51 protein-coding genes, 2 tRNA genes, 1 rRNA gene and 4 pseudogenes (1 of these 58 running past the window's edge) are annotated in these 57,671 nt (G+C 36.7%); 44 read left to right on the forward strand and 14 right to left on the reverse strand.

Going from position 1 to position 57,671, the window contains the following annotated elements:
- Positions 1 to 19: 19 nt before the first annotated feature.
- The 7 genes from rrf to tsaD all read left to right on the forward strand — a co-directional run bounded on the left by rrf (position 20) and on the right by tsaD (position 3,741).
- Positions 20 to 136 (forward strand): 5S ribosomal RNA (gene rrf, locus KHA94_RS24430).
- A gap of 154 nt (positions 137 to 290) precedes the next feature.
- Positions 291 to 364: transfer RNA gene (locus tag KHA94_RS24435), tRNA-Met, on the forward strand.
- Positions 365 to 367: 3 nt separating this feature from the next.
- Positions 368 to 444 (forward strand) — tRNA-Asp (locus tag KHA94_RS24440).
- A 650-nt stretch (positions 445 to 1,094) separates the two neighbouring features.
- A complete protein-coding gene (gene tsaE / locus KHA94_RS24445) occupies positions 1,095 to 1,550 on the forward strand; it encodes a tRNA (adenosine(37)-N6)-threonylcarbamoyltransferase complex ATPase subunit type 1 TsaE (RefSeq protein WP_213104680.1) in 456 nt (151 codons plus the stop codon).
- Positions 1,547 to 2,251 (forward strand): tRNA (adenosine(37)-N6)-threonylcarbamoyltransferase complex dimerization subunit type 1 TsaB, encoded by a 705-nt coding sequence (gene tsaB / locus KHA94_RS24450; RefSeq protein WP_213104681.1) that lies wholly within the window; start codon positions 1,547 to 1,549, stop codon positions 2,249 to 2,251. Before tsaE ends, tsaB begins: the two co-directional genes overlap by 4 nt.
- Positions 2,252 to 2,269: 18 nt before the next feature.
- Positions 2,270 to 2,719, forward strand: a complete 450-nt coding sequence (gene rimI / locus KHA94_RS24455) for a ribosomal protein S18-alanine N-acetyltransferase (protein ID WP_213104682.1) — start codon at positions 2,270 to 2,272, stop codon at positions 2,717 to 2,719.
- The gene (gene tsaD, locus KHA94_RS24460; protein WP_213104683.1) at positions 2,719 to 3,741 is read left to right on the forward strand and encodes a tRNA (adenosine(37)-N6)-threonylcarbamoyltransferase complex transferase subunit TsaD; all 1,023 of its coding nucleotides are present in this window, start codon (positions 2,719 to 2,721) and stop codon (positions 3,739 to 3,741) included. The genes rimI and tsaD overlap by 1 nt, the downstream gene beginning before the upstream one ends.
- Before the next feature lie 520 nt (positions 3,742 to 4,261).
- On the opposite strand, the gene KHA94_RS24465 is transcribed toward tsaD, so the two are convergent.
- Positions 4,262 to 6,184, reverse strand: coding sequence for an ABC-F family ATP-binding cassette domain-containing protein (locus tag KHA94_RS24465; protein ID WP_213104684.1), 1,923 nt, complete (start codon positions 6,182 to 6,184; stop codon positions 4,262 to 4,264).
- Between the two features lie 245 nt (positions 6,185 to 6,429).
- On the opposite strand from KHA94_RS24465, the gene moaC reads away from it, so the two are divergent.
- Positions 6,430 to 6,918: a cyclic pyranopterin monophosphate synthase MoaC gene (gene moaC / locus KHA94_RS24470; protein ID WP_213104685.1), complete on the forward strand. Its 489-nt coding sequence runs from the start codon at positions 6,430 to 6,432 to the stop codon at positions 6,916 to 6,918.
- A 26-nt stretch (positions 6,919 to 6,944) separates the two neighbouring features.
- Complete coding sequence (locus tag KHA94_RS24475) at positions 6,945 to 7,592, forward strand: redox-sensing transcriptional repressor Rex (protein ID WP_213104686.1); 648 nt, start codon at positions 6,945 to 6,947, stop codon at positions 7,590 to 7,592.
- A 56-nt stretch (positions 7,593 to 7,648) separates the two neighbouring features.
- On the opposite strand, the gene KHA94_RS24480 is transcribed toward KHA94_RS24475, so the two are convergent.
- Together KHA94_RS24480 and KHA94_RS24485 are read right to left on the reverse strand one after the other, a co-directional pair.
- Positions 7,649 to 7,855 (reverse strand): YdiK family protein, encoded by a 207-nt coding sequence (locus KHA94_RS24480; protein WP_213104687.1) that lies wholly within the window; start codon positions 7,853 to 7,855, stop codon positions 7,649 to 7,651.
- Positions 7,852 to 8,583, reverse strand: a complete 732-nt coding sequence (locus tag KHA94_RS24485) for a CPBP family intramembrane glutamic endopeptidase (protein WP_213104688.1) — start codon at positions 8,581 to 8,583, stop codon at positions 7,852 to 7,854. The genes KHA94_RS24480 and KHA94_RS24485 overlap by 4 nt, the downstream gene beginning before the upstream one ends.
- Positions 8,584 to 8,832: 249 nt before the next feature.
- Here KHA94_RS24485 and groES point away from each other — a divergent pair, with 249 nt between their 5' ends.
- Both groES and groL read left to right on the forward strand, forming a co-directional pair.
- Positions 8,833 to 9,117 (forward strand): co-chaperone GroES, encoded by a 285-nt coding sequence (gene groES / locus KHA94_RS24490; protein WP_213104689.1) that lies wholly within the window; start codon positions 8,833 to 8,835, stop codon positions 9,115 to 9,117.
- Between the two features lie 63 nt (positions 9,118 to 9,180).
- On the forward strand, positions 9,181 to 10,809 hold the full coding sequence (gene groL / locus KHA94_RS24495) for a chaperonin GroEL (RefSeq protein WP_213104690.1): 1,629 nt from the start codon (positions 9,181 to 9,183) through the stop codon (positions 10,807 to 10,809).
- 81 nt (positions 10,810 to 10,890) lie between these two features.
- On the opposite strand, the pseudogene KHA94_RS26810 reads toward groL, so the two are convergent.
- Positions 10,891 to 11,048: pseudogene (locus tag KHA94_RS26810) on the reverse strand (site-specific integrase); the annotation flags it as partial.
- 385 nt (positions 11,049 to 11,433) lie between these two features.
- Between KHA94_RS26810 and KHA94_RS24500 the strand changes: the two are divergent.
- Positions 11,434 to 12,618: a DUF3880 domain-containing protein gene (locus KHA94_RS24500; RefSeq protein WP_213104691.1), complete on the forward strand. Its 1,185-nt coding sequence runs from the start codon at positions 11,434 to 11,436 to the stop codon at positions 12,616 to 12,618.
- Positions 12,619 to 13,079: 461 nt separating this feature from the next.
- On the opposite strand, the pseudogene KHA94_RS24505 reads toward KHA94_RS24500, so the two are convergent.
- Positions 13,080 to 13,292, reverse strand: a pseudogene (locus tag KHA94_RS24505) (tyrosine-type recombinase/integrase); the annotation flags it as partial.
- Between the two features lie 166 nt (positions 13,293 to 13,458).
- Positions 13,459 to 14,077 (reverse strand): annotated as a pseudogene (locus KHA94_RS24510) (NAD(P)-dependent oxidoreductase).
- A 393-nt stretch (positions 14,078 to 14,470) separates the two neighbouring features.
- Here KHA94_RS24510 and KHA94_RS24515 point away from each other — a divergent pair.
- From KHA94_RS24515 to KHA94_RS24550, 8 genes are all read left to right on the forward strand, one after another.
- Positions 14,471 to 15,058 carry a 50S ribosomal protein L25 gene (locus KHA94_RS24515; protein ID WP_213104692.1) on the forward strand — a complete coding sequence of 196 codons (588 nt, stop codon included), beginning with the start codon at positions 14,471 to 14,473 and terminating at the stop codon, positions 15,056 to 15,058.
- Between the two features lie 1,002 nt (positions 15,059 to 16,060).
- Positions 16,061 to 16,768 (forward strand): SH3 domain-containing protein, encoded by a 708-nt coding sequence (locus tag KHA94_RS24520; protein ID WP_213104693.1) that lies wholly within the window; start codon positions 16,061 to 16,063, stop codon positions 16,766 to 16,768.
- Positions 16,769 to 18,358: 1,590 nt separating this feature from the next.
- Positions 18,359 to 18,526, forward strand: coding sequence for a hypothetical protein (locus KHA94_RS24525; protein WP_213104694.1), 168 nt, complete (start codon positions 18,359 to 18,361; stop codon positions 18,524 to 18,526).
- A 784-nt stretch (positions 18,527 to 19,310) separates the two neighbouring features.
- The gene (locus tag KHA94_RS24530) at positions 19,311 to 20,114 is read left to right on the forward strand and encodes an alpha/beta fold hydrolase (RefSeq protein ID WP_213104695.1); all 804 of its coding nucleotides are present in this window, start codon (positions 19,311 to 19,313) and stop codon (positions 20,112 to 20,114) included.
- A 715-nt stretch (positions 20,115 to 20,829) separates the two neighbouring features.
- Positions 20,830 to 21,861, forward strand: coding sequence for an ABC transporter substrate-binding protein (locus KHA94_RS24535; protein WP_213104696.1), 1,032 nt, complete (start codon positions 20,830 to 20,832; stop codon positions 21,859 to 21,861).
- A 23-nt stretch (positions 21,862 to 21,884) separates the two neighbouring features.
- A complete protein-coding gene (locus tag KHA94_RS24540) occupies positions 21,885 to 23,021 on the forward strand; it encodes an ABC transporter ATP-binding protein (protein ID WP_213104697.1) in 1,137 nt (378 codons plus the stop codon).
- The gene (locus tag KHA94_RS24545) at positions 23,018 to 24,712 is read left to right on the forward strand and encodes an ABC transporter permease (protein ID WP_213104698.1); all 1,695 of its coding nucleotides are present in this window, start codon (positions 23,018 to 23,020) and stop codon (positions 24,710 to 24,712) included. The genes KHA94_RS24540 and KHA94_RS24545 overlap by 4 nt, the downstream gene beginning before the upstream one ends.
- A 21-nt stretch (positions 24,713 to 24,733) precedes the next feature.
- Positions 24,734 to 25,507 (forward strand): HAD-IIA family hydrolase, encoded by a 774-nt coding sequence (locus KHA94_RS24550; protein ID WP_213104699.1) that lies wholly within the window; start codon positions 24,734 to 24,736, stop codon positions 25,505 to 25,507.
- Here KHA94_RS24550 and KHA94_RS24555 read toward each other — a convergent pair.
- Entirely contained in the window at positions 25,502 to 26,065 is a 564-nt protein-coding gene (locus tag KHA94_RS24555; protein ID WP_213104700.1) for a glycerol-3-phosphate responsive antiterminator, read from the reverse strand. The genes KHA94_RS24550 and KHA94_RS24555 overlap by 6 nt on opposite strands.
- Positions 26,066 to 26,290: 225 nt before the next feature.
- Here KHA94_RS24555 and KHA94_RS26780 point away from each other — a divergent pair.
- The 4 genes and pseudogenes from KHA94_RS26780 to KHA94_RS24575 form a co-directional block, all read left to right on the forward strand.
- Positions 26,291 to 26,404, forward strand: a pseudogene (locus tag KHA94_RS26780) (FAD-dependent oxidoreductase); the annotation flags it as partial.
- Between the two features lie 38 nt (positions 26,405 to 26,442).
- Complete coding sequence (locus tag KHA94_RS26785) at positions 26,443 to 26,697, forward strand: glycerol-3-phosphate dehydrogenase C-terminal domain-containing protein (RefSeq protein ID WP_420828195.1); 255 nt, start codon at positions 26,443 to 26,445, stop codon at positions 26,695 to 26,697.
- Positions 26,698 to 27,213: 516 nt separating this feature from the next.
- Positions 27,214 to 27,921 (forward strand): SH3 domain-containing protein, encoded by a 708-nt coding sequence (locus KHA94_RS24570; RefSeq protein ID WP_213104703.1) that lies wholly within the window; start codon positions 27,214 to 27,216, stop codon positions 27,919 to 27,921.
- Between the two features lie 927 nt (positions 27,922 to 28,848).
- Entirely contained in the window at positions 28,849 to 29,301 is a 453-nt protein-coding gene (locus KHA94_RS24575) for a hypothetical protein (RefSeq protein WP_213104704.1), read from the forward strand.
- 254 nt (positions 29,302 to 29,555) lie between these two features.
- On the opposite strand, the gene KHA94_RS24580 is transcribed toward KHA94_RS24575, so the two are convergent.
- Positions 29,556 to 31,328: a PhoX family protein gene (locus tag KHA94_RS24580; RefSeq protein ID WP_213104705.1), complete on the reverse strand. Its 1,773-nt coding sequence runs from the start codon at positions 31,326 to 31,328 to the stop codon at positions 29,556 to 29,558.
- A gap of 539 nt (positions 31,329 to 31,867) precedes the next feature.
- On the opposite strand from KHA94_RS24580, the gene KHA94_RS24585 reads away from it, so the two are divergent.
- A complete protein-coding gene (locus KHA94_RS24585) occupies positions 31,868 to 32,029 on the forward strand; it encodes a DUF3934 domain-containing protein (protein ID WP_213104706.1) in 162 nt (53 codons plus the stop codon).
- A gap of 175 nt (positions 32,030 to 32,204) precedes the next feature.
- On the opposite strand, the gene KHA94_RS24590 is transcribed toward KHA94_RS24585, so the two are convergent.
- Both KHA94_RS24590 and KHA94_RS24595 read right to left on the reverse strand, forming a co-directional pair.
- Entirely contained in the window at positions 32,205 to 32,645 is a 441-nt protein-coding gene (locus tag KHA94_RS24590; RefSeq protein ID WP_213104707.1) for a YaiI/YqxD family protein, read from the reverse strand.
- Between the two features lie 201 nt (positions 32,646 to 32,846).
- The gene (locus KHA94_RS24595; protein WP_213104754.1) at positions 32,847 to 33,242 is read right to left on the reverse strand and encodes an SET domain-containing protein; all 396 of its coding nucleotides are present in this window, start codon (positions 33,240 to 33,242) and stop codon (positions 32,847 to 32,849) included.
- A 396-nt stretch (positions 33,243 to 33,638) separates the two neighbouring features.
- Between KHA94_RS24595 and KHA94_RS24600 the strand changes: the two genes are divergently transcribed.
- The 4 genes from KHA94_RS24600 (at position 33,639) to KHA94_RS24615 (ending at position 38,458) form a co-directional block, all read left to right on the forward strand.
- The gene (locus tag KHA94_RS24600) at positions 33,639 to 33,839 is read left to right on the forward strand and encodes a cold-shock protein (protein ID WP_057775982.1); all 201 of its coding nucleotides are present in this window, start codon (positions 33,639 to 33,641) and stop codon (positions 33,837 to 33,839) included.
- 698 nt (positions 33,840 to 34,537) lie between these two features.
- Positions 34,538 to 36,001, forward strand: coding sequence for a transposase (locus KHA94_RS24605; RefSeq protein WP_213101964.1), 1,464 nt, complete (start codon positions 34,538 to 34,540; stop codon positions 35,999 to 36,001).
- A gap of 680 nt (positions 36,002 to 36,681) precedes the next feature.
- Positions 36,682 to 37,581: an endonuclease I family protein gene (locus KHA94_RS24610; RefSeq protein WP_249365740.1), complete on the forward strand. Its 900-nt coding sequence runs from the start codon at positions 36,682 to 36,684 to the stop codon at positions 37,579 to 37,581.
- Positions 37,582 to 37,813: 232 nt separating this feature from the next.
- Entirely contained in the window at positions 37,814 to 38,458 is a 645-nt protein-coding gene (locus KHA94_RS24615) for a superoxide dismutase family protein (protein WP_213104709.1), read from the forward strand.
- Between the two features lie 156 nt (positions 38,459 to 38,614).
- Here KHA94_RS24615 and bioB read toward each other — a convergent pair whose 3' ends face one another.
- From bioB to bioD, 3 genes are all read right to left on the reverse strand, one after another.
- Positions 38,615 to 39,634: a biotin synthase BioB gene (gene bioB, locus KHA94_RS24620; RefSeq protein WP_213104710.1), complete on the reverse strand. Its 1,020-nt coding sequence runs from the start codon at positions 39,632 to 39,634 to the stop codon at positions 38,615 to 38,617.
- A 114-nt stretch (positions 39,635 to 39,748) separates the two neighbouring features.
- On the reverse strand, positions 39,749 to 41,137 hold the full coding sequence (bioA, locus tag KHA94_RS24625) for an adenosylmethionine--8-amino-7-oxononanoate transaminase (RefSeq protein WP_213104711.1): 1,389 nt from the start codon (positions 41,135 to 41,137) through the stop codon (positions 39,749 to 39,751).
- A complete protein-coding gene (gene bioD, locus KHA94_RS24630; RefSeq protein ID WP_213104712.1) occupies positions 41,134 to 41,826 on the reverse strand; it encodes a dethiobiotin synthase in 693 nt (230 codons plus the stop codon). The genes bioA and bioD overlap by 4 nt, the downstream gene beginning before the upstream one ends.
- Before the next feature lie 445 nt (positions 41,827 to 42,271).
- Here bioD and KHA94_RS24635 point away from each other — a divergent pair, with 445 nt between their 5' ends.
- From KHA94_RS24635 to KHA94_RS24660, 6 genes are all read left to right on the forward strand, one after another.
- Complete coding sequence (locus KHA94_RS24635; protein WP_213104713.1) at positions 42,272 to 42,772, forward strand: hypothetical protein; 501 nt, start codon at positions 42,272 to 42,274, stop codon at positions 42,770 to 42,772.
- Positions 42,753 to 43,484, forward strand: a complete 732-nt coding sequence (gene bioW, locus KHA94_RS24640; RefSeq protein WP_213104714.1) for a 6-carboxyhexanoate--CoA ligase — start codon at positions 42,753 to 42,755, stop codon at positions 43,482 to 43,484. The genes KHA94_RS24635 and bioW overlap by 20 nt, the downstream gene beginning before the upstream one ends.
- Before the next feature lie 3 nt (positions 43,485 to 43,487).
- Complete coding sequence (bioF, locus tag KHA94_RS24645; RefSeq protein WP_213104715.1) at positions 43,488 to 44,651, forward strand: 8-amino-7-oxononanoate synthase; 1,164 nt, start codon at positions 43,488 to 43,490, stop codon at positions 44,649 to 44,651.
- 493 nt (positions 44,652 to 45,144) lie between these two features.
- The gene (locus KHA94_RS24650) at positions 45,145 to 45,717 is read left to right on the forward strand and encodes a hypothetical protein (RefSeq protein ID WP_213104716.1); all 573 of its coding nucleotides are present in this window, start codon (positions 45,145 to 45,147) and stop codon (positions 45,715 to 45,717) included.
- A gap of 440 nt (positions 45,718 to 46,157) precedes the next feature.
- Positions 46,158 to 47,000: a pirin family protein gene (locus KHA94_RS24655; RefSeq protein ID WP_213104717.1), complete on the forward strand. Its 843-nt coding sequence runs from the start codon at positions 46,158 to 46,160 to the stop codon at positions 46,998 to 47,000.
- 128 nt (positions 47,001 to 47,128) lie between these two features.
- Positions 47,129 to 47,773 carry an FMN-dependent NADH-azoreductase gene (locus KHA94_RS24660; protein ID WP_213104718.1) on the forward strand — a complete coding sequence of 215 codons (645 nt, stop codon included), beginning with the start codon at positions 47,129 to 47,131 and terminating at the stop codon, positions 47,771 to 47,773.
- 83 nt (positions 47,774 to 47,856) lie between these two features.
- Here KHA94_RS24660 and KHA94_RS24665 read toward each other — a convergent pair whose 3' ends face one another.
- Positions 47,857 to 48,207, reverse strand: a complete 351-nt coding sequence (locus tag KHA94_RS24665) for a winged helix-turn-helix transcriptional regulator (protein WP_213104719.1) — start codon at positions 48,205 to 48,207, stop codon at positions 47,857 to 47,859.
- 520 nt (positions 48,208 to 48,727) lie between these two features.
- Between KHA94_RS24665 and KHA94_RS24670 the strand changes: the two genes are divergently transcribed.
- The 9 genes from KHA94_RS24670 to KHA94_RS24710 form a co-directional block, all read left to right on the forward strand.
- Positions 48,728 to 49,732 (forward strand): ABC transporter substrate-binding protein, encoded by a 1,005-nt coding sequence (locus KHA94_RS24670; protein WP_213104720.1) that lies wholly within the window; start codon positions 48,728 to 48,730, stop codon positions 49,730 to 49,732.
- 617 nt (positions 49,733 to 50,349) lie between these two features.
- Positions 50,350 to 51,138, forward strand: coding sequence for a Flp pilus assembly protein CpaB (gene cpaB / locus KHA94_RS24675; RefSeq protein WP_213104721.1), 789 nt, complete (start codon positions 50,350 to 50,352; stop codon positions 51,136 to 51,138).
- Between the two features lie 26 nt (positions 51,139 to 51,164).
- Entirely contained in the window at positions 51,165 to 52,325 is a 1,161-nt protein-coding gene (locus KHA94_RS24680; RefSeq protein ID WP_213104722.1) for a CpaE/TadZ family protein, read from the forward strand.
- Positions 52,326 to 52,347: 22 nt separating this feature from the next.
- Positions 52,348 to 53,670, forward strand: coding sequence for a TadA family conjugal transfer-associated ATPase (locus KHA94_RS24685; protein ID WP_213104723.1), 1,323 nt, complete (start codon positions 52,348 to 52,350; stop codon positions 53,668 to 53,670).
- A 31-nt stretch (positions 53,671 to 53,701) separates the two neighbouring features.
- On the forward strand, positions 53,702 to 54,628 hold the full coding sequence (locus tag KHA94_RS24690; RefSeq protein ID WP_213104724.1) for a type II secretion system F family protein: 927 nt from the start codon (positions 53,702 to 53,704) through the stop codon (positions 54,626 to 54,628).
- 7 nt (positions 54,629 to 54,635) lie between these two features.
- Entirely contained in the window at positions 54,636 to 55,574 is a 939-nt protein-coding gene (locus KHA94_RS24695; protein ID WP_213104725.1) for a type II secretion system F family protein, read from the forward strand.
- A gap of 111 nt (positions 55,575 to 55,685) precedes the next feature.
- Positions 55,686 to 55,928, forward strand: coding sequence for a hypothetical protein (locus KHA94_RS24700; RefSeq protein WP_213104726.1), 243 nt, complete (start codon positions 55,686 to 55,688; stop codon positions 55,926 to 55,928).
- A gap of 35 nt (positions 55,929 to 55,963) precedes the next feature.
- Complete coding sequence (locus KHA94_RS24705) at positions 55,964 to 57,370, forward strand: VWA domain-containing protein (RefSeq protein WP_213104727.1); 1,407 nt, start codon at positions 55,964 to 55,966, stop codon at positions 57,368 to 57,370.
- A gap of 17 nt (positions 57,371 to 57,387) precedes the next feature.
- Positions 57,388 to 57,671 carry the 5' portion of a TadE family protein gene (locus KHA94_RS24710; RefSeq protein ID WP_213104728.1) on the forward strand. Its footprint extends 106 nt past the window's final position, so only the first 284 of its 390 coding nucleotides appear in the window; its start codon is at positions 57,388 to 57,390; its stop codon lies off the right edge, out of view.

Here is a 57,671-nt window from a genome sequence, read left to right on the forward strand (position 1 = left end):
AAACCTCAATTTTATACAGTTTGGTGGCGATAGCGAGAAGGTCACACCCGTTCCCATCCCGAACACGGAAGTTAAGCTTCTCAGCGCCAATGGTAGTTAGGGGCTGTCCCCTTGTGAGAGTAGGACGTCGCCAAGCTTTTAATATTATTGTCGCGGGGTGGAGCACGATCGAATACGCTTCGAAGAGATACTTCAGCGCACCGATTGAGCTGCTACTTGAATAGGTCTTCTGAAATCGGGGCGGCCTTAGGCATAATATGAGCATAATAAAACATTATATTTTCTATCGTCGCGGGGTGGAGCAGTTCGGTAGCTCGTCGGGCTCATAACCCGAAGGTCGCAGGTTCAAATCCTGTCCCCGCAATATGGTCCGGTAGTTCAGTTGGTTAGAATGCCTGCCTGTCACGCAGGAGGTCGCGGGTTCGAGTCCCGTCCGGACCGCCATATACATACTAGTGAGACACAACGAAACTTGGTTTCGTTTTTTTGTTGTATAAGAAATTTTAATTTTAGCTATCTGTTGATAACTTGAGATATAGTTTATCTACGTTCAGCTCCAGCGCCTACCTCCGACGTACAGGACGTACTAGTGTCGACAATGCGACAGGACAAGGAAAGCTACGTCAGCGACACATCGCACGACCAAAAGAGAAGCTTTTGGGAGGACGTCGCGCTTTTGTCGACCTCGAGGTCACAAGCTTGTCTAGTTACGGCTCCTAGGGACTCTCGTCATAAGCCGATCCCTTCCAGAAGACAAAGAACGTCTTCTTACAGGGCTCGTCTTATGCAGTCGTCCCTAAACAGTCGCCTTCACATTTCGATCAATCCTCCCAGAAAGGGAAAGAACACCTTTCCGTGAGGCTCGTCTTGTGCTTGTCGGAGGTGAGTAAGGCGCTTACGCATTTGTTCTTTAATGATTGCAAATTAATATGTAGTTCAACTTCCAATAATGGAAGCTTTCCGTATTAATGTTCAACATTTTTTGCTTGGTATCATAAAATCATGTAAACTATACAAAGAAGATATTCCTTAGGATACATCCTAAGGTTTTTTTGTTCATTCAGATAATGAAAAACAAAGGTGATAAAGCTAATATGAAACCATTTGAATTTAGTTCGAGTAAACCTGAAGAAACTATTGAATTTTCTAAAAGTCTTGCGAGGCTGTTAAAGGCTGGAGATGTTATTGCTCTTGAGGGCGACCTTGGTGCGGGGAAAACAACTTTTACGAAAGGTTTGGCACTTGGGTTAGAGATTAAAAAAAATGTAAACAGTCCTACTTTTACAATAATAAAAGAGTATCAGGGCAGATTGCCTCTATATCATATGGATGTGTATCGAGTAGAGGATTCATTTGAGGATCTAGGGTTTGATGAATATTTTGATGGTAATGGTGTAACCGTTGTGGAGTGGGCTCATTTAATTGCTGAGCAGCTACCAGAGGAGCTATTAACGATTTATTTATATCTTGGTGAAAATGGTTCAAGAAGGCTTGTTCTAGAACCAAAAGGACAAAGATATGAGGAGTTATGTAAGGAGATATTATTATGAAGGTTCTTTCAATCGATACATCCAATTACACTTTAGGTGTTGCCTTATTAGATGGGGATCAAGTAAAAGGTGAATATATTACAAATCTAAAAAAGAATCATTCTGTAAGGGTCATGCCTGCTATAGAATCGTTAATGAATGATTGTGATATGAAGCCTGCTGATCTTGAAAAAATTGTTGTGGCAAAAGGGCCAGGTTCCTATACGGGTGTGAGAATTGGCGTTACAATAGCAAAAACATTAGCTTGGACATTAAACATTCCTTTAGTTGGTGTATCAAGTCTTGAGGGATCTGCAGCATCAGCAGGCAGATATTTTGATGGATGCATTTCTCCACTATTTGATGCGCGCAGAGGACAAATTTATACTGGCCTATATCAGTACCGGCAAGGACAAATATATTCAATTCAGAAGGACCAACTTTTATTATCAAAGGATTGGGCAGCTATTCTAAAAGAACGAGATGAAAAAATACTTTTCATCGGCAATGATTTACCAATTCATCAACCTATTATTGAAGAGACTCTTGGAGGACAAGCAGTATTTGCTGAAATCACTGAGCAAAATCCTCGCCCATCAGAGCTTGCTTTATTAGGACGGGACAGAGAGGGAGAGGATATTCATTCTTTTGTTCCAAATTATATTCGTTTAGCTGAGGCAGAATCAAATTGGATTAAAGCAAATAAAGAAAAAAAGATTTAAGGATAAGGAAGTAACAATATGAATAAATCTTTAACTTTTCGCTTTTTGAATGAAAATGATGTCGATGAAATTCATAAAATTGAACGAGAATCTTTTACTATGCCGTGGACGAAAGAGGCATTTTATAATGAATTTACACAAAATAAATTTGCTGTTTATGTAGGCTTAGAGGAAGATGGAAATATCATTGGCTATTGTGGTGTATGGATTGTCCTTGATGAGGCACATATTACAAATGTTGCGATATTGCCTCAATACCGCGGGATGAAACTGGGTGAAGCCTTAATGAGAGAGATTATGGAGGTATCAGCTGATAAAGGGGCTATGACGATGACTCTTGAGGTTCGTGTTACCAATCACATCGCGCAATCTCTTTATCGCAAGCTCGGATTTCAGAATGGTGCCATCAGAAAGAATTATTACACAGATAATCAAGAAGATGCTTTAGTAATGTGGGTGAATTTATAATGGGAAAAGATCAATGGATAATGGGTATAGAAACAAGCTGTGATGAAACATCAGTAGCAATTGTTAAAAATGGCAGGGAAATTGCTTCAAATGTGGTAGCTTCACAAATAGAAAGTCACAAAAGATTTGGAGGCGTTGTTCCAGAAATTGCTTCACGTCATCATGTGGAACAAATAACGATTGTGCTTGAAGAAGCATTAAAGCAGGCTAATATTAGCTTTTCTGATTTAGACGCGATCGCAGTAACAGAAGGTCCAGGATTAGTTGGAGCACTTCTAATCGGGGTGAACGCAGCCAAAGCGGTCGCTTTTGCACATGGAATTCCATTAATCGGGGTACATCATATTGCTGGCCATATTTATGCGAATCGTCTCGTTGCTGAGATGGAATTCCCATTGCTTTCACTTGTTGTTTCAGGAGGACATACGGAGCTTGTCTTCATGAAGGAACAGGGCCATTTTGAAGTAATAGGTGAAACTAGAGATGATGCAGCAGGCGAGGCGTATGATAAAGTTGCAAGAACCTTAAGCCTGCCTTATCCTGGGGGACCTCATATTGATCGTCTTGCTCAAGAAGGAGAGCCTATCATTTCACTACCAAGAGCATGGCTAGAGGAAGGATCCTATGATTTTAGTTTTAGTGGATTAAAATCAGCAGTTATCAACACAGTCCACAATGCGGAACAGCGTGGAGAAAAGATATCCCCAGAAGATTTGGCAGCAAGCTTTCAACAAAGCGTCATTGATGTGCTCGTAACAAAAACAGTCAATGCAGTTCAGGAATATAAAGTAAAACAAGTATTGTTAGCTGGTGGTGTAGCTGCAAATAAAGGTTTACGTGCCGCTTTGCAGGAAGTTTTTGAAAATTCAACAGATATTCAGCTAATTATTCCACCCCTATCTTTATGTACGGACAACGCAGCTATGATTGCTGCAGCAGGGAGTATCTTATTCGAAAAAGGGATTCGGTCAACGATGGCACTGAATGCTAATCCAGGCCTCGATATTTCTATCCACAACTAAATCATAGATAGGTATTAGTCCTCATCAAATGGGGACTATTTTTATGTGGATAAAAACAGATTACAAGTATTCAATTGTGTATAATGTGGATAAAAACACAAGAAACTGTGGATAATGTGGAGAAGTCTGTGGAATCCCTCTATTTCAGTCCATTATATGTGAATATTTTTGTGGATAAAGAAAACTCGCTGATTGGCGAGCCTTGGAAAGGCGAAGACAGAGGCGTAGTTGCACTTATCGCGCTCATACATGCCACGTCCTCCCAAAAGCTTCTCTTTTGGTTGTCTTCTGCGCTGGCAATTTATACTTTCTTAACGTGTAAGAAAAGACCAAGAGGGAGCATTCTCTTGGTCGATTTTCGTAAAGAATAAGAATAACTTTTCTCGAGTTAGAGAATTGTCTAGCTCCAGCGCCTACCCCCTCGAGGTCACAAGCCAATCCTCCCAGAAAGGTAAAAAACACCTTTCCGAGAGGCTCGTCTTGTGCTTGTCGGGGGTGAGCAAGTCGCTTGCGCATTTCATTATTCAGCTAGTACTGTCCACTCTTCAACTAATACTTCTAATTTAGCCTTTGTTTCGTTATTCTCTTTTGTAATTTCCATGACCCTTTCATGGTCTTGATACACATCGGGTTCACAGAGGAGCTGCTCATATTCAGCAATTTGCATTTCTAACGCCTCTATTTGTTTCTCGACTTCTTCTAGTCTTCTTTGTCTCTGTCTTTCGATTTTTTTAGCTTCTTTATCCATTTGATAGCTGCTTTTTTCTTGATTTAATTGCTGTGGAGAAGAAGGAATTTTAGATGAAGCCAATATTTTTAACTCTTCTTGTTCTTGTTTTTTTTCAACATAATAATCGTAATCACCTAGATATTCAGTCGCTCCCTTTTCACTAAGCTCAAGAACTTTGGTCGTAATTCGATTAATAAAATAACGGTCGTGGGACACAAATAGAATGGTACCAGGGTAATCGATTAATGCATTCTCTAATATTTCTTTACTATCTAGATCAAGATGGTTTGTAGGCTCGTCCAGGATTAAGAAATTAGCCTTTTGCATCATTAGCTTAGCTAATGCTAGACGTGCCTTCTCACCTCCGCTTAATGTTGAGACTGTTTTTAAAACGTCATCTCCAGAGAAAAGAAAGTTACCTAGCACTGTCCGAATTTCTTTTTCTGGTTTTAGCGGATAATCGTCCCATAGCTCGTTCAGCACACGCTTATTAGAGGTAAGCTCAGCTTGTTCTTGATCGTAATAACCAATAGCTACATTTGAACCGAAGTTCAGATCACCTTCAAGAAGGGGCAGCTTATTAATAATGGTTTTTAAAAGTGTGGATTTGCCAATTCCATTTGGACCAACAAGGGCAAAGCTTTCACCCCGAGTGATGCGGAAAGAAATATCCTTTGAAATCACTTCTCCGCCATAACCGACTGCAACGGAATTAGCCTTTAATACTTCATTCCCTGATTGTCTATCAATTTGGAATCCAAATGAAGCTGATTTCTCATCACCAAGTGGACGATCCAATAGCTCCATTTTCTCTAGCTGTTTTCTTCTGCTTTGTGCTCTTTTAGTAGTGGTTGCTCTTGCTAGATTCCGCTGAATAAAATCCTGAAGCTTGGCCACTTCTTCCTGCTGTTTTTCATAGAGTCTCATTTCGCGTTCATAGTTAGCGGCCTTTTGCTCAAGATAGGAGCTGTAGTTCCCTAAATATTTTCGAATTTGATTTCTTGATAATTCATACACCTGTGTAACGATTTTATCTAAAAAGTATCGATCATGGGAGACGATTAGAATGGCTCCATCATATCCTTGTAAATATTGTTCAAGCCAGGATAATGTATCAATATCTAAATGATTCGTCGGCTCGTCCAATATTAAAATGTCGGGTTTCTTTAATAATAGTTTCCCTAAAGCAAGCCTTGTTTTTTGTCCGCCGCTTAATGTAGATATTTTTGTATCATAACTAAAGGACTGGAAATTCAATCCGTGAAGGACAGAGCGAATGTCTGATTCGTATTGATAGCCTCCTAGTTCTTTAAATTGAACCTGCCGTTCGTCATATTCTTTTAATATTCGATCATAATCTTCCTGATTTGCCATTGCCTCAGGCTCAGACATTCTCTCTTCAAGCCTGCGTAAATTCTTCTCGAGCTTTTGTAAATGATCGAATACAGTCAGCATTTCGTCCCAAATCGAACGCTCTGATTCAAGGCCAGTATTTTGTGCTAAATACCCAATTTCCACTTCTTTTGGTTTGATAATTTCACCAGAATCATGGGACATTTGACCAGCAATAATTTTTAAAAGTGTGGATTTACCAGCTCCATTGCGTCCAACAAGAGCAATTCTGTCACGAGTTTGTACTTCAAGCTTTATATTCGATAAAATAACTTCCGCACCGAAGTTTTTAATTAATTGATTGACTTGTAATAAAATCATTTTTTTCACCTCTGTGTTATAGAGATAGTGTAACCCATTCATATATGATGGGCAATAAAGGAGTATTTGTGTGATCAACGCTCTCTTAAAAATTTTTATTTACTTGTACGGTTATTTAAACATATAATTTCTCTATAATAATCGTGTAGGTAAGGATTTTCTGATCAAATCTTATTTGTGAAAAGCCTTACAAAGTTTACACAACTGGATAAAAATAGTGTATGATTTGATTGTGAGGTGTTATTATGACTGAGTTTACACATTTTAATCAAGAAGGCAGAGCAAAAATGGTCGATGTTAGTGATAAGCCGGAAACGGCTCGTACGGCGATTGCTCACTCAAGTATTACAGTTAATAAAGAAATATATGAAAGCATTACTTCGAATAAAATGAAAAAAGGCGATGTACTTGCGGTTGCCCAGGTTGCAGGTGTAATGGCTTGCAAGAAAACGTGGGAAATCATCCCTATGTGCCATCCGATTCCACTAACTGGTGTGGATATATCATTCTCATGGAAGATTGCACACGAGGAGTATATACTTTTCATTACTGCTACTGTCAAAACAAAGGGTAACACTGGAGTAGAGATGGAAGCGCTAACAGCTGCATCTGTATGTGCGCTAACCGTATATGATATGTGTAAAGCGGTTGATAAAGGGATGGTTATCGGCAAAACATATTTAGTTGAAAAAACTGGTGGTAAGAATGGAGATTTTAAACGAGAGATTGAATAGTTAGAATTTGGAGAGGAGATACATATATGGCAAGTGAATCAATGAAAATTCCACAAGCAACTGCAAAACGTCTCCCTTTATATTATCGTTTTCTTAAAAATTTGCATGCTTCTGGAAAGCAGAGGGTATCATCGGCAGAATTAAGTGAGGCTGTAAAGGTTGATTCTGCAACGATAAGAAGGGACTTCTCTTATTTCGGAGCTTTAGGGAAAAAGGGGTATGGGTATAACGTCAATTACTTGCTCTCTTTTTTCCGGAAAACATTGGATCAGGATGAACTAACAAAGGTAGCCCTTATAGGAGTTGGTAATTTAGGGACCGCGTTTCTGAATTACAATTTTCTAAAAAACAATAATACAAAAATTGAAGTAGCCTTTGATGTAGACGAGGGCAAGGTCGGAACCTATATTAGCGATGTCCCTATTTATCATATGAATGACCTTGAAAAAGTCATCCAGGATCAACAGATTCAAGTAGTCATATTAACTGTTCCTGCTCCAGCAGCTCAATCAATCGCGGACAGAATTGCCCAAGGCAATGTGAAGGGCATTTTGAATTTTACACCAGCACGGCTTTCGGTTCCACCAACAATAAGAATTCACCATATAGATTTAGCAGTCGAACTTCAGTCACTTATCTATTTTTTAAAGCATTATCCAGCAGAAATTGATTAAGGCTTTTTAGAATAAATTCTTGTGGCAATTCAATAGAAATGAGCCTCCTTGAAGGCTCATTTTTTTGGTTGACTATTTTTTAATTTAAAGTGAAACCCAACCAATCGTAAGCCTGTACCTATGTCCATGGTTGCAATAATAATGAGAAAATATGTAAACATTCCCCAGGTTTGTTCTCTTTGAGTATTCTGGATCGCCATTAGGGTAAAGAGGATCCCAAGAATGATATAAATAATGCCTGAAAACAATGGTGTCCTTCTCATAAAAATCCTCCAATAAAGCTTTGAATTTTTTCCATTTCTTTAAGCCAGTTTTCAATAGTGTCTTTATTTAGCTGCAAGATAACGACGAATGTATTCATTGCCACATGGGCAAAAATAGGTACGATGATGCGCTTTGTCTTGACATAGAGAAAGGCAAATGTAAAACCCATTGCAGAATATAAAAGGATATGTTCGATTTCGGCATGAGCAAGAGCGAAAATAACTGAGCTAATTAAAGCTGACAGAAAAAAGTTCATTCTTTGGTGGAGCGAACCGAAAAGGATTTTCCGAAAAATAATTTCTTCTAGAATGGGACCGATCACAGAGCTGACAATGATGATGATGGGTGAAACTTGAATAAGCTGCATAATTTGCTGTGTGTTTTCAGAGCCCATTTCAATTCCAATTAAGTTCTCAATATTGGCAGCAATCGTTTGGGCAAAAAACGCAAGGAAAACACCGCCAATGGCCCATGCCATAGAAGAAGCAGCAGAAGCTGAATTCCTCATTAAGGTGTGATCTTTCATTTCTTTTCGCAGCAATACTAAAGTGATGATTAATGTAATTGTAAAGCTGATCACAATCCATGATGTAACCGAGAGAATCTCCATTTCCTTCATACTTTTTCCTAAAAGGGTACCGAAATATGCAACGAGTGGAACTCCAATGATGCCTGATAATTGCATGGCTATATAAACAATGAGTATGATCCAGTATTCTTTTTTCACCAATTTATCTCCTTATTAATAGTGTACACTAAACTTCATTTTACTCATAAAAAGGTACATGTTTCAAATAGTACACTCAAAATGAATTTTTGGTTCTTTCGGTGAGGACATATAATTTTTTTTTGAAAAAACTTGAGCTTCACTCTTGCAAATAGATAGAAGATTCTTTAATATAATAATTGTGTTAGCACTCAAGGTTAGAGAGTGCTAATAAAATAAATTACATATTTATTGAGGAGGTTGTTTCACTTGTTAAAGCCACTAGGTGATCGAATTATTATCGAGCTTGTTGAAACTGAAGAAAAAACTGCAAGCGGCATCGTTTTGCCGGACACTGCTAAAGAAAAGCCTCAAGAAGGTAAAGTCGTTGCTGTAGGTACTGGCCGCGTACTTGAGAACGGTGAGCGTGTAGCCCTTGAAGTTGCTGAAGGCGACCGCATTATCTTCTCAAAATATGCTGGTACTGAAGTGAAGTACGAAGGCAAAGAATATTTAATTTTTCGCGAAAACGACATTCTTGCTGTTATCGGCTAATACCCGCGCAGCTTTTACATTTTAAGAAAGATAACTTTAAATATTTCGAGGAGGTTTTTATTCATGGCAAAAGAGATTAAATTTAGTGAAGATGCTCGCCGCGCAATGCTTCGCGGTGTTGACGCTCTTGCAGATGCTGTAAAAGTAACTCTTGGACCAAAAGGACGCAACGTGGTTCTTGAGAAGAAATTCGGTTCCCCATTAATTACAAATGATGGTGTAACAATTGCGAAAGAAATCGAATTAGAAGATGCTTTCGAAAACATGGGTGCAAAGCTTGTTGCTGAAGTTGCCAGCAAAACAAATGATGTTGCTGGTGATGGTACAACAACTGCAACAGTTCTTGCTCAAGCCATGATCCGTGAAGGTCTTAAAAACGTAACAGCTGGTGCAAACCCAATGGGTATCCGCAAAGGTATCGAAAAAGCGGTTGCTACTGCTGTTGGAGAGCTAAAAACAATTTCTAAACCAATCGAAGGCAAAGAGTCAATCGCACAGGTTGCTTCTATTTCTTCTGATGATATAGAAGTTGGCCAACTAATCGCTGAAGCTATGGAGCGCGTTGGTAACGATGGAGTTATCACAATCGAAGAGTCTAAAGGCTTCACTACTGAGCTTGATGTAGTAGAAGGTATGCAATTCGACCGTGGATATGCTTCTCCATACATGGTAACTGATTCTGATAAAATGGAAGCAGTTCTAGATAATCCATACATTTTAATTACTGATAAAAAGATCACTAGCATTCAAGAAATTCTTCCTGTTCTTGAGCAAGTAGTTCAACAAGGCAAGCCATTATTACTTGTTGCTGAAGATGTTGAGGGTGAAGCACTTGCTACATTAGTAGTGAACAAACTTCGCGGAACATTCAATGCAGTAGCTGTTAAAGCTCCTGGCTTTGGTGACCGTCGTAAAGCAATGCTTGAAGACATCGCTATCTTAACTGGCGGAGAAGTAATCACAGAAGAATTAGGCCGTGACCTAAAATCTGCAACAATCGAATCTTTAGGTCGTGCTTCTAAAGTTGTTGTTACGAAAGAAAACACAACAATCGTAGAAGGTGCTGGAGAAAGTGCGCAAATCGCTTCTCGTGTAAACCAAATCCGTGTTCAATTAGAAGAGACTACTTCTGAATTTGACAAAGAAAAATTACAAGAGCGCTTAGCGAAATTAGCTGGCGGTGTAGCAGTTATTAAAGTAGGTGCTGCTACTGAAACAGAATTAAAAGAGCGCAAGCTTCGCATCGAAGACGCATTAAACGCTACTCGTGCAGCTGTTGAAGAAGGAATTGTATCCGGTGGTGGAGTTGCTCTACTTAACGTATACAATAAAGTTGCTGCTCTTGAAGCAGAAGGCGATATCGCAACTGGTATCAACATCGTATTACGTGCGATGGAAGAGCCTGTACGTACAATCGCTCAAAATGCTGGCCTAGAAGGTTCTGTTATCGTTGATCGCTTAAAGCGCGAAGAAATCGGAACAGGCTTCAACGCAGCTACTGGCGAGTGGGTAAACATGATCGATGCTGGTATCGTTGACCCTACGAAAGTAACTCGTTCTGCGCTTCAAAACGCTGGTTCTGTTGCTGCAATGCTTCTAACAACTGAAGCAGTAATTGCTGACAAACCAGAACCAAACGCACCTGCAATGCCTGATATGGGTGCTATGGGCGGAATGGGCGGCATGATGTAATAAGCCGCTTCACCCTTTGATATATAAGGGTTTTATGTAAGATGAGAGTGTGATGTTAACATTTTGTTAACATAGAGGATTTTAATCGAGGCTTCTCATGAGTTGTGCAAACTTGTGGGAAGCTTCTTTTTCATTTCTTGCGTAACATGGAGATAGACATTTTTGGTTATATGATCATCTGTATGGCCAAGTCTGTCCATAATCTGTTCAAGAGCTTCACCAGCCTCTGCAAGAAGCGATTAGGCAGTGGGGGGGAAATGTTTTTTATCAGTTATTTTGGTTGATTATGATTGTATAAAATAAGGAGGTATATGTTCAGAACACAAGTTCATCCTTGGGAACGTGAGCAATATATGACTCAATATTAATTGATTAGAGTCTATAAAAGCCTGATACGACTGAAAATGTCGTTTTAGGCTTTTTACTTTTTATGGGACAGGGTTTAAGGAATAGTTATATCGTCGTTTTGTCTTTTGTACGATTTTTAGTCAATGAAGACGATCAAAGCAATCGCTTCTTATTTCTCTAGTGTAAATTCCTAATTTATAGACTTATACCGTGACAAGCTATAGGGAAATTCACATATTTATAGATAAACAGGAAATATAAAAGGGATGGTAACTTATGAAGATTTTATTTCTAGAAAGTCACCCAATGTGGATTTATGGTTTACCTAATGGTTTTAGAGAAGAAGGGCATACAGTGATGATTTCTGGACCTTTAAGTAGGGAAAATATTTCAGAAATGCTAAATTGGTTTAAGCCTGATTTAATCATATCTGTTGGATGGACAACCGAACACTCTAAAGAAAAGTGGCCCTGGATCCGAGAGGCTATTAAGAAAACAACGATACCGTTAGTTTATTGGGCAACTGAAGACCCTTTACACACTGAAAATTTTACAATACCTCTTATTAATGCAATTAGACCAGATTTCGTTTTTACAGTCACACCTTCATTATGTAAAAAATACGAGGAGCTAGGTTTTAAAGCTGATCATTTAGATTTTGGGTACCATCAGAGTGTACATTTTCAGGTACAACCATCGAATAACTATCGTTGTGACATAGCGGTAGTAGCTAATGCATATCCATCATATCTTAAAAAAAATCCAAATGAGTTCCGTGCGGATGCCTTAAAAACATTAATAAAGCCACTTATCAAGAAAGGAGTACGTGTTGATTTTTGGGGAAAGAAATGGGGAAGAATGCGGAAGTATATTGGAAAAGAAATTCCCACTAATTGGATTCATGGCTATTTAGACTACAGGGATGCATATAAAGTCTATAGTTCTGCCAAAATAGTTATTGGATTGCAAAACTCTAGAACACAACTTGCTATGCGCACATACGAAATTCTTGGTTCTGGTGGGGTTTTATTAACAGTGGATACACCGGCAGTTCGTGATAAATTTACACCAGATAAAGATTTAATTGTTTCATCCTCCCCTGAGGAAACAGTAGATAAGATTCAATATTATTTAAATAATGATACAGAAAGACAACAAATACGTGAAAATGGTAAAATAGCTGTCAAAGAACATTCCTATCGAAATAGAGCTAAGAAAATACTTGCAGTATTAGAAAATAGAGGAGTTCTAACAGAAATCGGAGATGTTATACATTATTCAGAATTTCTAAAAGAATTCTATGAAATTCATAACATTTCTCCAGGTGATACTCTTTCAGAAATTGCAAATAAATATAATGTCCCGTTACAAGAATTGATCGAACTTAATAATCTTAGTTCAGATGAAAAAATATATGCAGGTCAAATCATTAAAATTAAAAAAAAGCATACTATACTCTAAAAAAATAAAACCTTGGAGGGCAGGGTTTTATTTATTATGAAGATTTTTGGGCGGGTTGTTGATCTACATCCGAGTGAATAATGATGTAACATTCTTGAAAGTTAGCCTTATTTCCATATGTAAATCTTAATTGTTGACCAAGATTTAGCTAATTGTCTTGAAGTTGTTAACACTTTGCTAACGCAATCGTGTGAAAAACAGTGAATTCCCGTTAAAAGTATTACACCTCAGATTTCTTAAAACCTTGATATACCGCACTATTCGCACACATCGTTAAAGATATTACACACTCTCATCTCACGGGCGGCATGATGTAGGGCCAACAGGATGTTGCTCACTCGGACGTTGCGCGCGCGATGTCGCGCTCTTAGTCCGAACTCCGCTGTGTCTGAACCCTTGAAGGATAAGGGTTTGTATGTAAGGTGAAAGTGAAATGCTAACATTTTGCTAACATAGCAGATTTAATCGAGGCTTCTCATTAGTTGTGAAAACTTTTGGGAGGCTTCTTTTTTCATTTCTTTGGTGACGTGGAGAAAGACATTCTTGGTGATTTGATCATCTGAATGGCCAAGTCTATCCATGATTTGTTCGAGTGCTACACCAGCCTCTGCAAGAAGTGATGTATGTGTATGTCGTAAAGAGTGTGGGGTTAATTCAGGATTTAAATTATGGAGCAGTTTAGGTGAAAAAGAGATGTTATTTTACAACATCTCTTTTACTATAATTCCTTTGACTTTATGACTAGTTCATACTTTAGATATTCCAGAAAGGACGCTTTATTATTTGAAGAGAGAGGATTGTTACCTCAACTCATTATCATTTTCAACAAACGGGTTAATATTAGTAGGCAATACCTACGCGTGTTTTAATATAATCGCTTGTTTTTATCTGGTTAAATGTAAACACCGCTGTATCTGGTACGGAAATTTCAACCCTGCCCTCCGCAAAAAATTACGGTCTACACGATATTTACCTATACGTTCTCCATCAGGCAAATACGTAGGACAAACAATAGTCCATTCGAGTGTTGATTGTTTAAGGTTATTGTAAACTTGATGATGTTCATTCGCTGTCCTGACTGATTTGCGCTTTGATTCACTTGACTGATAACGCAGTAAATTTGGCGAGGTTCTACTTTGCAGGATACCTGCAGTTCCTATATTTATAATTCGTTGTATACCTTCGTTTTCCATTGCTTCTATAATTATTGGTATGCTTTCTGTTAGAGTGGTTGTCCCATCAGGATTTAATGCACTAATAACTACATCAATCCCATGCATTGCAAGTACGATATCATCTCTATTTAAAACATACCTTGAAGAATAGTTAAATTTTCATTATTTATTTGAATCTTCTTTGGAGTTCGAACTAATACAGTAACCTTACGTCTGTCACGAAGGGCATAAGTAACTATTTGACTACCAACTCTTCCAGTAGAACCTAAAATTAAAATATTCATAAGAATGAGCCTCCTTTACAAATATTTTACTATAAAAGTTATTTTATTGGTGTGCAGTAGTGAAAGAGGAACTAAGTGATTTTATGATAGAGACATAGTTTAGTTATAGTATAAAGAATATGAATATACTACTTTTTGAAGAAAGTGTAAGAAATCAAGTAGTTCGTTTACAAAATAAACTTCATTTGGTTGAATTAGTGAAGTGCATGCATCAATTTAATAAAACTGATGCATGCCTTTTTTTAGGTTGATCGAACAAATTATTTTGAATGGGCCTTTTCAATGAAATAATAGAATTAATTAGATATACTTGAATAGTAAGGTAAATCTTAGACTTTCATTTCTATAAAAATGAAAGTCTAAGATTCAAATAAAAAGAAAGGTGGAAGTAAAATGAATACGTTAGTAGCTCAAGAAAGAAAAGATTTTAAAAAAGGTTCTTTGAGGAAATTGAAAAATAATGGAGAGATTCCTGCAGTTGTTTATGGTAGGGAGATTAATACAAAATCTATTTCTATTAAAAACGCAGATTTACTAAAAGTGATAAAAGCTGTTGGTAGAAATGGCATAATATCTCTTAATCTTGGTGGAAAATCAACAAATGTTATTTTAAGAGATTATCAAAATAAAGCTATAACAAAAGAAGTAGTTCATGTAGACTTCCTTCAAGTTAATAAGCACACTGAAATCGACACTAAAGTGAATGTAATTCTACAGGGAACATCGAATGGCGAGAAAGCCGGGGGAATAGTGAAACAATTTCTTCACGAATTGAATATAACTGCTAAAGCAAATGATATCCCTGATAATATTGAAATTGATATCACTGATTTTGAAATCGGTCGGACTTTACGAGTAGGAGATCTTAAAAAAGATTATAGTAACTTTACAATCAATAATGAGAATGATGAAACTATAATAATGATAGACTATGTGAAGACCACAGAGGAAGAAGAGGATATAAGTGCAGTTGAAGTTTAAAGAGTTCGTCTTAATACTTTCTGCAACAAATAGCCCTCTATGCTAATGCTCTGCCAAGCTTAGCTAATTTCAAATTACCGTTTAAAATTATAAATAAACCGAAAAACTATGTCAATACGTTTAAAGCATATAAAATGAAATGTTTTTTCAATAAAAAAAATCAAAGCAGCAATACTTTAGGTACAACTGCTTTGATTTCTTTATTTACTTGATTGAACTTGAAATACCTCAATAGTACCAATCATTTCATTTCCAGGAATACTTGTACTTAATTAAGACGGTATTCGAGTCTTCTGTCCAATATCCTGTATAAGAAATAACGGCATCTATATCTATAACATCTTTAAGTTCTAGATGTGAAACCTTAAAAGATGCTAACATTTTGCTAACGCAATCCCATAAGAAACGGTAAATTTCCGTTAAAGATGTTACAGCCAACAATATCCAAAACGTTGATTTACCGCGCTTTTTGCACCTCTAGTTAACGATATTACACACTCTCAGCTTACGGGCGGCATGATGTAAGCTCCGAAAAGCTTAAAATTAGGGGTTTTTGAGTTGATAAAAGGAAAATGTTCATAGTGTTGCTCATGACTGAGATTTAAAAGATCATTTTTTAAATGAAAACCCCAATTATTAGAGAAGGTCTTTCATCAGTTTACTGAACTGGTGGAAGGCCTTTTCTTCCATGTTAGCCGTCCTATGAGTATTTATGGTTTCATGGTTGTGTTAATGGCTGTCTGAATCAGCAGGCGCAAGAATCGGGCAAACTCCTCCTATTCCAAAAATATAATCTCTTCTTCCTGACTTTCAATATCTTCTACTTTTACTTGTTACTGTGGGAATTGAATATTTTCTGAAAGTTCATTTTTTAACAGCCCCATTTAATAGAATTCCTCAAGAAGGGAGCTGATTGGCTCTTTTTTTGTTTTGTATCGCTGGGCGATATAACTTGCAAATAAATCTAAATACCTTCATATTTAATAGAAAAGGAGGTTCGATATGCGACGTGATATACAACCGAATGAACGAGCTTTCTCTTCCAAGGAAGTGGCAGAAGAAGTAGGGATTGCAACTCCCACTGTTCGAAAGTATGGCCAAATCTTAGAGCGGAATGGATATGAGTTTTTGAAAGATGGCGATCGACGTATCTTTGTTCAATCTGACATCGTAGCACTTATAGCGTTACGCGATACGGACAAGCCCCTAGACGATACAGCTAAAGACATTGTGAAGCAAGAAAAAGAAAGATTAGAAGGATCCAATGAAACAGAGATTGCGATAACCGATACATATGAAAATTTACCTCATGACCCCAAGCAATTAAAAGAGGTCTTTATGTTTTTAGTCAATGAACTCGCAGCTACACGTGAAATGAATGTCCAACTGACAAACGATATGTCAGAACTTAAAACAAAGGTTTCCCGACTCCAGCAAGATCATCATGTTATAAGTTCTAGTATTGGAAATTCAGCGCAAAAAACTAATGCTAAAATTGAAAAATTAACTGAACAACAAAATATCCATTACGAAACATTGCTGCAACAAGAAAAACAAAAAAGTGAACTCTTACAAAAAGAAATACAAAATATGCGGGACGAACAGAAAAAAGAATGGAGTTCACAAAATGATTTTAATAAACGTTTAGAAGAAGCGATACAAAAACCTAAAGAAAAATGGGGAGGGCTTTTCTCCATATTCCGAAAATAAGTTACCTGTTTAAGATTATTATGCTTAACTGTGTAAAGATTTGTGGAAGGAAATTTTGATGTAGAAAATTTAAGCGATATGAATCTAAACCATATACACAACTTGAAGTAAGCAAAAAAGAATGTTTGATAAAATGGGAGATGAGGCGGTTAAGAGCCTCAATAAAAAATATGAGCCATCCCTAATAGAGTTCCTCAAGAAAGGGTTTATCGGCTCTTTTTTGTGTTCCGTATCGCTGGGCGATACCTTGCAATAAAATCCCAGAACCTTCATCTTTAAGAAAAGGAAGTCTGATATGCGACATGATATACATCTATTGAACGAGCATTCTCTTCCAAGGAAGTGGGAATGCAACACCCACTTTTCAAAAGTAAGGCCACATTTTAGAGTGAAATGGATATGAGTTCTTAAAAGAGAGCAATCCGCGTATCTTTGTTCAATCCAACATAGGAGTGCTTATAGCGTTTCCCGATACGGACAAGTCCCCTAGACGATACAACTGATAAACGATATGTGTTAGTTTCAAATAAAGGTTTCCCGGCTCCAACAGTTCATCATGTCCTTAATAGTATTCCTCAAGAAAGGGGCAGGAAAGTTCTTTTTTTGATTCGTATCGCTGGGCGATATACCTTGCAATTAAATCCCCGGAACCTTCATCTTTAAGAAAAGGAAGTCTGATATGCGACATGATATACATCTGGTGAACGAGCATTCTCTTCCAAGGAAGTGGGAATGCAACATCCGCTTTTCAAAAGTAAGGCCACATTATAGAGTGAATAGGATATAAGTTCTTAAAAGAGGGCAATCCGCGTATCTTTGTTCAATCTGACATCGAACCGCTTATAGCGTTACCCGATAAGGACAAGATCCTAGACGATACAGCAAAAGACCTTGTGAATCAACAAAAAGAAAGATTAGAATGAACCAATGAACTCGTAGCCACGTGTGAAGTGATATCCACTGATAAACGATATGTTTTAGTTTCAAACAAAGGTTTCCCGGCTCCAACAGTTCATCATGTCCATAATAGAGTTCCTCAAGAAAGGGGCTGGAAAGCTCTTTTTTTGATTCGTATCGCTAGGCGATATACCTTGGAATTAAATCCCCGGAACCTTCATCTTTAAGAAAAGGATGTCTGATATGCGACATGATATACATCTAGTGAGCGGCATTCTTCTCCAAGGAAGTGGGAATGCAACACCCACTTTTCAAAAGTATGGCCACATTATAGAGTGAATAGGATATAAGTTCTTAAAAGAGGGCAATCCGCGTATCTTTGTTCAATCCGACATCGAACCGCTTATAGCGTTACCCGATACGGACAAGATCCAAGACGATACAGCTAAAGATCTTGTGAATCAACAGAAAGAAAAATTAGAAGCAACCAATGAAACAGAGATTGCGATACCTGATACATTTGAAAATTTCCCCCTGGACCCCAATCAATTAAAAGAAAACACTATTTTTCAAATTTCAACAAATTCCCGGGAAATATCTACAAATTATGACTAGATATCGACAAAAATTAGCAGCATTTAAATGACCATTTGTTTTTTGCTGATAAGCGTACAAGGAGAAAAAATAATGTTTTTGAAAATAGTCAAGAATGATTTCCTCAGAAACAAAATTGTAACGATGACAGTATTTGTATTTATCACGATGGCAGTTATTTTGGTAGCCAGTGCCATTAATAACATTGCCAATCTGGTTCAGGCGATGTCAGATCTACAGGAAAGTGCAGCTAGGGGAAGTTTGTAAAAAGGTACTTTGCCAATGGGGCAAGGTGCCTTTTTAGTTGAAAAAGTATAAGAAGGTTATTAAAATAAGGTGTTATCACTGCTATCATATACGATTCTTTTATCGCAGATTAACGGGCTGTAAGATCCCCACTTCAAGAAGTTGAGTTAAGAATAAATTTCTAAGTGGGGGATCAACAGCCCGTAAAAGCCCGTAAAATGAGCACAGACTAAAAGCGCCACATCGTGTGGCAACGTCTGCGTGACCCACTTCCTGTGGGCCGCAACTAACAATCAGTGGGGGATGAAGGAAACCCCCCACTGATTGAAGTTTCACTTTATGTTCATGAGAATAAGAAGTAATTCGACTATGATGAGGCAGGAATATTAGATGAATACAGAAGAACGGGTAGAATAATGTGGGTGATTTTATAAAGAGTCCCCATTATCGAATCTCATTTTTGGATGGCTAACGGGATTGGTGTCTTTCATTTAATATTTTGATATTTTATCGCAGATTAACGGGCAGTAAGACCCCCACTTCAAGGGTGCGAGAGAATCAAAGAAATCTAAGTGGGGGATCAACAGCCCGTAAAGGCCCGTAAAATGAGCACAGACTAAAAGCGCCACATCGTGTGGCAATGTCTGCGTGACCCACTTCCTGTGGGCCGCAACTAACCATCAGTGGGGGATGAAAGCCGACTAAGGACGCCATGTCCTGTGGCAACGTCGGCACTAGCACGTCCTGTGCGTAGAAAAACCCCCACTGATGGAAGTTACACTTTATTAAAAAAGGAGGACAGATAATGTTACATTATCGATCATTTTACATGAATGACGATACCCCTTGGGTAACTCTAATACATGGAGCGGGAGCGAATTCGTCGATTTGGTATAAACAATTACGTGAATATAAAAAGTATTTTAATGTACTATTAATTGATTTGAGGGGGCATGGGAAATCCGCAAACAACATGTGGCAAAAAGGAGATTCCTTCGAACAAGTAGCCGATGAGGTGTTGGAAGTATTAGATTACTTAAAAATAAAGAAAACACATTTTGTAGGTATTTCACTAGGGACGATTGTAATTCAAACAATTGCTAAAAAACAACCTGATCGCTTTCAGTCTATGGTTTTAGGTGGAGCGGTCACGAAGTTGAATTTACGTACAAATTTTTTAATTAATATTGGTAATCTAATAAAACGCATTATACCTTATATGTGGATATATAGTCTATTTGCTTGGATTCTCATGCCGAAAGAGAATCATAAAGAAGCTCGCAAAAAATTTGTATTCGAAGCGAAAAAGATGTGCCAAAAAGAATTCATTAACTGGTTTTCTCTAACCAAACGGGTGAATCCGTTCCTAAAAAGTATGCAGAAAGACTTTTTTGGTATTCCTACTTTATTTGTAATGGGAGAAGAAGATTATTTGTTTTTGGAAGATGCGCAAATGGTGGTTATAGCAACAAAAGATACGTCATTTGAAACAATTAAAAATGCCGGTCATGTATGTAACATTGATCAACCGAGAAGATTTAATGATGTGACTATAAAATTTATGTTTAATCATAATCGTAATGTTATGTTACCGATACTTCATACGTGAAAAATGAAATTAAAATGAGTGAAAATAGATAGGTGCCGTGCACTTCTTTAAATTTTCTAATGTTCACCATTAGCTCTCACGACAATTGGAGTGTGTGAACATCGGTAGTAGACTATTTGCTTGAAAATGCTAACATTTTGCTAACGCAATCTCATGAAAAACGGTAAATTACTGTTAAAGATGTTGCACCTCAGATTTTCCAAAGTCTTGATCTACCGCACTTTATGCACACACCGTTAAAGATATTACACACTCTCAGCTTACGGGCGGCATGATGTAATAAAGGTATAAAAACCTTGATATATAAATGTCTAAAATGATGTAAATAAGCTTTTCTTATCCTCGTTTTTACAAGCGAGGATAAAAAAACTACTTAATAGAGAAGGTCTTTCATCAGTTGTTAAACTGTTGAGAGGCCTTTTTTTCATATCGGCGGTCAATAGATCTTTCAAAGTTCATTTGCAAGGCGCATTTGTGAAATTTCCAAAGCCTGCTTAAATATATTTTGAAAAAATAGAAATACTAGAATAGATAAAAAATTCTAAAAATTATATTGCTTAATTAATATCTGTCTACTATACTTATAAATAAGTATAAAAAAAGGCAGAGAACTTGAGATGAATGCCTAAATGGGAGCGCTTTCGGAGAAATTCTGAGGTGTTGCTATTTAGCATTCATTTTTTTCTTGCCAAAAATAGTCTAAGGGGGATTTCCTATGAGAAAAATGTTTAAATTCACTGGGGCCATGTTACTTGCTGTTGGAATGTTAGCAGGGTGTGCTGGAGAAAAATCAGGGGGTAGCGGTGAGGGGGATAGCAAAAGAATCACTTTATATTCACCTGAAACACCAGATTTCACAAAGGAATTAGCAAAAAAGTATGAGGAATTAAATGGTGGAAATGTAGATGTACACTATGCTGGAACAAATGTTTTAGTTAATCAGATGTTAGCGGAAAAGGAAAATCCTAAAGCGGATGTTTGGTATGGTGGCGGAGGTATTTTACCGTTCGAAGCTGCAGTAGAAAGAGGTATTCTAGCATCTTATATTCCTGATTTTGCAGCTGACTGGGACATTACTGAAAACGGTATCAAATTAAAACATGAAGATGGTAAATATGTTGGCGTAGAGATATTTGTCCTTGGTTTTTCATATAATCCAGAACTTGTTTCTGAAGAAGAAGCACCAAAAACTTGGGAAGATTTATTAGATCCAAAATGGAAAGGAAAAATCCAATTTCCGAACCCAGCAGCATCTGGAACAGCTACTCTTATGGTTATGGACCAAATGATGCGACAAGGTGAAGATAAGGCATGGGAGTATTTTGAGAAATTAGTAGATCAGGCAAATTCAATACCAGATTCCGGATCAGCTCCAACGAAGGCGGTAGCAATGGGTGAAGCCCATATTGGAATTGGATTTGACTTCATGGCATATGAACAAAAAGCTAAAGGTGAGACAGTTGATTTTATCGTACCAGATAAAACACCAGTTCTTGTAAACCCAGCTACTTTAATAGAAGGTGCTCCAAATGCAGAAGGTGGTAAGAAATTCATTGACTTCTTACTTTCAAAAGAGGCTCAACAAATTATGGCAGACTGGTATCATATTCCAATCAATCCAGAGGTTGAATCTAAAACGCCGTTAACAATTGAAAAAGTAAAAGAGGTTGCAGTTGATTTAGATATTGATTGGGTAAATGAAAATTATGACCGTGTACGTAATGAATGGAAGGACAAGTTTCAGTAAGTGTGAAAGTAGGAGGAATATGAATGGGTTCAGTAATTATTGAAAATATGACAAAGCAGTTTGGAGATTTTACTGCACTCCACGATATAAACCTTGAAATCCAAGAGGGAGAATTTTTTGCTCTCTTGGGACCTTCGGGTTGTGGAAAAACAACTACAATGCGCTGCATAGCAGGATTTGAACACCCCACATCAGGTAAGATCAAAATCGGAGAGAAAGAAGTAGAGAAAATTCCTGCTAATCGTAGAAACTGTGGAATGGTCTTTCAAAGCTATGCTTTATTTCCACATATGAATGTTTTTGATAATGTCGCCTACAGTTTGAATATTAAGCAGTTAAATGCAAGTAATCCTGTTAAGCAATTAGGCATCTATGCACGATTATTGTCAAAGCGTTTAGGACGTACACCAAAGGATATTCAAGAAAAAGTAATGAAGATTTTAAAGTATGTTGAACTCGAGCAGCATGCTATGCGATTAACTAGCGAGTTATCTGGGGGGCAACAGCAACGTGTCGCCTTAGCTCGGGCGCTTGTAATGGAGCCTGCTGTTTTGTTAATGGATGAGCCATTATCAAATCTAGATCAAAAGCTTCGCCATTCGATGCGTAATACGATTCGTACAATACAGCAGGATTTAGGAATTACGACGATTTTTGTTACACATGATCAAGAAGAAGCGATGAGCATGGCGGACCGCGTTGCTGTTATGGATAAAGGGAAAATTGTTCAAATAGGTACACCAACTGAACTTTATAGTAATCCACTTACTCCATTTATCGCTGATTTTGTAGGAACATCTAATATTTTAGACATAGAGGTTGTTGATCGAAAAGAATCTAACGGGACCACCACGTTAAAAGGGGATAGTTTCCTGTTACAATCGGCAAATACAATTGAGAAGAAACAGGCTAAAGCTATTATCCGTCCAGAACATATTCAGGTTTTACCATACGACACGGAAGTAAACAAAGAAGAAGTAAATGTATTAGAAGGAATTGTATTAATGTCTACTTATTTAGGTCCAACTGTGCGCTATGACATGAGAGTGGGAAATCAAGAAATTATTGTAGATACTACATACTCATCTGGAACGAGCATTTTTGAGGAAGGCAGAAAGGTAAAACTATCGATTGAATATGGGAGGGTACTTCTCATATGAAGGCAAGATTTAATGGTCTCTCCGCAGTAAAAATATTTATCTATGCTTTTTTTGGAATTTTCCTAATTATACCTTTGGTTTCTGTCTTTCTAATAAGCTTTACGAACGAGCCTGTTAATATTATTGGATCATTTACTGATCCGGCCATTTTCAGTACAACCATTGATAAATTAAAAGCGATTAATCTCGAAAATTATCGAAAAATATTTTCAAATGCAGGTTATTTAGTTTCATTGAAAAATAGTTTGTCATTAGCTCTTGTTGTTATGGTTCTTGTTATTTTAATGTGTATACCTTTGGCCTATGGAATTGCCCGTACAAATATGCCATTCAAAAAAACGATTTCAGCATTATGTACAATTCCGTTGATAATTCCAACTTTTATCTCAGCGTACGCTTTCATTATTATGTTTGGTCGAGCGGGCTGGGTAACGTATTTTTATGAGCTTCTTGGTGGGGAAGGAATGTTGATAGATCCTTATTCAAAGACGGGAATCATTCTAGTTCAAGTATTTTTCTTTTTCCCGTATGCTCTTTGGCCACTTGTTGCTGCCTTCAAGATTAGCGATGTAACACTGGAAGAAGCTTCGCTAAATTTAGGAGCAAAGAATTGGTTTACCTTTATATTCGTGACGTTTCCATTAGCAATTCCAGGGATCATTTCAAGTGCACTGTTAATATTTACGGTTAGCTTTTCAGATTTTGGAACACCTATCGTTTTGGCACCAAAAGACTTAAACTTAATGGTTGTTGAAGCATACCGTGAAATCTCAGGCTTTTTCAACTGGGGAGGAGCAGCGATTTTAACTGTCATTATGATTATCGTTGCTGCACTTTTCTTCTGGCTACAACATATTCTGACTAAAGGGAAAAACTACGGATCAGTGTCTGGAAAGCCGAAACAACAAAAAATGGTTACAAATAAAGTAGTGACTCGTTCTCTATCTGTTTACTCTTTTATCATTGTGCTAGTCCCATTACTTGCGATGTTATCTGTATTGCTTCAGTCGGTGGCTACAACTTGGGGAAAAGATTTACTCCCTTCAGGATATACCCTTAAACACTATCAAACCATTTTCTCAACATCATTAGGAAATATCCAAAATAGTATTGTTCTAGCGATTGGCGCACTTGTATTAAGTGTAGTTATTGCAACATTTGTTTCATATTTCGTCGTAAGGCAAAACTCTGCGAAAATGGATTTCATGACTTCCATCCCGCTTGTCGTTCCAGGGATTGCCTTTGGTATTGCGTTAATCCAAACATTTAATGTTGCTCCTCTACAACTGACGGGTACAGCAATTCTATTAATTATTGCTTATACAATTCGTCGTCTTCCTTATATGGTTCGATCAACAATGGGTGCTATGAGGGCAATTAAGCAAGATATTGAAGAGGCTGCGATTAATCTTGGAGCGACACCTTTAACTGCCGCAATTACTGTGATTGGTCCGTTATTATTACCGGGAATTGCAGCAGGCTCTGTTCTTGTATTTATAACTGTCCTTAAGGAAACAAGTATATCAATTCTACTTGCACCACCAGAATGGGCACCTATGAGTTTGGCAATCTTTCAAAATATCCTTCGAGCAGAGTACTATTCTGCAGCAGCCATGTCCGTCATATTAGTAGCTTTAGTTCTTGTACTTCAAGGACTTGCGAATTATATCGGGAAAAAGCAGCGTTTGTAGGGATGTAGGAGGTAACTTGAAGTGAAAGGATATGTATTTGATTTAGATGGAACGATTTATGTAGATGAGCATGTCATTGATGGGGTACCAGAGGCCATTAGCCGTCTAAAAAAAAGAGGGGATAAGGTCGTATTTTTAACAAATAAATCCATCTCGAGACGTTCTGATTATGTTAGGAAATTAAATGATTTAGGCATTCAAGTAGAATTAGAGGAAGTGATTAGCTCCAATTATATTACTGCACTCTATTTAAAATCTGTGTTACAGCCGGAAGAAAAAGTGATGTGTATCGGTGAAGAGCCTTTGTTAGATGAACTTAGAGAGCAGGGGATTCAGCTAACAGACCAGCCAAATGGTGTATCCTATGTCGTTTTAGGTTGGGATAGGGAATTCACATATAAGAAAATAAATAATGCTTATCAAGCGTGGAAAAATGGTGCGAAGATTGTCGCGACGAATCCTGATCGTACTTGTCCTGTACAAGGAGGAGAGATTCCGGATTGCGCCGCGATGATTGGAGCGTTAGAAGCTGTTACTGGTGAGTCTGTATTTCAAGTGACTGGAAAGCCATCACAGCTTACGGCACAGTATGTATTAAAAGAAGTATTAAAAATGCCTGTGGATCAATGCTTTATGATTGGTGATCGTTTAGAGACGGACATCAAAATGGGCAATGAAGCAGGGATGTCATCAGTACTAGTGATGACTGGAATTACGACCAAAGAGCTTTTAGAAGATTCAATTCACAAACCTAAGCATATATTAGATAGCGTGAAATACATTGATCAATTATAAATCATAGTTCCACATAGAGTGGTCTCCAGCAGAAACTGCGAGTGCACCAGCCTTTAAGGCAGAAAGGACCTCTTTCTTTTCGGTTACGAGACCCCCTGCAATGATTGGGAGCGGCAGGCGATTTACAAGCTGATCGATAATTTTTGGCATGATGCCAGGTAGAATTTCGACTGCATTAGGATTACAGGATTTAACCATTTCAATTCCTTTTTCAATTGCAGCAGCATCTAGCAGGAAGATACGTTGAATGGTCACCAAGCCATATTCCTTCGCATACTTTACAACATGGCTTTTAGTTGTAATGATTCCAGTAGGTTTTAAGTGTTTAGCAATATATTCAACAGCAGATTTTGAATTGGATAATCCTTCAATAAAATCTAAGTGAAGAAAGACCGTTTTTCCATTAGATTGTAGCTTTTTAATGTAGTCTGCACTTGTTAATAGATCACCAGTTAACAAGAACACAACATTCGGCTTTGAGCTACAGGCAACATCTAAATCTTTTTCTTCAACAACAGAAGCTATGATTTGAGATTCTACGAGGTCAACAATATTCATATTAAAAGTCTCCTTTAATGTAAAAAAAGCAAATAATAGTAAAATAATTATATCATTTTCAGAATAAAATAAATATAAAGATTTTTGATTGAAGAATAGATGAGAGACCATACTTTTTACACTACGGTTTTTTAGTGGTGTGTAAAAGTATGGATTTTTTTTGCAGCAATACTAGAAAGGAAGAACAAAATGAGTGAATTTTCTTTTACAAAAAGAGAGCGATGGATGAAGGAAGTGGACCAGAAACATTTCGATGTTCTCATTGTCGGCGGGGGCATCACAGGTATTGGAACAGCATTAGATGCGGTAACAAGAGGAATGTCTGTTGCACTTATGGAACAAATTCGTCTATTCTCTTGCAGCTTGCAGAGAAAATATTGGAAACAGAAGGGGTGCCAAGATTAATTCGCCTGCTCATACAATACTCGGTTCATTATGAAATGGTTATGACCGCTAGTGACTTTTTTGTCCGTAGAACGGGTGCGATCCTCTTTAATATTGAATGGGTAAAAAAGTGGAAATATTTAATCATAAGGATGTTTCAGACAATTTTTAATTGGGATGAAAAAGTTACAAATTTCCCGAACGAGAAAGCCCACACCGGGCATAGCCTGTCTTTAGACGTGGGATGAAAGTGAGGTCAGATACGGAGTGCCGCTAAAAAGTCTAATAGTTAGCGGTACTTCAAGTATCTGAAGATTAATATAGAAACATATGTTCTTTTTTCTGTAAATCTGATATTATAGGAATAACATTAAACAAACAAAACAAAATAATCAGTTTTGTAATTTAAAGAAATATTGGGTTAGAAACGAGCCCAGCAGTCGATAAGTACCGCTGAGGTGTTTGGCTGCGGAAGTCTTGAGCAAACGCTTTGTAGTGTCTATATGTTGTACCCTATTTGATGGATTAAAATGGGGGAGAGTATAGAAGAAACAAGCTAGTCGTTCAAGAACCCCATTGCTTTAGCTGTGGGAGTTTCAGAGAAAGTAATCATAAAGAATTAGAAAACCTGATCATCGAAATCGAACAATCCGGTGCCTGACACACCGTTTGTGATAGGCTCTTTTTTTGTTTCGTATCGCTGGGCGATATAACTTGCAAATAAATCTAAATACCTTCATATTTAATAGAAAAGGAGGTTCGATATGCGACGTGATATACAACCGAATGAACGAGCTTTCTCTTCCAAGGAAGTGGCAGAAGAAGTAGGGATTGCAACTCCCACTGTTCGAAAGTATGGCCAAATCTTAGAGCGGAATGGATATGAGTTTTTGAAAGATGGCGATCGACGTATCTTTGTTCAATCTGACATCGTAGCACTTATAGCGTTACGCGATACGGACAAGCCCCTAGACGATACAGCTAAAGACATTGTGAAGCAAGAAAAAGAAAGATTAGAAGGATCCAATGAAACAGAGATTGCGATAACCGATACATATGAAAATTTACCTCATGACCCCAAGCAATTAAAAGAGGTCTTTATGTTTTTAGTCAATGAACTCGCAGCTACACGTGAAATGAATGTCCAACTGACAAACGATATGTCAGAACTTAAAACAAAGGTTTCCCGACTCCAGCAAGATCATCATGTTATAAGTTCTAGTATTGGAAATTCAGCGCAAAAAACTAATGCTAAAATTGAAAAATTAACTGAACAACAAAATATCCATTACGAAACATTGCTGCAACAAGAAAAACAAAAAAGTGAACTCTTACAAAAAGAAATACAAAATATGCGGGACGAACAGAAAAAAGAATGGAGTTCACAAAATGATTTTAATAAACGTTTAGAAGTAGCGATACAAAAACCTAAAGAAAAATGGGGAGGGCTTTTCTCCATATTCCGAAAATAAGTTACCTGTTTAAGATTATTATGCTTACCTGTGTAAAGATTTGTGGAAGGAAATTTTTGATGTAGAAAATTTAAGCGATATGAATCTAGACAATATACACAACTTGAAGAAAGCAAAAAAGAATGTTTGATAATATGGGAGTTGAGGCGGATAGGAACCTCAATAAATAACATGCCTCATCCCAAATAGAGTTCCTCAAGAAAGGGGGAAAGGCTCTTTTTTGTTTCATATCGCTGGGCGATATACCTTGCTAAAAAATTCCCAGAACCTTCATCTTTAAGAAAAGGAAGTCTGATATGCGACATGATACACATCTGATGAACGAGCATTCTCTTCCAAGCAAGTGGGAATGTAACAACCACTGTTCAAAAGTATGCTACATTTTAGAGTGAAAAGTATATAAGCTCTTAAAAGAGGGCAGTCCGCGTATCTTTGTTCAATCCGACATCGGACCTCTTATATCGTTACCCGATACGGATCAGTCCCTAGACGATACAACTAAAGACCTTGTGAATCAACAAAAAGAAAGATTAGAAGCAACCAATGATACAGAGATTGCGATACCTGATACATTTGAAAATTTACCCCTTGACCCCAATCAATTAAAAGAAAACAATATTTTTTAAATTTCAACAAATTCCCGGGAAATATCTACAAATTATGAGTATATTTCTACAAAAATTAGCAGCATTTAAATAACCATCTGTTTTTTGCAGACATATAGCATTTAAGTGAAGCTTCTCATGAGTTTGAAACTTGTGGGAAGCTTCTTTTGTTGTTTTTTGTGTTACAATGAAGATATAATTTTTGTTTCGGATCAAAGAATAATTTAAATGCTTATATTAGAGCACATTGAAAAAGGGGATATTTCTCTATTCCCTATAATTGGTTTTAAAGAAATTATAGATGATGTTCGGGGGCGGAAGAATGTACACGGTTCTTGCATATTTAGTTTCCCTTTTTGTCATTGTGATATCAGTACTTACTACCCTTTATATAAAGTCTGAACTAGAGCGGATGTTTCGTGAAAAGAAAGATGTTGTCCCCTTTCATATATGTAATGTGATCATTATTTTAATGGTTTCTTTTGTGACACATGCAGTTATGACTCTTTATGTCGCAGAGAATGAATTTAAATGGATGCTGCAATTAGTCCTTCTCCTGTTCATTATTTTACCCATTTATATTTTGGGGCACTTTGCATTTGAAAAATATAAACAAGTTAATCGAAAATACGATACAATTGAGAACAGGAAAGTGATTATCCTTAACGAAAGGCACTTAGGGAAAAAACGGCCTGCCATCTTCAAGAATTATAATGCCGGTGCGAAGGAAAATAATTCAAGAGAATATAGGAAAAAGAAGCTTCCCCATCGTTGAACAAATTTAAAGTGTACCCTTTGTAAAGGACATTTTAAAATAATTTAACTACTCCTTATTGAGAGAAATAGTTAAGTGCTTTTTCGACCAACCTAAGAACTGGACACGTAAATGATTTATTTCTAAAATATAGACTACTTCCTAAAAATAGGGGGTAGTCTTTTCAGTAGTAAATCATCATTAAATTTAAAGAAAAAAGGAATCTAATCTATTTTGCTTAGATTAGATTCCTTTTTAATTTTATTATTAGCAAGTTATTGATTGTCTTTAATATCATTTCCGTTATTGCCAAGAGAAGGCAGACCAGAAATATAACCTACATTTCCTGGGTTTTGAGAACCGGCCATAAGATAAGTAAAACCATTTAAGTTATCAATTGCTTGGATCCCTGTTACTTCTCCGCCATCAGGAGCGGAAAGAATACGTGACAGTTTCTTTGTATCAATATTATAAGCCCATCCAAAGTTGTTGACATGATTGCCGCTATCCTCTGCAATAAATAAAGTTCTCATTTTTTCAGAGTATACAATATTATCAGGGTTAGCAATTTTATCAACGTTTGCTTTGTTGCCATTTTCATCTTTCTCAGGAAGGTCTTCTCCCATTAGCAGACCAGCCATTTCATTTGCTACATATTTACTGTCAATTTTATTCCCGTCACGGTCTTTTTGATTTTCAGCTAAATTCAGTTCATAGATACCGCCAGCATTGATTTTAGGGACATGGATATCATCTGTAGGATCAGCAGGATTAGCTGTCATTCCACCGCTTATTGTAGACATGGTCATGTATATTTTGTTATCTGCCTTATTCAGTTCTACTGTTTCCATTTTGTTGAATTCAGCGGTTGCTCCTTGAATGGCACCGTAACGGCGAGATTCTAGGAAGGCTGCTGCTTTTTCCATTCCAGGTTTAACCTTAAGCCATTCATCTCTGCCACCTGCTTTAGTTCTTGTGAATCCATTTGCTTTTGCATATTCTGCATCTGTAGTCGTTTCAAAAATATCGCTGAATTTCGTGTTTTGCGCTAATTCCTTAATTTCTTTATCAGTTGCGTGTCCCAGTTCAATCCACTCTAACTTCGCAGACCCGCCATTTTCTTCGCCAGTTTGAATCCATTTTGCTGCATATAAAGTACCTGCTGATAAATCTTTAGCTTTATCGGCAATATACATAAATGCCATAGTGTAGCTGCCATCATCACCAAAATAAACAGTACGATTATCAGGGGCAACTTTTACATTCTCAATGGAAAGACGTCCCATGCTATAGTGTTTCACTGCAGTAGCTTTTCCTTTTTCATCAATTGAGACTTCTGGAACATAGCCGTAAAGATAAGGATTACCAATGGCAGTAGGATCTTGATAATAATTACGTGCAAACTGAGTAACGGAAGATTTTTCAGGATTTGCTTCATGTGCTTTTGCATCAGGCTCATATTCCTCGCTGCCTAAATGTGTATTCCATGGAGATAAGGAACCTGCACAAGGAGTCCAAATTCCGCCATCCGCTGAAAAATCAATCGGAGTCATATCTGTTACCGTTAATTCTCCATTTTCTTTATTTTGTTCTACTGTATTTAACATCATCGTCTCGGACATGTTTCCTAGTTCACTAGATGGTAGACTTTCATAATGATTCACCATATATAATTTTCCATTTACCTTTAAAAGAGTGTTACTATCTGGAGCAGAAGAAATATAAGGTGTACCATCAGCTTTTGTAATCATATTTCCATTTACATCGTAAGTCGCACCAGCAATTTTCCCGTTGATCACTTCACCAGGTGTGAACAAGGACTTATATTCAAGAGGCAATGTTTGTTGAGTACCATTTTTGTATGTAACCTTAACGGATGCTTCACTGTACATTTTGGAACGTTCTTCATTCGTGTCAGGAGATGCCATTCCTATAAACTCTACTTTTTCTACTGGAATGTTTTTACTAGATTCAGCAAATACATTCGCAGCTGTTGGGAATAAAACAGCTAAACTCAATAATGGAGCAACAAATTTTACTTTTTTCATGTTAATACCTCCGTTTTTATTCATTTTTTTAAAATTCCAATTTAAGCATAGAAAAGAAAAGTAAAGTTAGTATGGCGGAAATGTAAATATTATAGAATGAGGCAAAAACGGGATTTTATACCTATTTTTTTGAAGGGATGCCCCAAATAATTTGTGATTTTAATGAAAAAAATGAGTGAATGTAGTGCTAATGGAATAGGGTTGTTAGAATCATAGGGATAAAATCATGAGTAATGTTGAAATATTTCCTTTACTTATTTTTACAAATAATTGAAAGCGACACTATTGGAATAGTCGCCAAACCACCTGCATTAAATTTAGTGTCGTGGGAATGGAATAAATTTGTAATAGTCGTATCTATAATTAAAACCAAAGGCGTATTTGACAATAAACCCTAAGGCAGTATTAGCCAATGGAAAAATTTATTAAGCTCTAATTATGAAGGATGTTATTTATTGCAATATGCTTGGTTAATAACCGAGTAAAATGACTAAAACTAACCAGATAGGTAACTCAACCTAGAATAATGGGGTGATTTTATGAGTAAAGCTAAAGGAAAAGGTGGAACAGGGAGAGGAACAGACAAGAAGGGTTGGAATCGTTGGCAAGCTAGTGCAAACAAAAAAAAGAGTTCAAAACCTTATATAAGTAAAGGTACAAAAAAAACGGATGTTGAAAATGACCACAGGAGCAATAGGTAAAGTCACTTATCCGAAATATAGCGAATGCTGAATAAATACAATTATTTAATGACCCAACGTGTGCGAGCTCCTTTAAAGGAGTTCGCTATTTTCTTTTTCAGCTAACGGAGCAGGGAGTTTAATAGGTGTCCCAATTTATTTTTGGAGGTTTTTCTAAAAAATGAACGGTTCTTGTTTAATGTGAAATCGCTCTTTTAAAAAGCCCCTTAAATTTTTCCCTATCTTCTGATGTAAATGGTTTTGGCCCCTTTGTACGCTTTCCGCTTTTTCGAGCCATTGCACTCAAATAACGTGTTTGTAATAATTGGTCAATGTTTTCATTTGTATAGCTAGACCCATTATGGTGAAGTACCGCACACCCTTTTGCTAAGCCTAGCGAAGCAAGACCATAATCTTGCGTAACGATTATATCTCCTTTTTCTGCTAACTTCATAATCCGATAATCCGCAGCATCTGCTCCAGAATCAACATAAATGGTTTCCACTCCTGATGGTTGTTCCACATTAGAAAAATGAGAAAAGCTAGTAACAAGGATAACAGGTATTTCAGCATTCGTACCTTCAGAGATAATGATATCTTTTACCGGACAAGCATCTGCGTCAACTAAAATTTTCAACTTTACCTCTCCCCGTAAATAAGTGATAATGGCAAATTTAGCCTCTGTCAATCGATAAAGATGGTTTACCTAAAATCATTTAGTCAGGACTAATATGGAAGATATTATCGTTCATGCCTGAGTATCAAAAACAGGAAATGGGGGTTAAATTGGTAAAAGTGTAACATATCATTTTTAAAAACCTAATTTCCTGCCAACTTTTTAATCATTACTTGAAACTTGGTCTTTATCGAACCATAGCGGTTCCTTATCATTAACATCTCCATTGTAGTTGATAAGGATCTCTTCCCCTGCTTTTATATCTGTGTAGGCATAGAAGTCAAACGTATGGTTTTGAAAGTTAATCACATAAGTGGCATTAGGCTCATACGAATGATTAAAAAGCATACCGTATCCGAGCAAGATAGCGGTATGCTTTTTGCCATATTCGAACACATAGTCTGCAAGCAAAGTTTTTTCAATGAAAACATGTTCCTTATTAGGATATGGAAGGACAGGAGCTTCATGGATTAGCTCACCTTTCACTATATCAACGGTTGCAAATACTCCTCGATTAAATTCTCCATCACTTAACGGAGATGTCTTAATTTCTAATATGTTAATCACCTGCAATTTTTTTGATGTTCATTATCTTTATTATCTTAACAGTTTTTTATATAAAAGTTAATAAAAAGGAAATTTAAAATAGTTGCGAGAATTTCAACGCTTTGGGTTGGAAATTGTAACTGTTTCCAATGAGGAACGTAACACAAACATTCACAAAAATTGTGGTTTTATACCTGATTCAGGAGGAGTATGGCAATCAAATCAGCTTTAGGGTGCTTTTGTTAAAGAATTAGGTACCTTGCAAACAATTTCAAAAAATGCTATTCTAAAAATAAATTATTTTTGTTCAGTGTAAAGGATAGTATTAGTAAGAACTTTTCGTCTTGATGATCACTGAGAGCAAGGATAGTAATACATTGTGTGCTAACACACTAGGAGGCAACAAACATGGAAAAAGGTAAAGTAAAATGGTTTAATGGCGAAAAAGGCTTCGGATTCATCGAACGTGAAGGTGGAGAAGACGTATTCGTTCATTTCTCAGCTATCCAAGGCGAAGGGTACAAAACATTAGAAGAAGGTCAAGAAGTGACTTTTGATGTTGAGCAAGGTCAACGTGGGGCACAAGCAGCTAACGTTCATAAAGCTTAATTATAATGAAAACATGGACAGACTCTTTTTTAGAGTCTGTTTTTTATTTTTTTAAAAAAATAAAAAACCCCACTCACTAATGAGTAGGGGACATGAAAACAGTAAATCAAATGGTAAACACATTGTAACATATAATTTGTAGGATTCCTAATTTCTATCACCTAAACTGAAAGTATCTGCTAAATATAGAATCAAACGAAAAAGTGATAAAAATGAAGATTTTAACTAAAACTGCCACGAAAATAAGTTTCCTTAAGATTAGAAAAATGACAATACTTAAAAACTTATAATCCGCTCTATTTATGTTTGTCTGAAGGACGGAGAATGAGTTTTCAATTTATGGTTTAGACAAGGTGGAAATGTATTAAAAGGAGATAAAGTTGGGTGTGGGAGAAAGTACTCATTGGGATCATGTAATGTTACAGATTTCCCGAACGAGAAAGCCCACACCGGGCATAGCCCGTCTTTAGACGTGGGATGAAAGTGAGGTCAGATACGGAGTACCGCTAAAAGGTCAAAATCGTTAGCGGTACTTCAAGTATCTGAAAATTCGTACAGAAACATTTGTTCTTTATTCTGTAAATCTGATATACTATGATAGAAATGTTCTTTAGGTTCCAACTGCGGTGGATAATCAATAAAATCTATTAAACGATTTTCATATATTAAAATGCAAGAGAAGGAAAGGAGGCTGCTTCGTGGCTTCTTCTACGTCCAGTTATGTAATAACACTTCCTCTTCAAACTCGACATCATGAGGCCCATATTCTTGAAAAAAGGTTTGAGATTGCTCGAAAAATCTATAATGCATGTTTAGCAGAAGCGGATAAACGATTGCGAGTCATGCAAGAATCTAAGGATTATCAGAAAGCCCGTAAACTTCCTTCATCGACCCCATCAGAACGCAAACTACGATCCACTCCATTCCGTCTATTGAACAAACGATTTAAATTAGAGGAATACGCACTCCATACATATGTAAAGTCCATGCAAACTCGATTTAAACATTTAATTGATTCTCATACAGCTCAAAAACTCGCATCTCGTGCATACCATGCAGTTAAAAAGAAACAAATAGGGGCGGCGACAAAAGTGTCTTTTAAAGGATTCGGAAAGTTGAATTCTGTAGAGGGAAAAACGAACGCCGCTGGTATTCGTTATAAAGATAGAAAGATTCATTGGCTGGGATTAGAGCTGCCTGTTCGAATAAAACCAAAGGATGACTATGCGTTTCTTGCTCTAGAAAGCAGAGTAAAATATTCCCGGATTTTGCGAACCTTTATGAAAGGAACCATTCGATATCAAATTCAACTGATCTTGGAAGGTACACCTCCTCAAAAATATAATCAAGTTGGAATAAAAGGCAAACTTGGAAAAGGCAGAGTTGGCATTGACATTGGTACACAAACAGCCGCGATTGTGTCAGATTCTAAAGCATCTTTAGTTGAACTAGCTCCCAGTGTCATACATATTCAAAAAGAAATCCGTCTAATTCAACGGTCCATGGACCGAAGCCGAAGGGCCATGAATCCAGAGAAGTTTAATAAAGACGGAACCATCAATCGCTCCTCAAAGAAATGGGTGCAATCCAAACGGTACGGCAAGCTAAAGGCAACTTTTCAAGAGAGGAATAGACTTCAATCCGTCTATCGAAAACAAGACCATTGTCGTTTAGCGAATCAAATAATAGAACAAGGTGATGAATTCTTCATTGAAACTATGAATTTTCAAACACTTCAAAAACGGGCAAAAGAAACAACTAGAAACAAGAACGGACGTTTCAGCCGAAAGAAACGGTTTGGAAAATCTATAGCTAGGAAAGCGCCCTCTATGCTTATAACCATTTTAGAACAAAAGCTATCTATCTTCGGCATAGAACTGAAAAAGATCAACACCTCGAAGGTAAAAGCTAGTCAGTATCATCACGAGACGGACACCTTTCAAAAGAAATCCTTGTCTGAAAGATGGAATCTTATAAGAAATGAACGTGTCCAACGTGATTTGTACTCTGCTTATCTCATAAAAAATGTAACGGAATCTCTTGATAGCATTAATAGGCATTTATGTATGGATGAATATGATCATTTTAAGAAACTACATGACATAGAAATTATACGAATAAAATCAAGTAATCAAAACAAAATAAGTAGTTTTGGAATTTAAAGGAATGTTGGGTTAGAAACGAGCCCATGCAGTCGATAAGCACCGCTGAGGTGTTTGGCTGTAGAAGTCTTGAGCAAACGCTTTGTAGTGTCTGTATGTTGTACCCTATTTGTATATTAAAGTAGGGGAGAGTATAGAAGAAACAAGCTAGTCGCTCAAGAACCCCATTGCTTTAGCTATGGGAGTTTCAGTATCTAGATCTTCACATAAGACGATTGAACATTAGGACACATAATTTCGAAATCGGTTTATTCGTTCTTTTCGAAATATTTTTACATTTCTTTAAATTCATTTACCTAATCATTACAAAAAAATCAATTAAATCTTATAGTTCCCCAGCTAAACTACCAATAGATAGAAAAATATTGATAGGGAGGAATATTTATTATAAGAAGAATAAAAGATTCATAATTAATGAAGTTGTTTATGATCGGAACCATTATCGTCGGACTCCGTTATGGTGGTATCTGAATCCCATCCGCAGGAATCAAAGACCACGAATGTGGTTTGGGTTGGTTTGTTTTGGGTTTTTTTGTCGCTGATTATCTGATTCGGCTATTCGTAAGTAAGGATAAATGGAAATTTTTAAAAAGTCACCAATTGAGTTCCTTGAAAACAGATCCCGGTTGATCAGCTATTTTATAAGTGAAAAATAGAGTAATAGAAAGGAAATGGTGGATATGAAAAATGAAATTTCGGATTTTAAAGTGGCTTTGTTAGAGTTATCGGTTAACAAAAAGAGGATTAAAAATGAAAAAGAGTATTATGATGAAAGGCAGGATAAACAAATAATCATTGATTATTATTACAATATTGATTTTATTAAAGCAGACAAAACAGAATTATATGACCAACTCAATCAGTTAATTACAAAGACACATGAAATTCAGCTTCCTTATAATTCGAAAACTCGGAATTATCTTTATTCATTAGTTGATCTCCATTTGGATGGGAACTTGAAAAGTATCTATTCCGGAAAAGAGAAGGATCCTGAACAAGTTATAAGAGAGGATCATGAAGTGGATATAAGAAGAAAAGAAGCATATGATAAATTGGCAAAAGGAAGTTCTTTAAAGGATCTGGATTTCGAGGAGGCAGTTGCGTCAATTGAAAGTGAAAACATGTATAATTGCGAACATGTTGTGCCACAGTCATGGTTTGATAAGGATAATCCAATGAGAGGGGACTTGCATCATCTTTTTACTTGTGAAATAGTTTGTAATTCTTCAAGATCGAATTATCCTTATTATGATTTCGCAGACTATTCACCGATGATGGAGACAGAAGCTATCAGAGAACAATGCGGGAAATACGAAGAAGGAAAGTTTGAACCAGAGAGCGGAAAAGGAGAAGTAGCAAGGGCGACATTGTATTTCCTATTAAGATATCCGCAAGAAATCCGCCAATATAGCAGTAAGGACATTGAAATTCTGTTAAAATGGCATCGTGATTATAAGGTATCCATATATGAAAAACATCGTAACAAAGAGATCTTCTATTTACAAAAGAACAGAAATCCTCTAATAGACTTTCCGCAATATGCTGATAACATTGATTTTACGTTTGGCTTAGCCAAGTGATAAGTTGCCTTCCAAAAAGCCCACTAGATAAAAAGAAATAAAGGATGTAAAAAATGCTGAAGCTAAAATAAAGCTCAGCATTTATTTTAGAAGACTAATAAAGTTGTTATTTATCTTCGTTTTAGCATATTTGGGTTGTTGATATTCAGATAGTCACCAGTAATAAAACTGTATTTAATCGTTTATTCCTGATATACTAGTTTGAACATTCAAAAAGGAAAGGAGCAATCACATGAATAAGTATTGGACTAAGCTAATGCTGACAATGTCTGTGGCGATGTTGCTGAATGGATGTGCCAGTGGAGAAAATTCAGATGGTGAGAAAACGACAAATACGGAAAATAATGCTGTTACGAGCGAGAGCCCCGAGGAACAGAAGGAACCTCAAGCTAAAGCAGAACTTAAAGATGTGGAGAATAAAACTATTGGTACTGTAAGCTTTTTTGAGCATGACGGTCATGTTCAAATTGCCGCCAATATTGAAGGACTAGAGCCGGGTCACCATGGTTTTCATGTCCATGAAAAAGGTGTCTGTGAACCTGATGCAGAGGAAGGTCCTTTCACGACAGCAGGCGGACACTTTAATCCAGATGAGAAAATGCACTCCGAACATGCCGGGGACATGCCTTCCCTATATGTCAATGAGGATGGAAGAGCTGCTTATTCTGCAACGTTTGATCTTCTAACTATTGATCAACTGAAAGAGAAAGAACTGGCTGTCATCGTCCATTCAAATCCTGATAACTTCGGAAATATACCTGACCGTTATCAAACAGAGGGAAAAACTGGTCCTGATGAAACAACGATGAAAGCTGGGGATGCAGGTGACAGACAAGCATGCGGAGTAATTGTGAGTACTGAGGAAAAAACGAAATAATAAAGAATTTTAAAAGAAGCCCAACACTCAGTGATATGATCCCTTATAGTAGATAGAAATAGCAAACCTATGATTTACAATAATAGCAAAAACCACTTCCTATTAAATTTTAAGGAGTGGTTTTTTGTGTTGTTAAAATTTGCTTATCAGGCCTTTTTAAATGACAGGCGTTTCAGGAACAGAAGAAAAAACCTCCTCCTGCTTTCCAACTAACTCAATCTCAAACCCTAAATCACTTAACATCTTGTGGTCCCAGTTAGATTCCTGGCCCTCTGTTGTTAAATAGTTTCCTAGAAAGATGCTGTTTGCGGCATACAAACCCAAAGGCTGCAAGCTGCCTAGGTTAACCTCGCGTCCGCCTGAAATCCGTATTTCTTTTGTTGGGTTGATATAACGAAATAACGCTAACACTTTAAGACAATAACGGGGATTCAATTCATTGACGCCTTCCAGCTTTGTCCCATCAATTGCGTGCAGAAAATTGACTGGGATGGAATCTGCATCTAATCGGCGGAGCTCACGGGCAGTGTCAATCACGTCTTCCTTTGTTTCCTTCATTCCAATGATTGCTCCAGAACATGGTGAAATGCCATGGTTCTTTACCATCTCAACTGTGTTCACCCTGTCTTCAAAGGTGTGTGAGGTTGTAATATACGAATGATGGCGCTCAGAAGTGTTTAAATTGTGGTTGTATCGGTCTACTCCAGCCGATTTCAATTGAGCTGCTTGTTCTTCTTTTAAAATGCCCAAGCAGGCACACACTTTCAAGCCGTACTTTTCTTTTATTTCTTCTACTGCCTCACTTACTACATTTACGTCTTTTCTAGTAGGTCCTCTTCCACTGGCAACAATACAATAGGTTCCTACTTTATTTTGAAACGCTATTTTAGCGCCTTCCAAAAGCTCTTCCTTTGTAATAAATGGATACTTTTCGATTTCTGCTGTGGATATGGATGATTGAGAACAGTATCCACAGTCTTCTGGACAATATCCGCTTTTGGCATTGATGATCATATTTAATTTAACTTTTTTTCCATAGTAATGCCTGCGAATATGAAAAGCGCCGTTTAATAAAAGCAGCAGCTCATCATCTTCACAATTCAGGATGCTGTGTGCTTCTTGATCGCTAATGATTTTCCCCTTAATAACCTCTTGTGCTAACTGTAACCAATTCATAATGTTCTCTCCCTTTGTATATTGATTTGATTATTTCTTCGAATGACGCGAAATGTTTTATATAATCTCATGTGATTAGCCAAAATATATTCAATGAAATTGTTGAATTCTTATTCATACCTCTTGCATCACAGAATCAGCCTGACTATTTTTGAAAAATTGCTGGATTGCTTCATTTGTAATATGAATCATCCTCTTAATCTCCTCCTTTGAAATCACGTATGGCGGCATAAAATAAAGGACATTTCCTAATGGCCTCAAGAGCAGGCCTTTCTCCAGTGCGATTCGATATATTTTATATCCAATTCGCTCTCCGCTAGGAAAGGGTTCCTTTGTAGCTTTGTCCTTGACTAATTCAATAGCACCTACCAAACCGGTTTGTCTATATTCACCAATATACGGCTGGTGATTGAATACCTTTGAAGCTAGCTCCTGCATGTATGCTCCTTTTTTTTGGATTTCCTCTATATAGGGTTCATCTTCAAAAATTCGCAGCACCTCAAGCGCTACTCTGCATGCTAGCGGATTACCTGTGTAACTGTGGGAATGAAAAAATGCTTTCATCGTTTCATACTCATCATAAAAAGCATTGTAGACATCATCGGTCGTCATGACAGCCGACAATGGTAAATAGCCGCCCGTCAGCCCTTTGGAAAGACACATGAAATCAGGTGTAATGCCAGCTTGCTCACAGGCAAACATTGTCCCCGTCCGGCCAAATCCTACTGCAACTTCATCCGCAATAAGGTGAATATCATATTGCAAACACAGCTGCTTCAATTTGTTCAGGTAACCTGGTGGATACATTTTCATCCCAGCAGCTGCTTGTATTAAAGGTTCAACAATAACAGCTGCTAGTTCTTCATGATGCTGGATTAATTTTTCCTCAATAAAGGAAATGCAGGGTGTACTGCAGCTGCTCGGCTCCTCATTAAAAGGACACCTAAAGCAATCAGGTCCCTGAGCTCTTACTGTATTTAGCAATAGTGGCTGAAAAATCTCATTGTATAGTCCCACCCCTCCAAGAGAAAGAGCGCCAAGAGTTTCACCGTGATAGGCATCTGTCAACGCAAGAAACCGCTTTTTATTCGGTTTATTGTTTTGTATATGGTATTGGAAGCTCATTTTTAAGGCAATTTCGATTGCAGACGATCCGTTATCTGCGAAGAATACTTTTGTTAAGCCCTCGGGAGTGATCTCAGCTAATTTTTCAGCTAAAAGAACCGCTGGCTTGTGAGTGAAGTTTGCGAATATTACATGCTCCAATTGAGAAGCCTGATTGGCCAGGGCCGTGTTTATCCGTTCATTCGCATGTCCGAATAAGTTCACCCACCAGGAAGAAACAGCATCTATATACTCCTTACCATTTTCATCATATAAATAAATACCTTTCCCGCTTTTAATCACGATGGGCGGAAACTCTTCATAGTCCTTCATCTGGGAACATGGATGCCAAACATGGTTTAAATCACTTCTTTGCAGGTCTGACAGCACAGGATTCATATACTCAGCAACCTTTCAAAAAATTCTTCCGCATTCTCTAGACGAAGCTGTTTCAAATCTGATAGATTTTGTAATTTGGGTATCACTAGGGAAGGCAATCCCGTTATTTGAAGGATAGTTGCAATATTATCAGCCTCTAGATCCGTACCCTCAAATGCATTGAATACAATCCCTGCGACGGGAATTTCTTTTGCTTTTAACGCTTCAATTGATAATAAGGTATGGTTGATCGTCCCCAATGTAGTACGAGTCACCAGTACGAGAGGCAATTGAGATTCCTTAATGAGATGGTGGAAATGGTAGTTTCGCTTCTCATCTAACGGGACGTACAAACCACCTGCACCTTCACAAATCACATAATCGTATTTTGACTTTAAAAGCTTTAGATGCTGCAGGATAATCTCCTCATCAATGACTGAGCCTTCTAATCTTGCTGCATAGTGCGGGGAAGCAGGCTCCTTAAATGAAAAACTATTAATAAGTTCCTTTGCCAATTCCATCTCACTGAAGGATTGATAGAATTGAGTATCACGATAATACGAATTTGATCCTTCATCAATAATCCCCGTTTGAACAGGTTTGTAGGGCATCACCTCTCCTTTCGCTTGAAAATAATGCATAAAATATGTAGTGACAACCGTTTTTCCGACATCGGTGTCTGTTCCAGCTACCCAAAAATACCGTGCCATTTAAGCCCCCCTTAATCAATATGTTAACTGTCTCAATTAATAGGTTAACATATTGACGGTGGTTTTGTTAATACTTTTAAATGAATTTTCGAATTTATCTGTCTATATATCGGGATATCTCGTTGTAACTCATAATTATTAGGTTGAAGAAAAGAATGCCCCGCATGTAAGCTGCGAAAATAAGAATTGATGAGAATTTGAGTGTATCTCGGAAAGTGCCAGTCCAGAACTGAAGCCAGCCCAAAGTGATGGTGACAAACCATACTTTTTCATAAAACGAAAGATTCTGTCATTTTCATCTACCTTCCAATCGAGATTTGTGTTAACCTATTATCAATTAAAGTTAACATAAATTCGAGAGAATAGTAGGAAACAAGGTGAATTTAGGGTTTTGTCTGGTTAATAATGTGTAAATATATAAAAAGTAAAATGGAGGAATATAATTATGCGAAAGTTTTCTACATATGATCTTACCCAGATTTCATTATTAGCTTGTCTTATTATCGTTACAGGAATGTTTAAAATTCCAACAGGTATTCCTGGTTCTGAATTTCAATTATCAGCACCCATTGCAGTTGCGATTGCAGCGGTCTTCGGATTTAAAAGATATTTTCTTGCGGGGATCATTGCGAGTTTAATACTATTTTTACTAGGAATACACTCGATCTTAAATGTTGAGATCTCATTAATTTTTCGATTGACTGTTGGTCTAATTATTGTTTTATTTGGGAGCTCGATTCCGGTACTTGTTGTGGCAGGACCAATTGGAACATTGGTTGCTAGATTTGGTTTGGCTTTTACGTTAGGGATTCCATTTCTACCGCTATTATTTTTGGCGATTCCAGGCATGGTGATCACGGCTATTTGTGTTTATCCCATAACGAAAATGTTACATACAATTAATAGGAAAGTGGCAGGTAATGATCATGTTAAAAGCGTATTTTAGTATTCGAATGCGTGCGGCTGAAAGAAGTCCTGAACTAGGAGAAAAGCATATTTCTGGTGGTGAACGGATAGGAAGTAAATCTCAGATAGAGCCAATTGTGTCACAGTTATTGAATAAAGCAAGCAATCATCCACGTGGAGATGCTGATTTTATTCAAATTACCGTTGAGAAAATAGCGTGTGATCGGATACTGTATATGCCACCGTTAGAAGTTACGACAGTTGAAACGGCTTCAATTGAAGATGGGCGGAGTGAAGCTAGAAAGATACTAACCTCTGTAGGTGTTTCGAAACATGCGCTGGGTGTTGCTTTTCATCTACTTGGTAGTATTCAAAATCTCCGAGGAGCAATCATTCTCAATAGTAAAACCGGCTTACGGCTTGACGATCGGGGGCTAAAAGGTATCCGTGTATCACGAATCGATTGGCAAGATGCTAATGAGAACCTTAATGAGCGTGTCCGTGAAGCGCTGGCTCTGGCGTCCAAAGTAGCAAATTCTCCGTTTACGATTGCAGAATTATGTTGGTCCGATGATCCAGATTACGTGACTGGATATGTAAGTAATCGTGACATTGGCTATGTCAGAATTACTCCGTTAAAAATGGAAGGATGTGAGAGCGGGGGGCGAATCTTTTTTGTGTCAGATGAAGTTGAACTTGAATCTTATATAAACTATTTAGAAAGAGTACCAGTTCTGATTAGGAGGGATTAAAAAATGGATCATTGGTTTCATCAGGAATTACAGTTAATAGAAGAGAAAGGATTGAAAAGGAAGTTACGTGCGTTTTCAACTGGAAATGAGAGCGAGGTAATTATGGATGGTAAGAAATTCTTGCTATTTTCATCTAATAACTATTTAGGCCTTGCAACAGATATTCGGTTGAGAAAGAAAGCAGCTGAAGGCATTAGTAAATACGGTACAGGGACTGGGGGTTCAAGATTAATAACCGGAAATTTCGTCATTCACGAACAGCTTGAATGCGAAATTGCGAATTTGAAAGAAACTGAAGCAGCAATTGTTTTCAGCAGTGGTTATTTAGCAAACATTGGCGTGATTTCGAGTGTAATGAAGAAAAGGGATATTATATTTTCTGATGCCTGGAATCATGCGAGTATCATAGATGGTTGTCGTCTTAGTCAAGCAAATACAATTGTTTATGAACATGCGGATATGGTGGATTTAGAGCGTAAATTGAGTCAATCAAGTGGGGATGGAAAGAAGTTAATTGTGACGGATGGCGTCTTTAGTATGGATGGTGATATTGCTCCACTTCCAGAAATAGTTGCGCTAGCAAAGAAATACAGTGCTTACATAATGGTTGATGATGCACATGCGACAGGTGTCTTAGGAAGTGATGGTCGTGGTACTGCTGATTATTTTGGTTTGAAAGATGAGATTGATTTTACAGTAGGCACGTTAAGTAAAGCGATTGGTGCAGAGGGTGGTTTTGTGGCGACGTCGTCAATTGGAAAGAACTATTTACTTAATAACGCCAGATCATTTATTTTCCAAACAGGTTTATCTCCAAGTGCGATTGAAGCAGCACGAGAAGGAATTTCAATTATACAGAATGAGCCCGAACGAAGGGATCAATTGCTGAAAAATGCTCAGTATTTACATTTGGAATTGGAGAAATCTGGTTTTATAGTTTGGGGAGGGGACACACCAATTATCTCTCTTCTTATTGGTGATTCCCATGAAGCTATACAATTTTCTGAGAAACTTATGGATGAAGGTATCTTTATTCCAGCGATTCGACCACCAACCGTGCCGAAAGGGTCAAGCCGGTTGCGGATCACAGTGATGGCTACACATACAATGGAGCAGCTCAATACGGTCATAAATAAAATTAAGAAAATAGAAATAGGTGTTGTATAAAGTGTCTTAAAATCAAGTTTTAGCGGTTTTGTTAGATAAAGAAATATCAGCTGTTAAGATTTCAAAGAAAATTGGATTTGTTGAAATAAATGAATAAATTATCTGAAAATTTAGCAAAAGTATTAATTGCAATAGACAATCACAACGGTGACAGACGATCTGCTTGAAATGCTAACATTTTGCTAACGCAATCTAATAAAAAGCGGTTAAATCACATAAAAGATGTTACAGACAGAATTTAGCAAAACATTGATATACCGCACTTTTTGCACATATCGTTTAAGATATTACACACTGTATGACGTTAAGAATGAGGTGTTAAATGCTTTTTAATAGAAGAAATTTCTTTCATAAGCTTTCTATTCGATTTTTATTGTTTTAACCCCATTGTTAATACATTCTAAATTTAGTGTATTTTTTAAATAAATCATATTATAATTGTTAAAAAATAGAAAAATACATTTGGAAAATTATGATTTGAGGGGAGGGGTTAATGATTCTCAGTATCTTTGGTTGGGTCTCAATAGTAATAATTTCTTATATCATTGTTTCTAAAAAAATTAATATTAAAGGAATCATTACATTATTAATTATTCTATTTTTACAAACTTATTTTGCTTTTATCTTTTTGTACAATAGATTGGAAAGTATAAATAATATACTAGTATTTTTATTGATTGTAACTCTTTTTTTATTCATATTTTACTTGCTGATAAGGTACTTTAAAGTAACGGATAAATATCACGAATATTTTAAAAAAACACTCGTTTTCCTCTGTCTAATAGGACTGGTATACACAGAATTTTTTAATGGAAGTTCAACATTTCAATCCTGGGAAAATTACCAAGAATATGAAGGGAGTATCAAAAAGTACCATTTTATAGTTCCTGTAAATATATCTAGTTTTGAATTTGTAGGTGAGCAGGTTTGCATGATAAGTTATCTGCCATTCCACTCCAAAATAATAAAAGTAGAAAATAATAAAGTTTTTTATTACGAACCTAGGGGATTTGGTGAGGGTGGAGATTGGTGGGAATACGGCAAAAAAAAGGCGGAGCAAATATAGTACTTCTAAGACTATAAGGAATAGCTTAAGGGAGAACCCTAGCCTTGAAGTAAGGGGATTTAGATGGGTTAGATAAATGCTCATACATTTTTCTCTTAGTGAGTAAAAAATGCTGATTTTTCAAACTAAAAACTATTTATTAGAAAAGGTCTTTCATCAGTTAACCGAACTGGTAAGAGGCCTTTTTTCCATATATGATGCCATTTTATTTAAAAGTTCAAAGACCCTTATCTTCCGAGCATTTTTTTTAGGTAAATAATGGCACTGAATAGGAAGGAAGTTCAACAAATCCCTTGAGACTCTTAGGACTCAATTCATGAAATTTATTCATATCCCCAATAGTATACTTTTGTATACTATACCACTTTGAAGTGCGTACTTATAAAAAAGTGTATATAAATTTATAATGTTTTTGAACAGTGTAAAGGAGGGATTAATAAATGAGCCTCGATAAGCTTCGGGATATACAGAAAATATGGACAGTACATGAACGTATATTTAGTCATATTCATCGTGCAGGAGCCATTCTTGAGCCAGGGAATTGGGAAGCTTATGATCCCTTTTTATTACTAATGGAAGATAAATTTCAAAAAGGGGCATTTGATATTCATCCGCACCGTGGCATTGAAACATTAACATATGTAATTGATGGCCATATTAATCACTATGATAGTGCAACAGGAGCGGGTGGTACATTGCAAAAAGGGGATATGCAATTGATGACGGCAGGAAGAGGAGTTGTTCATAATGAATCTCCTGCAGAAGGAGAAACCGTACACACTCTCCAACTTTGGGTGAACCTGCCAAGTAAAGATAAAATGACTGCTCCACGTTATCAAAACATAAAAGCAAAAGATGTTCCCGTTCGTAAAGTAGAAGGCGCTACGATTCGAGTATACTCTGGCTCTTCCAGCGATGTTGTGTCTGACATATTGAATCATGTCCCATTTACTTTTGTAGAAATCCTTGCTGATCAAGGTGCTACAGTAAGTCAAGATTTACCAGGTGATTATAAAGGATTTATTTATGTCTTAGAAGGCAGTGGCACTTTCGGTGAAAATAGAGTGGAAGCGATAAAAGGGCAAGCGATGTGGTTAGGATCAGCTGATGGTGCAAAAATGAGCCATATTCAAGTTACTGCAAATGAGAATTTGCGAATAATATTATTTGCTGGGCCTCCACTGAAGGAACCAATTGCAGCCCAGGGCCCATTTGTTATGAATACAATGGAAGAAATTAAACAAGCCTATGCAGATTATCGAAATGGTACTTTTATTTCGTAAAGAATAAATCCCAAATCCTTTTTTACACCAATTAGTGAAAAAATGTATATTTTTTATATGCATTATAAAATATAGGTTATCTCGCATCTAAGAAAACACAAATTTATGAACTAGAGGAGAATTTAAAAATGAATGTATTAGTAGTTAAAGCAAATAACCGCCCTGCAACTGAAGGGATTTCTAGCAGAATGTATGAAACTTTTATGGCTGAATTAGAAGGTAAAGACGTTAACGTAACAACTTACGATGTTTATGAAGAAGACACACCATACTTTGGACAAGAACTCTTCAACGCTTTCGGTAAAGTACAAAACGGCGGTGAATTAACAGACATTGAATCACGACTTTTAGCTGCAAAACAAAAAGCAATGGACGCACTCTCAGCTGCAGATGTAGTCGTATTTGCATTCCCATTATGGAACTTAACAATCCCAGCTAAATTACAAACATTCATTGATTATGTATACGCTGCAGGATTCGCATTTAAATATACTCCTGATGGAAAAATGGTTCAATTAATGACAGACAAAAAAGCAATTTTCTTAAACGCTCGTGGCGGTGTATACTCAACACCAGAAGCAGCTCCAATGGAAATGGCTGTTAACTATATGCGCAATGTATTTAGTGGTATATTCGGTATGCAAATTATCGATGAAGTAATTATTGAAGGTCACAATGCAATGCCTGATAAAGCACAAGAAATCATTGCTGCAGGTATGGAAGAAGTTAAAGCTTCTGCACAACGTGTATTGGAATTAGCTGTTAAAGCTTAATTTAAGATAGTCATTTAAAAAAGTAAGGCAGTCTTCAAAAGTTGATTTTGTAGACTGCCTTTTTGTTACTTATATGAATCTAATTAACTGCTTGCTTTTGAATTCACTTTATTCTTTTTGTGCAACGTATGTTTTGTTCCCCATTCATGCATCGCTTCTAAAATGGGCTCTAAAGTTTTTCCGTATTTGGTAATGGAATATTCAACTTTTGGGGGGACTTGAGGATAGACTTTACGCGAAATGATATCTTCTTCCTCTAATTCTCGCAGTTGGTTTGTTAACATTTTCTGCGTAATGCCAGGTAAACTACGTTTTAATTCGCTAAAACGCAGCGTCCCTTTTTGCAATAAGTGCAATAAAATAATGGGTTTCCATTTACCGACTAAAATACTTAAAGCATCATCTACACGACATAATTCAGGTTTTTTCTCCATCTAGACATCTCCTTTAGTATCTTTTTGTATACTATATCACTTTTAGGGGCGTACTTCATATATTTGTTACTATAATAACATTAACTAAGAGAATTAGGCTAGAAAAAGAATGGCTACGGGATAGAATCATTATTCCCTTATAAAGATAAGTTAATTAGGTCATATCCAAATGAATCTATTTTCTTATATATATATGTCTTGATGATAGGGCGGCATGATGCACTCTCATTGGCGAAAATACACCATCTGTGGAAAATAAAAGTAAATTTGTTCAAGAGAGTTGACGAAAGTATTTCGGCAGCTCTCTTTTTAGCTAAAAGGAAAGTTTAAGTCTATTAACGTGCTGTGCTCAATTAAATATCTGCTAATAAGATCGCATAATAAAAACTAAGGCATTCGCCAAAAAGGACTTGGTGAACGCCAAGTTTTTCTAATAGTTGTTTATGCTTATTGTACATGTTATTATCAAAATATTATGAATTATCACGAAAATGGACACGGAAAAATTGGGGGAATTCTAATGAAAAAAGTTTTATCCATTGTACTATGTGGAGCTTTACTAATTCTTGCTGCCTGTGGTACTAACAGCAATCAAGCTGGAGGGGGAGGGGGCAATGAAGAAAAGAGAACAGTAAAAATTGGAATCATTCAGCTCGTTGAGCATCCATCATTAGATGGTGCGAGGGAAGGGTTTATTGCGGCATTGAAAGACGCAGGCTATGAGGTAGGGAAAAATCTGAAGTTAGATTACCAGAATGCACAAGGGGATATGAACAATAATATGTCGATCGCTCAAAATTTTGTAGCTGATAAAAATGACCTAATTCTGGCCATTGCAACGGCAAGTGCTCAAGCGGCAGTTCAATCAACGAAGGATATTCCTATTTTGTTTACAGCGATAACGGATCCAGTGGGAGCAAATCTTGTTCAGAGCTTAGAAAATCCAGGAGGAAATGTAACGGGGACATCTGATACTCATCCAGATGCTATTAAAAACACCATCAACTCCATAAAAAAGTTTATTCCTGAAGCTAAAAAGGTTGGGATCATCTATAACTCAGGTGAACCGAATTCCGTTGTGAATGTCGAAAAGGCAAAGCAAGTAATAGAAGAAATAGGATTAGAAGCGGTTGAAACAACGATTGCTACCAGCACCGAAGTAAAACAAGCGGCTGAATCATTAGTAGGAAGAGCAGATGTTTTCTACATACCGAAGGATAATACAGTCGTCTCTGCACTTGAATCGGTCATAACAGTTGCCAATGAGAACAAGATTCCAACCTTTGTTGGAGAAGGCGATTCTGTCAAACGTGGAACATTTGCTTCTTACGGCTTCGAGTACCATGATCTCGGATACACGACCGGAAAAATGGCCGTGGAAATTCTCAAAGGCAAAAAGCCAAGTGAAATTCCAGTCGGTTTCCCTGAAAATCTAGAGCTTTTCATCAACAAGAAGGCAGCCGAGCAAGAAGGCATTACATTAACTGAAGACATGCTAAAAGGTGCAAAAATTGTAGGAGAATAAGGTAAAAGCACACTGTCCTTGAATACGAAGGCAGAAGATTCTCGAAAGAAATTAACAGAATTATAGAGTAAGAGAACTTGCTATAACCTTGATGGCCATTAGGCTTATCAAGGTTTTTTTATTCATAGAGTTCAGGATAGTATTTGAATTTCGCTGATAAACCAACTTATTCGACTGATAAATTTGAGAGACTCCTAAAAAGATAATTTGCTGCACACCACTAAAAAGCACTTCTTATTGCTTACAATCCAAAAGAACTAAATGTTCTATTCTATTCGACAAAATAAAAATTAACTTGTTTACCCAAAAATAATAAAAATGAACTACGGATTTTTACAATCGTCATATAAAAAGGTGTAAATTTTTCCAAAATCTTTACATAAGTAACAAAAAAATGATGAAAGTACTATGTTTAGTTGGTTCTATATTCCTAATAAATATTTTTATTTCAAGATAATAACAGGAAAAAAATAACAGACATTTTCCGACATTTTTTTTGGGAGTATTTGACCAAAATGTGAACTGATGGTAATAAATAGTAAAGATAAATATAAATTAAAGATAAACAAAATTTTGCAAAATACAAAAATGTAAATTGCTAAGAGAGGTACCATACTATGCTGGAATCAAAAAGGAGAGCATTTATTTTCTTATCAATCTCTTTATTATTAGCATTTATTGCTGGACTATTTTTCTTGCAGAAAATCAAAGAGTTAAATAGTGAATTAGGGGGAATGACGAAAATATATGTTACAGCGACAGACATCCCGTCGCGAACATTACTACAGCCTGACCATGTGAAACAAATAGAAATTCCAAAGCGATATGTTAATAATTCACATGTAATAAATGTTGAGGATTTGATCGACAAGGTTTTGGTTGTTCCATTAGTAGAAGATGATATTATCACGAAGTCAATGCTTAAACCCGTTTCAAATGCTACTGATGAAAATAATAGATTGGTCACAATGCTTCAATCTGAGCGGATACGTTTTGATGAAGAACTAGAAGGACTTGATCGGGTAGACATTGTAGTGTCACATAAGTTTGATGGCAAACCAGTTACTGAAGTATTTATGAAGGATGTTTTAGTTGCCGGTGTTATTAAAAGCGAGAAAAGTTTTTCTGGAGTTGCTCTTGAAGTTCCTGCCGATGATGCGCCAAGGATTATTCATATTCAAAATTATGCAGACTCGATTCGAGTATTAAAAGCCAATGTAGGGAAGGCCTTACAAATAAATACTGATATTGAAAATCAAGAGACAGAAAAAGAAGAAAAAACTGAACCGCCAGCTGAGCCACCACAAGAGCAAAAAAAGGAAAATGCTGAAACACCAGCTGAACCACCACAAGAACCAAAAAAGGAAAATGCTGAAAAACCAGCAAATGAAAATAATAAAAAATAGGATGGAATTGAATTTGGAGGATGCAAATGAGTGCTGATATCAAAATTTTACTCACAGGTGATCAAGAACAATCAAAAACTCATTTAAGGGGTGTATTAAATAGCTTCGAAAAAGTTGATATGATCTCTTATCGTGATTTGAAGACAGAGCTGGATCGCCTGGCACCAGATTTAATATTTTTAATTGAATCTGATAAAGAATCTCCTGCAGATGCAATTGAATATATCCATGCCGTTAATCCAATGGCTCTAGTTGTGTTTATAGCATTCTCCCAAAACTTTGATGTATTAAAAAGTGTGATGCGAGCAGGGATCATTGATTTCTTTGTACTGCCTGATGAAAGTGCAATGCTATATGGTCGTTTAGATAGCATTGTTCAAATGGTCGTTCAACGTAAAAAGCAATTAATGGAAACCGCCGTTTCAAGCCAGTCTTTTAAAAGAGGAAGAGGCAAAATATATTCTTTTTACAGTGGAAAAGGTGGTTCGGGAAAAACACTAATCTCAAGTGCGTTTGCTCAAACTTTGAAATTTGAATCCACTGCCCAAGTAATCTTTATCGATTTAAATTTACACTATGGCGGTGCTGAAGCCTTTCTATCTATTGTTTCCAATCGTTCGTTTGCAGATCTTATGCCGGTAATTGATGAGCTAAATGAAAGTCATATTCGAAATGTATCCCAGGTTGAACAACTTTCAAAATTAGAGGTCTTGCTTAGTCCGCGTGATGCCGAAGTAGCGGAGCATTTACCAGAAGGATTTATTGCAAGGCTTTTAAGAACATGTAGGAGAAGCTATGACTTTGTAGTAGTAGATTTGCCAGTGGCAATGAATATCCATTCATATGCGGCTCTTGAAGAATCCGATAAGATTTATTATGTATTAAATTTAGATACTCCTTCTATTAATACATTGAAACAAGTTGAAGGATTGTTTAGAAGATTAGGGATTGAAACCGAGGGAAGATTGGAAATTCTCATTAATCAGGTTGGGAAAGAAAATGAGATCAAGCCTAATGATGTGAAGAGTATTATTTCTTACCCTATTGCAGCAAAACTCCCTCGTGATTTTAAAGGGGTGCAGGCCCATATAAATAAAAGTGAGCCTTTTAGAAAGGAACCTAATGAAAAGAAATTAATCCCATTTGCAAAAGGAATTAGAAAATGGGTTGTTCAAATGGTGGAATAACTCTTAAAAGGATTGATGACAGATGTCATTATTTGAAAGAAGAACAACTAGGTTAAAAAATGAAAATAGAGTTAATTATGAAAATCAATATATAAGTGAGTTAGTCGATCATTACAAAACGAGAATTTTACGTGAAGCGAATTTAGAACTATTAACAAGTCTTCCTCAAGGCGAAATGAGATTAAGAATTGAACAGCTAATCAGCCAATTTATGAGTGAAGAAAAAGTGATTATTCCAAGACTTGAAAAAGAAGAGTTATTGACACGAATAATTGATGAATCAGTTGGTTACGGGCCGTTAGAGCCTTTGTTGGATGATCCAACAATTACAGAAATATTAATTAATGGCCATAAAGAAATATATATTGAGAAGCTTGGTAAGTTACAGTTAGCTCCAGTTACCTTTAAGGACGATAATCATGTACGACATGTTATTGATCGAATTGTTGCACCCATCGGTAGACGAATTGATGAAAGTTCGCCAATGGTTGATGCTAGACTACCCGATGGAAGCCGTGTCAATGCGGTAATTCCTCCAATTAGTTTAATCGGCCCAGTAGTATCAATAAGGAAGTTCAGAAAAGAGCCTTTTCAAATGACCGATTTACTTAACTTTGATTCGTTAAACGATAAAATGTCTATATTTTTAGACGCGGTTGTACGGGCAAAGTTAAATATTTTGATATCGGGTGGTACAGGTAGTGGTAAGACAACATTGCTAAATGTGTTAGGGAACTCTATTCCGAATGGAGAAAGAATTGTAACGATCGAAGACTCTGCAGAGCTTCGTCTCGATAAGCAGAATGTCGTTGGATTAGAAGCGAGGCCACCAAATGTGGAAGGAACAGGTGAAATTACGATACGTCATTTAGTAAAAAACTCACTAAGGATGCGTCCTGACAGAATTATTGTAGGAGAGGTTCGTGGCGCAGAAGCATTTGATATGCTCCAAGCGATGAATACGGGTCATGAAGGATCTATTACAACAGTCCATGCAAATACTCCCTTTGATGCGTTAAGACGTGTGGAGGGTATGGTTGTAATGGCAGGGATGGATTTACCTACTCATATTATTCGCGAGTATATTGTAGGAGCACTCGATATTATTGTACAAGGAGAAAGGCTTACCGATGGAACAAGAAAATTAACATCCATTTGCGAGATACATAGAGAAGACAGTGGAGAAATTGTTATTAAAGAAATATTTACGTTCAAAAGAATGGGCATGAAGAAGTCTGGTGAAGTAGAGGGATATTTTACACCTACAGGAGTAATACCTAGGTGTTTAGAAAGAATCAATATGTTTGGAATTACTCTTCCCAACAATCTATTTGAAAGTAAATAAGTAGTTCAAAATGATGCAGGGGGTGAACGAATTGGAGATTGCTTCTATATTTGGAATTTCGGTTTTGTTTTTTATCTGGGGATTTTATAATCTGTTGGGCTATAGAAAAGAGAAACGAGAAATCACTAAGAAATATGAAAATATGTTCAAGAAAGAAAATGAAAGAAGCAGCTTTATCTCAAAACTAGGCGACCGATTCGATGAAACCCCATTTGCAAAGAATTTTAAGATCAAATTATTGCATGCAAATATTTTAATACTTCCATCAGAGTTTTTTGCCATTTTACTATTTTGCTGCTTTGCCATTGTCATTATCTTAATGTGGTTATTTTCCTTGAAGTTCAGCATTAGCTTAATATTGGCAGTCATTATCAGTTTAGCATCCTATTGGCTTTTATTTTTAGTAAGAAGAAACAAATATATTGAAAATTTAAATAATCAGCTTGCTGAAGTATGCAGATTGCTAGGAAATAGTACAAAGGCAGGTATGACAATTAATCAAGGAATTGAGGTAGTTGCTGCAGAGGTAGGATTTCCAGCAAGAGATGAGTTTAAGGAGCTTGCCCATAATTTAAGGTTAGGTGTGGACTTTGAACGGGCTTTAAAGGAAGTTGAAAAGCGAGTACCGACAAGAGAGTTCAAATTATTTATTGCTGCACTGCTTATACAAAAGAAGTCAGGTGGAAACTTAACAAAGGTGCTTGAGGAAATGGCTAAAACGCTCGAAGAACGAAAAATTTTAAGGCAAACCATTAAAACGGCGACGGCAGAACAACGATTTATTTCATATATATTACCCGCAATGCCGATATTCATAATTTTAATGCTGAATTCTATGATGGATGGTTTTGTAGAATTGATTTTTACAATTCCTGGAGCCATTTTAACAACGGTGTTTTTAATAGGAATGGTCATATCATTCATACTTATTAGAGCTGTTACTAATATAAGGGTGTAGAAGAGTTATGGACGGAGTAATACTTACATCAATTTTATTATTTTGGTTGTTTTTGGTATTGAGTTTTGTGAATTTTTATAGTTATTCAAAAAATAAAGATACACTTAAAGTGCATATCAATGAAGTTGCTATGACGCAGCAATTAATGAAGGTAAAGAAAAAATCAACTCTCGATCGATTCATTATCTTTCTATCACGCTATGCTGATGACTTTTCAGCGTTAGGAGAAAGAATTAATTTTTATAGTGAGTCGCCTGATGTTGAAGTGCTGCTAAAAAAGGCAGGGAATCCTTATGGATTATCAGTTGCCCGATTTCAGGGATTTAAAATTGTATGTGTCATCATCGGCTTCATCCTCGGAACTTTTCTGTATTTTTTAGGGTTCCCCTTTGCAAATGTTTTATTTGTCACATTACCATTTATAGGTTTTTTTATTCCTATTTTTTTAGTAAGAGGGAAGGCGAAAAATCGCCAAGAGCTTCTTAGAAGAGATTTACCGGACTTCCTGGATACCGTAAGTATAAGTTTACAAGCTGGTTCTGGATTGGACGGAGCTATTAAGGAGGTTATTAGCTATTATATTGGGCCAATTCAAGAAGAGTTTTCACGGTTTATTCAAGAAATAGAATTAGGCGTACCGAGAGAAAAGGCTTATACAGAGATGCTTAATCGAAACGATAATGTGGATTTCCAAAATGTCATTAAATCGTTAATTCAAGGGTCAAGATTGGGAGTGCCAGTTGCTACAACCTTTCGAAACCAAGCGAATGAAATGAGAAGAATAAGCTTAGAGCAAGTAAAGGAGAAAGCGGCTAAAGCATCTCCAAAGGTTACCCTTATTACATCATTTATTATTGCACCATTAATCATGTTAATGATATTAGGCTTAATCATTCTTAATATGTTTTATGGGGAAGATAGTATATTTAAACTATTTTCAAACTAGTATGAATCATTGAAAGGGGTGATGCTTCAAGTATTAATCTCTAATACTTAATGCATTTAGGATGGCCATTTTATTTGATTGTTAAATTAATAATATTTGAGGAGGAAAAAAATGAAAAAGAAACTGATTGAAATGAGAGAAAGAATGAATAACCGATTAACAGCAATTTATGTTGGCATTAAGGGAAGAGTGGCCAATGAAAAGGGAGTTTCCACGATTGAGTGGGTTGGATTAGCAGCTGTAATTATTGCATTGATGTTCGCTCTTGCTACAGCGATGAAGAGCAGTGGTGGGGATTTAGCAGAAACAATCATTAATAAGTTAAAGGCCATGATTGAAGGTATCAATACTTGATTACCGAATAGTCCACTTTTGAAAGGAGGGGAAACATGCCTAAATATTATACCCCAGCAGCTATTATTTGTCTTTGCTTCATCTTTTTATTTGGTTGCCAAGAAAAGAGCGGAAATACTGAAGATATAGAAAAAAACGAGGCTACTAAGGTTGAAAATGAGGATGATTCAACAAGTGATCTAGCTACTGAAGAAGAAAAGGTGCAACAAGAAGATCCGTTCACCCTTGATGCACCCAAAATGCCTAATGGTCTAGAAGAGGTAGTTGCTTATCCAGTTGGATTATTTGCTTCAAAGGATACAAAAGTGAAAGATGAAGCTGTTCAAGCAGCGTTAGAAGCAATCCCTCCTCTTTCAGAAAATGCTAGTGAAGAAGAGTTATCAAATTTATTAGATTATATGTATTCCTTATTCAAAATGGATTATGATGACCCAAAAGTGATAATAGACTCATTGAGTATAGCCACAACACCAGACTCAGAGGAAATTTCGAAGGAAGAACAAACGGAAACGTTTAATGTTGAGATTATTCTTGATGCAAGTGGAAGTATGAAAAAAATGATTGGTTCCAAGTCTATGATGGAAACTGCCAAAGAGGCCATTAAGGAATTTGCTTCATCTTTACCTGAACAGGCTAATGTAGGACTGCGTGTATATGGACATAAGGGCACAGGTTCCAATGCTGATAAAGCAATGTCCTGTGCGGCAAACGAGTTAATTTATCCTATACAGCCGTACAGTGAATCTGGGCTTTCAGAGGCACTTGGGAAATTTAACCCAGCAGGCTGGACACCGCTAGCACAGTCACTGCTTGAAGCTCAACAGGACTTATCTCAATATAAAGGTGAAAATCACCGAAATATTATCTACTTAGTTAGTGATGGGGTTGAAACTTGTGACGGTGATCCGATTGCAGCAGCGAAAAGCTTAAAGGAATCAGAGATTTCTCCTGTTGTTAACATTATCGGGTTTGATTTAGATACAAAAGACGAGCAGCAATTGAAGGCAGTAGCTGAGGTAGCTGGCGGAACCTATGTAAATGTCCGTAATCAAGAGCAATTAAAGAGCCAATTCAATCAGGCCTCAGCAGACGCATATAAATGGATGACTTGGTATCAAAAAGAACAGTCAGGAATTTTTAAAAATGCAGATAAACAGAAGACGTCTATTTACAAACTTTCAAACTCTTGGAAAAATAATATTTCTAAAGAAAAATATTTAATTTCTTTTTCTCTTCAAAGTCTCTATACAAAGAAGAAGATTACAAAAGAGCAGGAATTAACAACGTATAAAATGGCAGAGGAATTCTATGATCTTCATTACGGTTTAGTTGAAGAAATGAAGAATACACTCATTGATGCAAGAGATGAGAATTTATCCTCATCTTTAGCTGAGATTAAAGAAATTTATAACAAGAACGTCTCTCAAGGAAAAATAGAGTAGGGGGACTAGATAAGTAGATGAAGAAATTACTTAAAAATGAACGAGGGTCAGCCATCATTGAATTCGTTTCAATGGTGCCCCTTGTCTTACTTTTAATGATGATTCTTTGGCAATTTCTTGTTGCAGGCTATGCAGTAATCATTACTCAATCTGCTGCAAATGAAGCGGCCAAGGTTTATTCGGTTACAAAAGACAGTTCAGAAGCAAATAATGCTGCAAAAAAGATTATTAATTCAGCAAAAGCTACATTGAAGCTGAATGGGGCTGTTGCTATTGATTCATCAGGTAGAAATTTCGAAGC

This window comes from Cytobacillus citreus (assembly GCF_018343665.1).
Classification (GTDB): Bacteria; Bacillota; Bacilli; order Bacillales; family Cytobacillaceae; genus Cytobacillus; species Cytobacillus citreus.

Bases quoted from the DNA above. Each gene is read 5' to 3' on its own strand.
- KHA94_RS24650 (WP_213104716.1), top strand. From the start codon at position 45,145: ATGATTCTCAGTATCTTTGGTTGGGTCTCAATAGTAATAATTTCTTAT.
- KHA94_RS24475 (WP_213104686.1), top strand. From the start codon at position 6,945: ATGGCAAGTGAATCAATGAAAATTCCACAAGCAACTGCAAAACGTCTC.
- KHA94_RS24600 (WP_057775982.1), top strand. From the start codon at position 33,639: ATGGAAAAAGGTAAAGTAAAATGGTTTAATGGCGAAAAAGGCTTCGGA.
- KHA94_RS24545 (WP_213104698.1), top strand. From the start codon at position 23,018: ATGAAGGCAAGATTTAATGGTCTCTCCGCAGTAAAAATATTTATCTAT.
- bioW (WP_213104714.1), top strand. From the start codon at position 42,753: ATGTTAAAAGCGTATTTTAGTATTCGAATGCGTGCGGCTGAAAGAAGT.
- KHA94_RS24530 (WP_213104695.1), top strand. From the start codon at position 19,311: ATGTTACATTATCGATCATTTTACATGAATGACGATACCCCTTGGGTA.
- KHA94_RS24680 (WP_213104722.1), top strand. From the start codon at position 51,165: ATGAGTGCTGATATCAAAATTTTACTCACAGGTGATCAAGAACAATCA.
- KHA94_RS24665 (WP_213104719.1), bottom strand. From the start codon at position 48,207: ATGGAGAAAAAACCTGAATTATGTCGTGTAGATGATGCTTTAAGTATT.
- KHA94_RS24520 (WP_213104693.1), top strand. From the start codon at position 16,061: ATGCGACGTGATATACAACCGAATGAACGAGCTTTCTCTTCCAAGGAA.
- KHA94_RS24705 (WP_213104727.1), top strand. From the start codon at position 55,964: ATGCCTAAATATTATACCCCAGCAGCTATTATTTGTCTTTGCTTCATC.
- tsaE (WP_213104680.1), top strand. From the start codon at position 1,095: ATGAAACCATTTGAATTTAGTTCGAGTAAACCTGAAGAAACTATTGAA.
- KHA94_RS24570 (WP_213104703.1), top strand. From the start codon at position 27,214: ATGCGACGTGATATACAACCGAATGAACGAGCTTTCTCTTCCAAGGAA.
- KHA94_RS24615 (WP_213104709.1), top strand. From the start codon at position 37,814: ATGAATAAGTATTGGACTAAGCTAATGCTGACAATGTCTGTGGCGATG.
- cpaB (WP_213104721.1), top strand. From the start codon at position 50,350: ATGCTGGAATCAAAAAGGAGAGCATTTATTTTCTTATCAATCTCTTTA.
- KHA94_RS24695 (WP_213104725.1), top strand. From the start codon at position 54,636: ATGGACGGAGTAATACTTACATCAATTTTATTATTTTGGTTGTTTTTG.
- KHA94_RS24670 (WP_213104720.1), top strand. From the start codon at position 48,728: ATGAAAAAAGTTTTATCCATTGTACTATGTGGAGCTTTACTAATTCTT.
- KHA94_RS24610 (WP_249365740.1), top strand. From the start codon at position 36,682: ATGAAAAATGAAATTTCGGATTTTAAAGTGGCTTTGTTAGAGTTATCG.
- rimI (WP_213104682.1), top strand. From the start codon at position 2,270: ATGAATAAATCTTTAACTTTTCGCTTTTTGAATGAAAATGATGTCGAT.
- KHA94_RS24585 (WP_213104706.1), top strand. From the start codon at position 31,868: ATGAGTAAAGCTAAAGGAAAAGGTGGAACAGGGAGAGGAACAGACAAG.
- KHA94_RS24500 (WP_213104691.1), top strand. From the start codon at position 11,434: ATGAAGATTTTATTTCTAGAAAGTCACCCAATGTGGATTTATGGTTTA.
- KHA94_RS24655 (WP_213104717.1), top strand. From the start codon at position 46,158: ATGAGCCTCGATAAGCTTCGGGATATACAGAAAATATGGACAGTACAT.
- bioB (WP_213104710.1), bottom strand. From the start codon at position 39,634: ATGAATTGGTTACAGTTAGCACAAGAGGTTATTAAGGGGAAAATCATT.
- KHA94_RS24685 (WP_213104723.1), top strand. From the start codon at position 52,348: ATGTCATTATTTGAAAGAAGAACAACTAGGTTAAAAAATGAAAATAGA.
- KHA94_RS24540 (WP_213104697.1), top strand. From the start codon at position 21,885: ATGGGTTCAGTAATTATTGAAAATATGACAAAGCAGTTTGGAGATTTT.
- bioA (WP_213104711.1), bottom strand. From the start codon at position 41,137: ATGAATCCTGTGCTGTCAGACCTGCAAAGAAGTGATTTAAACCATGTT.
- KHA94_RS24465 (WP_213104684.1), bottom strand. From the start codon at position 6,184: ATGATTTTATTACAAGTCAATCAATTAATTAAAAACTTCGGTGCGGAA.
- KHA94_RS24660 (WP_213104718.1), top strand. From the start codon at position 47,129: ATGAATGTATTAGTAGTTAAAGCAAATAACCGCCCTGCAACTGAAGGG.
- KHA94_RS24515 (WP_213104692.1), top strand. From the start codon at position 14,471: ATGAATACGTTAGTAGCTCAAGAAAGAAAAGATTTTAAAAAAGGTTCT.
- KHA94_RS24555 (WP_213104700.1), bottom strand. From the start codon at position 26,065: ATGAATATTGTTGACCTCGTAGAATCTCAAATCATAGCTTCTGTTGTT.
- KHA94_RS24580 (WP_213104705.1), bottom strand. From the start codon at position 31,328: ATGAAAAAAGTAAAATTTGTTGCTCCATTATTGAGTTTAGCTGTTTTA.
- tsaB (WP_213104681.1), top strand. From the start codon at position 1,547: ATGAAGGTTCTTTCAATCGATACATCCAATTACACTTTAGGTGTTGCC.
- bioD (WP_213104712.1), bottom strand. From the start codon at position 41,826: ATGGCACGGTATTTTTGGGTAGCTGGAACAGACACCGATGTCGGAAAA.
- groL (WP_213104690.1), top strand. From the start codon at position 9,181: ATGGCAAAAGAGATTAAATTTAGTGAAGATGCTCGCCGCGCAATGCTT.
- KHA94_RS24575 (WP_213104704.1), top strand. From the start codon at position 28,849: ATGTACACGGTTCTTGCATATTTAGTTTCCCTTTTTGTCATTGTGATA.
- KHA94_RS24480 (WP_213104687.1), bottom strand. From the start codon at position 7,855: ATGAGAAGGACACCATTGTTTTCAGGCATTATTTATATCATTCTTGGG.
- KHA94_RS24700 (WP_213104726.1), top strand. From the start codon at position 55,686: ATGAAAAAGAAACTGATTGAAATGAGAGAAAGAATGAATAACCGATTA.
- KHA94_RS24535 (WP_213104696.1), top strand. From the start codon at position 20,830: ATGAGAAAAATGTTTAAATTCACTGGGGCCATGTTACTTGCTGTTGGA.
- bioF (WP_213104715.1), top strand. From the start codon at position 43,488: ATGGATCATTGGTTTCATCAGGAATTACAGTTAATAGAAGAGAAAGGA.
- tsaD (WP_213104683.1), top strand. From the start codon at position 2,719: ATGGGAAAAGATCAATGGATAATGGGTATAGAAACAAGCTGTGATGAA.
- moaC (WP_213104685.1), top strand. From the start codon at position 6,430: ATGACTGAGTTTACACATTTTAATCAAGAAGGCAGAGCAAAAATGGTC.
- KHA94_RS24635 (WP_213104713.1), top strand. From the start codon at position 42,272: ATGCGAAAGTTTTCTACATATGATCTTACCCAGATTTCATTATTAGCT.